This is a genomic window from Kitasatospora sp. NPDC048298 (assembly GCF_043201465.1).
Classification (GTDB): Bacteria; Actinomycetota; Actinomycetes; order Streptomycetales; family Streptomycetaceae; genus Kitasatospora.
On the sequence record NZ_JBICYZ010000037.1, the window covers coordinates 1 to 54,240 of the forward strand.

At 71.6% G+C, this 54,240-nt stretch carries 58 protein-coding genes (1 of these 58 only partly in view); 35 read left to right on the forward strand and 23 right to left on the reverse strand.

The window, feature by feature from the left end; translation table 11 throughout:
• Positions 1-85: 85 nt before the first annotated feature.
• Both ACGF0D_RS25385 and ACGF0D_RS25390 read right to left on the reverse strand, forming a co-directional pair.
• Positions 86-421, reverse strand: coding sequence for a hypothetical protein (locus ACGF0D_RS25385; protein ID WP_392919931.1), 336 nt, complete (start codon positions 419-421; stop codon positions 86-88).
• A gap of 18 nt (positions 422-439) precedes the next feature.
• Entirely contained in the window at positions 440-979 is a 540-nt protein-coding gene (locus ACGF0D_RS25390) for an RNA polymerase sigma factor (RefSeq protein WP_392919934.1), read from the reverse strand.
• Between the two features lie 508 nt (positions 980-1,487).
• Here ACGF0D_RS25390 and ACGF0D_RS25395 point away from each other — a divergent pair.
• The 3 genes from ACGF0D_RS25395 (at position 1,488) to ACGF0D_RS25405 (ending at position 7,266) form a co-directional block, all read left to right on the forward strand.
• Positions 1,488-2,153, forward strand: a complete 666-nt coding sequence (locus tag ACGF0D_RS25395) for a hypothetical protein (RefSeq protein WP_392919937.1) — start codon at positions 1,488-1,490, stop codon at positions 2,151-2,153.
• A 1-nt stretch (position 2,154) separates the two neighbouring features.
• The gene (locus ACGF0D_RS25400) at positions 2,155-3,900 is read left to right on the forward strand and encodes a DNA polymerase Y family protein (protein WP_392919940.1); all 1,746 of its coding nucleotides are present in this window, start codon (positions 2,155-2,157) and stop codon (positions 3,898-3,900) included.
• A 63-nt stretch (positions 3,901-3,963) separates the two neighbouring features.
• On the forward strand, positions 3,964-7,266 hold the full coding sequence (locus tag ACGF0D_RS25405; RefSeq protein ID WP_392919943.1) for an error-prone DNA polymerase: 3,303 nt from the start codon (positions 3,964-3,966) through the stop codon (positions 7,264-7,266).
• A gap of 102 nt (positions 7,267-7,368) precedes the next feature.
• Here ACGF0D_RS25405 and ACGF0D_RS25410 read toward each other — a convergent pair whose 3' ends face one another.
• Together ACGF0D_RS25410 and ACGF0D_RS25415 are read right to left on the reverse strand one after the other, a co-directional pair.
• Positions 7,369-7,980, reverse strand: coding sequence for a hypothetical protein (locus ACGF0D_RS25410; RefSeq protein ID WP_392868842.1), 612 nt, complete (start codon positions 7,978-7,980; stop codon positions 7,369-7,371).
• Between the two features lie 114 nt (positions 7,981-8,094).
• Positions 8,095-8,913: a TIGR03084 family metal-binding protein gene (locus ACGF0D_RS25415; RefSeq protein ID WP_392868840.1), complete on the reverse strand. Its 819-nt coding sequence runs from the start codon at positions 8,911-8,913 to the stop codon at positions 8,095-8,097.
• Positions 8,914-9,188: 275 nt separating this feature from the next.
• Between ACGF0D_RS25415 and ACGF0D_RS25420 the strand changes: the two genes are divergently transcribed.
• Positions 9,189-9,965 carry a LuxR C-terminal-related transcriptional regulator gene (locus ACGF0D_RS25420; RefSeq protein WP_392868838.1) on the forward strand — a complete coding sequence of 259 codons (777 nt, stop codon included), beginning with the start codon at positions 9,189-9,191 and terminating at the stop codon, positions 9,963-9,965.
• Here ACGF0D_RS25420 and ACGF0D_RS25425 read toward each other — a convergent pair.
• Genes ACGF0D_RS25425 through ACGF0D_RS25435 form a run of 3 tightly spaced genes read right to left on the reverse strand, consistent with a single transcriptional unit; the run spans position 9,958 to position 12,752 of the window.
• The gene (locus ACGF0D_RS25425; protein WP_392868836.1) at positions 9,958-11,493 is read right to left on the reverse strand and encodes an AMP-binding protein; all 1,536 of its coding nucleotides are present in this window, start codon (positions 11,491-11,493) and stop codon (positions 9,958-9,960) included. The two genes, ACGF0D_RS25420 and ACGF0D_RS25425, sit on opposite strands and share 8 nt — an antisense overlap.
• Before the next feature lie 52 nt (positions 11,494-11,545).
• Positions 11,546-11,968, reverse strand: a complete 423-nt coding sequence (locus ACGF0D_RS25430; protein ID WP_392919946.1) for a MerR family transcriptional regulator — start codon at positions 11,966-11,968, stop codon at positions 11,546-11,548.
• A 19-nt stretch (positions 11,969-11,987) separates the two neighbouring features.
• Complete coding sequence (locus ACGF0D_RS25435) at positions 11,988-12,752, reverse strand: SDR family NAD(P)-dependent oxidoreductase (RefSeq protein WP_392919949.1); 765 nt, start codon at positions 12,750-12,752, stop codon at positions 11,988-11,990.
• Between the two features lie 347 nt (positions 12,753-13,099).
• Between ACGF0D_RS25435 and ACGF0D_RS25440 the strand changes: the two genes are divergently transcribed.
• A complete protein-coding gene (locus ACGF0D_RS25440) occupies positions 13,100-13,699 on the forward strand; it encodes a GNAT family N-acetyltransferase (RefSeq protein WP_392868830.1) in 600 nt (199 codons plus the stop codon).
• A 4-nt stretch (positions 13,700-13,703) separates the two neighbouring features.
• Entirely contained in the window at positions 13,704-14,090 is a 387-nt protein-coding gene (locus tag ACGF0D_RS25445) for a VOC family protein (protein WP_392868828.1), read from the forward strand.
• A 135-nt stretch (positions 14,091-14,225) separates the two neighbouring features.
• Here ACGF0D_RS25445 and ACGF0D_RS25450 read toward each other — a convergent pair whose 3' ends face one another.
• Entirely contained in the window at positions 14,226-15,008 is a 783-nt protein-coding gene (locus ACGF0D_RS25450) for a dioxygenase (RefSeq protein WP_392919952.1), read from the reverse strand.
• 146 nt (positions 15,009-15,154) lie between these two features.
• Here ACGF0D_RS25450 and ACGF0D_RS25455 point away from each other — a divergent pair, with 146 nt between their 5' ends.
• A complete protein-coding gene (locus ACGF0D_RS25455; RefSeq protein ID WP_392870016.1) occupies positions 15,155-15,622 on the forward strand; it encodes a MarR family winged helix-turn-helix transcriptional regulator in 468 nt (155 codons plus the stop codon).
• Here the strand turns inward: ACGF0D_RS25455 and ACGF0D_RS25460 are convergent.
• Both ACGF0D_RS25460 and ACGF0D_RS25465 read right to left on the reverse strand, forming a co-directional pair.
• Positions 15,619-16,968: an RNA polymerase sigma factor gene (locus ACGF0D_RS25460; protein WP_392919955.1), complete on the reverse strand. Its 1,350-nt coding sequence runs from the start codon at positions 16,966-16,968 to the stop codon at positions 15,619-15,621. The genes ACGF0D_RS25455 and ACGF0D_RS25460 overlap by 4 nt on opposite strands.
• 52 nt (positions 16,969-17,020) lie before the next feature.
• The gene (locus ACGF0D_RS25465; RefSeq protein WP_392868822.1) at positions 17,021-17,392 is read right to left on the reverse strand and encodes a YciI family protein; all 372 of its coding nucleotides are present in this window, start codon (positions 17,390-17,392) and stop codon (positions 17,021-17,023) included.
• A gap of 215 nt (positions 17,393-17,607) precedes the next feature.
• On the opposite strand from ACGF0D_RS25465, the gene ACGF0D_RS25470 reads away from it, so the two are divergent.
• The 3 genes from ACGF0D_RS25470 (at position 17,608) to ACGF0D_RS25480 (ending at position 19,253) form a co-directional block, all read left to right on the forward strand.
• Positions 17,608-18,018, forward strand: a complete 411-nt coding sequence (locus tag ACGF0D_RS25470) for a hypothetical protein (RefSeq protein ID WP_392919958.1) — start codon at positions 17,608-17,610, stop codon at positions 18,016-18,018.
• 146 nt (positions 18,019-18,164) lie between these two features.
• Complete coding sequence (locus ACGF0D_RS25475; protein WP_392868819.1) at positions 18,165-18,623, forward strand: molybdopterin-dependent oxidoreductase; 459 nt, start codon at positions 18,165-18,167, stop codon at positions 18,621-18,623.
• A 111-nt stretch (positions 18,624-18,734) separates the two neighbouring features.
• On the forward strand, positions 18,735-19,253 hold the full coding sequence (locus ACGF0D_RS25480) for a GNAT family N-acetyltransferase (protein ID WP_392868817.1): 519 nt from the start codon (positions 18,735-18,737) through the stop codon (positions 19,251-19,253).
• A gap of 58 nt (positions 19,254-19,311) precedes the next feature.
• On the opposite strand, the gene ACGF0D_RS25485 is transcribed toward ACGF0D_RS25480, so the two are convergent.
• Positions 19,312-20,340: a LacI family DNA-binding transcriptional regulator gene (locus ACGF0D_RS25485; RefSeq protein ID WP_392919960.1), complete on the reverse strand. Its 1,029-nt coding sequence runs from the start codon at positions 20,338-20,340 to the stop codon at positions 19,312-19,314.
• 131 nt (positions 20,341-20,471) lie between these two features.
• On the opposite strand from ACGF0D_RS25485, the gene ACGF0D_RS25490 reads away from it, so the two are divergent.
• A complete protein-coding gene (locus ACGF0D_RS25490; RefSeq protein ID WP_392919962.1) occupies positions 20,472-20,822 on the forward strand; it encodes a DUF4436 family protein in 351 nt (116 codons plus the stop codon).
• Between the two features lie 18 nt (positions 20,823-20,840).
• Here the strand turns inward: ACGF0D_RS25490 and ACGF0D_RS25495 are convergent, their stop codons facing one another.
• A complete protein-coding gene (locus ACGF0D_RS25495; RefSeq protein ID WP_392919964.1) occupies positions 20,841-21,707 on the reverse strand; it encodes a MurR/RpiR family transcriptional regulator in 867 nt (288 codons plus the stop codon).
• Between the two features lie 71 nt (positions 21,708-21,778).
• Between ACGF0D_RS25495 and ACGF0D_RS25500 the strand changes: the two genes are divergently transcribed.
• Positions 21,779-22,636, forward strand: a complete 858-nt coding sequence (locus ACGF0D_RS25500) for an EamA family transporter (protein WP_392919966.1) — start codon at positions 21,779-21,781, stop codon at positions 22,634-22,636.
• A 57-nt stretch (positions 22,637-22,693) separates the two neighbouring features.
• On the opposite strand, the gene ACGF0D_RS25505 is transcribed toward ACGF0D_RS25500, so the two are convergent.
• The 5 genes from ACGF0D_RS25505 to ACGF0D_RS25525 all read right to left on the reverse strand — a co-directional run bounded on the left by ACGF0D_RS25505 (position 22,694) and on the right by ACGF0D_RS25525 (position 27,575).
• Positions 22,694-23,455 carry a GNAT family N-acetyltransferase gene (locus ACGF0D_RS25505; protein ID WP_392919968.1) on the reverse strand — a complete coding sequence of 254 codons (762 nt, stop codon included), beginning with the start codon at positions 23,453-23,455 and terminating at the stop codon, positions 22,694-22,696.
• Between the two features lie 157 nt (positions 23,456-23,612).
• The gene (locus ACGF0D_RS25510) at positions 23,613-24,707 is read right to left on the reverse strand and encodes a WD40/YVTN/BNR-like repeat-containing protein (RefSeq protein WP_392868805.1); all 1,095 of its coding nucleotides are present in this window, start codon (positions 24,705-24,707) and stop codon (positions 23,613-23,615) included.
• A gap of 191 nt (positions 24,708-24,898) precedes the next feature.
• Positions 24,899-26,341 carry a dihydrolipoyl dehydrogenase family protein gene (locus tag ACGF0D_RS25515; protein ID WP_392868803.1) on the reverse strand — a complete coding sequence of 481 codons (1,443 nt, stop codon included), beginning with the start codon at positions 26,339-26,341 and terminating at the stop codon, positions 24,899-24,901.
• Positions 26,338-26,652, reverse strand: coding sequence for a hypothetical protein (locus tag ACGF0D_RS25520; protein WP_392919970.1), 315 nt, complete (start codon positions 26,650-26,652; stop codon positions 26,338-26,340). The genes ACGF0D_RS25515 and ACGF0D_RS25520 overlap by 4 nt, the downstream gene beginning before the upstream one ends.
• 188 nt (positions 26,653-26,840) lie before the next feature.
• Positions 26,841-27,575 (reverse strand): alpha/beta fold hydrolase, encoded by a 735-nt coding sequence (locus tag ACGF0D_RS25525; RefSeq protein ID WP_392919972.1) that lies wholly within the window; start codon positions 27,573-27,575, stop codon positions 26,841-26,843.
• Positions 27,576-27,815: 240 nt separating this feature from the next.
• Here ACGF0D_RS25525 and ACGF0D_RS25530 point away from each other — a divergent pair, with 240 nt between their 5' ends.
• Positions 27,816-28,778: a helix-turn-helix transcriptional regulator gene (locus ACGF0D_RS25530; RefSeq protein ID WP_392868798.1), complete on the forward strand. Its 963-nt coding sequence runs from the start codon at positions 27,816-27,818 to the stop codon at positions 28,776-28,778.
• Between the two features lie 107 nt (positions 28,779-28,885).
• Here ACGF0D_RS25530 and ACGF0D_RS25535 read toward each other — a convergent pair whose 3' ends face one another.
• Positions 28,886-29,275, reverse strand: coding sequence for a thioredoxin family protein (locus ACGF0D_RS25535; protein ID WP_392919975.1), 390 nt, complete (start codon positions 29,273-29,275; stop codon positions 28,886-28,888).
• Between the two features lie 52 nt (positions 29,276-29,327).
• On the opposite strand from ACGF0D_RS25535, the gene ACGF0D_RS25540 reads away from it, so the two are divergent.
• A complete protein-coding gene (locus ACGF0D_RS25540) occupies positions 29,328-29,867 on the forward strand; it encodes a zf-HC2 domain-containing protein (RefSeq protein ID WP_392919978.1) in 540 nt (179 codons plus the stop codon).
• Here the strand turns inward: ACGF0D_RS25540 and ACGF0D_RS25545 are convergent.
• From ACGF0D_RS25545 to ACGF0D_RS25560, 4 genes are all read right to left on the reverse strand, one after another.
• Complete coding sequence (locus tag ACGF0D_RS25545; RefSeq protein ID WP_392884554.1) at positions 29,835-30,566, reverse strand: hypothetical protein; 732 nt, start codon at positions 30,564-30,566, stop codon at positions 29,835-29,837. The genes ACGF0D_RS25540 and ACGF0D_RS25545 overlap by 33 nt on opposite strands.
• Positions 30,563-31,198: a hypothetical protein gene (locus ACGF0D_RS25550; protein ID WP_392884553.1), complete on the reverse strand. Its 636-nt coding sequence runs from the start codon at positions 31,196-31,198 to the stop codon at positions 30,563-30,565. Before ACGF0D_RS25550 ends, ACGF0D_RS25545 begins: the two co-directional genes overlap by 4 nt.
• 137 nt (positions 31,199-31,335) lie before the next feature.
• Positions 31,336-31,851, reverse strand: coding sequence for a DUF1990 family protein (locus ACGF0D_RS25555; protein ID WP_392919981.1), 516 nt, complete (start codon positions 31,849-31,851; stop codon positions 31,336-31,338).
• A complete protein-coding gene (locus ACGF0D_RS25560) occupies positions 31,848-32,753 on the reverse strand; it encodes a YndJ family protein (RefSeq protein WP_392920126.1) in 906 nt (301 codons plus the stop codon). Before ACGF0D_RS25560 ends, ACGF0D_RS25555 begins: the two co-directional genes overlap by 4 nt.
• A 166-nt stretch (positions 32,754-32,919) precedes the next feature.
• On the opposite strand from ACGF0D_RS25560, the gene ACGF0D_RS25565 reads away from it, so the two are divergent.
• The 13 genes from ACGF0D_RS25565 (at position 32,920) to ACGF0D_RS25625 (ending at position 45,054) form a co-directional block, all read left to right on the forward strand.
• The gene (locus tag ACGF0D_RS25565; protein ID WP_392884550.1) at positions 32,920-33,189 is read left to right on the forward strand and encodes a DUF1876 domain-containing protein; all 270 of its coding nucleotides are present in this window, start codon (positions 32,920-32,922) and stop codon (positions 33,187-33,189) included.
• A 365-nt stretch (positions 33,190-33,554) separates the two neighbouring features.
• Positions 33,555-35,156: a recombinase family protein gene (locus ACGF0D_RS25570; RefSeq protein ID WP_392919984.1), complete on the forward strand. Its 1,602-nt coding sequence runs from the start codon at positions 33,555-33,557 to the stop codon at positions 35,154-35,156.
• A gap of 1,297 nt (positions 35,157-36,453) precedes the next feature.
• Positions 36,454-36,690, forward strand: a complete 237-nt coding sequence (locus tag ACGF0D_RS25575) for an HNH endonuclease (RefSeq protein WP_392919986.1) — start codon at positions 36,454-36,456, stop codon at positions 36,688-36,690.
• 768 nt (positions 36,691-37,458) lie between these two features.
• Entirely contained in the window at positions 37,459-37,956 is a 498-nt protein-coding gene (locus ACGF0D_RS25580) for a phage terminase small subunit P27 family (protein WP_392919989.1), read from the forward strand.
• Positions 37,934-39,634 carry a terminase large subunit gene (locus ACGF0D_RS25585; protein ID WP_392919992.1) on the forward strand — a complete coding sequence of 567 codons (1,701 nt, stop codon included), beginning with the start codon at positions 37,934-37,936 and terminating at the stop codon, positions 39,632-39,634. The genes ACGF0D_RS25580 and ACGF0D_RS25585 overlap by 23 nt, the downstream gene beginning before the upstream one ends.
• A gap of 47 nt (positions 39,635-39,681) precedes the next feature.
• Positions 39,682-40,053: a hypothetical protein gene (locus tag ACGF0D_RS25590; protein WP_392919994.1), complete on the forward strand. Its 372-nt coding sequence runs from the start codon at positions 39,682-39,684 to the stop codon at positions 40,051-40,053.
• A complete protein-coding gene (locus tag ACGF0D_RS25595; protein ID WP_392919997.1) occupies positions 40,043-41,104 on the forward strand; it encodes a phage portal protein in 1,062 nt (353 codons plus the stop codon). Before ACGF0D_RS25590 ends, ACGF0D_RS25595 begins: the two co-directional genes overlap by 11 nt.
• 41 nt (positions 41,105-41,145) lie before the next feature.
• Positions 41,146-42,093 (forward strand): hypothetical protein, encoded by a 948-nt coding sequence (locus tag ACGF0D_RS25600; protein ID WP_392920000.1) that lies wholly within the window; start codon positions 41,146-41,148, stop codon positions 42,091-42,093.
• Positions 42,094-42,104: 11 nt separating this feature from the next.
• Positions 42,105-42,662, forward strand: coding sequence for a hypothetical protein (locus ACGF0D_RS25605; RefSeq protein ID WP_392920003.1), 558 nt, complete (start codon positions 42,105-42,107; stop codon positions 42,660-42,662).
• Positions 42,663-42,752: 90 nt separating this feature from the next.
• Complete coding sequence (locus ACGF0D_RS25610; protein WP_392920005.1) at positions 42,753-43,709, forward strand: major capsid protein; 957 nt, start codon at positions 42,753-42,755, stop codon at positions 43,707-43,709.
• Between the two features lie 435 nt (positions 43,710-44,144).
• Positions 44,145-44,456, forward strand: a complete 312-nt coding sequence (locus ACGF0D_RS25615) for a hypothetical protein (protein WP_392920008.1) — start codon at positions 44,145-44,147, stop codon at positions 44,454-44,456.
• Positions 44,453-44,797 carry a hypothetical protein gene (locus ACGF0D_RS25620; protein ID WP_392920010.1) on the forward strand — a complete coding sequence of 115 codons (345 nt, stop codon included), beginning with the start codon at positions 44,453-44,455 and terminating at the stop codon, positions 44,795-44,797. The genes ACGF0D_RS25615 and ACGF0D_RS25620 overlap by 4 nt, the downstream gene beginning before the upstream one ends.
• Positions 44,794-45,054, forward strand: coding sequence for a hypothetical protein (locus ACGF0D_RS25625; RefSeq protein WP_392920012.1), 261 nt, complete (start codon positions 44,794-44,796; stop codon positions 45,052-45,054). Before ACGF0D_RS25620 ends, ACGF0D_RS25625 begins: the two co-directional genes overlap by 4 nt.
• A 391-nt stretch (positions 45,055-45,445) precedes the next feature.
• Here ACGF0D_RS25625 and ACGF0D_RS25630 read toward each other — a convergent pair whose 3' ends face one another.
• On the reverse strand, positions 45,446-45,973 hold the full coding sequence (locus ACGF0D_RS25630; protein WP_392920015.1) for a hypothetical protein: 528 nt from the start codon (positions 45,971-45,973) through the stop codon (positions 45,446-45,448).
• A gap of 54 nt (positions 45,974-46,027) precedes the next feature.
• Here ACGF0D_RS25630 and ACGF0D_RS25635 point away from each other — a divergent pair, with 54 nt between their 5' ends.
• From ACGF0D_RS25635 to ACGF0D_RS25670, 8 genes are all read left to right on the forward strand, one after another.
• Positions 46,028-46,591, forward strand: a complete 564-nt coding sequence (locus ACGF0D_RS25635; RefSeq protein WP_392920018.1) for a hypothetical protein — start codon at positions 46,028-46,030, stop codon at positions 46,589-46,591.
• Positions 46,592-46,635: 44 nt separating this feature from the next.
• A complete protein-coding gene (locus tag ACGF0D_RS25640; RefSeq protein WP_392920020.1) occupies positions 46,636-46,947 on the forward strand; it encodes a hypothetical protein in 312 nt (103 codons plus the stop codon).
• Positions 46,948-47,335: 388 nt separating this feature from the next.
• Positions 47,336-49,753 (forward strand): phage tail tape measure protein, encoded by a 2,418-nt coding sequence (locus ACGF0D_RS25645; RefSeq protein ID WP_392920023.1) that lies wholly within the window; start codon positions 47,336-47,338, stop codon positions 49,751-49,753.
• A complete protein-coding gene (locus ACGF0D_RS25650; protein ID WP_392920025.1) occupies positions 49,754-50,617 on the forward strand; it encodes a phage distal tail protein in 864 nt (287 codons plus the stop codon).
• 9 nt (positions 50,618-50,626) lie between these two features.
• Complete coding sequence (locus ACGF0D_RS25655; RefSeq protein WP_392920027.1) at positions 50,627-51,721, forward strand: hypothetical protein; 1,095 nt, start codon at positions 50,627-50,629, stop codon at positions 51,719-51,721.
• Positions 51,722-51,729: 8 nt separating this feature from the next.
• Complete coding sequence (locus ACGF0D_RS25660; protein ID WP_392920030.1) at positions 51,730-52,833, forward strand: hypothetical protein; 1,104 nt, start codon at positions 51,730-51,732, stop codon at positions 52,831-52,833.
• Between the two features lie 753 nt (positions 52,834-53,586).
• Complete coding sequence (locus ACGF0D_RS25665; RefSeq protein ID WP_392920033.1) at positions 53,587-53,856, forward strand: hypothetical protein; 270 nt, start codon at positions 53,587-53,589, stop codon at positions 53,854-53,856.
• 90 nt (positions 53,857-53,946) lie between these two features.
• Positions 53,947-54,240: the 5' portion of a peptidoglycan-binding protein gene (locus tag ACGF0D_RS25670; RefSeq protein WP_392920036.1), read on the forward strand. It continues 471 nt past the right edge of the window; the window shows 294 of its 765 coding nt (coding positions 1-294); the start codon lies at positions 53,947-53,949; its stop codon lies off the right edge, out of view.

Sequence of the window (54,240 nt, forward strand, 5' to 3'; positions counted from 1 at the left end):
GCAACGGAAGCCTAACCGCCGCCTGGCGAACTACTGGCACAAGCAGGTCGATCAAACTTCGATGGCAAACGGTGAAACTTCGCTGTCACAGGACACGGTGCTCGCCTTGGCCGGCGACGGTCAGCCTGCACTGGCCGTCCTCGCAGGAGCGCTGGAGGCGGCCCCGCGAGATCGTCTGCATCAGGCCGATCGTCCAGCAGGTCGGGCAGCCGCGCAGGGCGAGCAGGCCGATCGGCAGGAGGCCCAGGGCGACCGGCCCGACCGCCGGGATGAGGGCGACCGAGCCGACCAGCGCACCGAAACCCACCACGCCGCGCACGACGTGCTCGGGCAGGGACCTGCTCGCGAAGTCGGGGCCGTCGGGTCCGGCATCGGACCCGGGCTTCGTCCCACCCTTCGTCCTGCCTGTCGTTCCAGTCATCGTTCCCTCCAGCCGGATTCAGGTGGTGGCCCGCAGGGCCTGTTGGACCGCCGTACGGGCCCGGTGCAGGCGCGACTTCATCGCCGCCGTGCTGAGGCCCAGTGCGTCGGCGACCGCGCGGCCGCTGTGGCCCTGGATGTCCCGCATGATCAGCACGCGGCGCTGGTCCGGGGGCAGGGCGGCGACCGCGGCCGCCACCGTGCCCGCCTCCAGGCTCTGCAGGACCTGGTCCTCGGCCGAGGGTGCGGGGGTGTCCTGCCGCAACGGCACGCTGCGGTCCCGCAGTTGGGCGCGTGCGCGCCGGAGGCACTCGTTGCGGACGATGCGGAACATCCACGACGCCAGGGCGCCGGAGGCCCGCAGCATCCCGATCTTGCGGTACAGGATGATCAGGGCCTCCTGTGCCGCGTCCTCCGCGTCCTCCGGGGTGGCGCAGAGGGAACGGGCGAACCGCTGCACGTTGGGGTGCGAGCCCGACACCAGTGCGGCGATCGAGTCGACGTCGCCACCCTGCGCGGCGGCGATCAGCCGTGCGCCGGGCCAGGTCGATTCAGTCACGTCCGGCTCGCCTGCGCTTCACGACCACCATGCAGGTGCAGAGCAGCACCAGGGTGACGGCGATGCCGATTCCGATGATCATCACTACCTCCGGATCCCGTGCCGGACGTTCGTCGGCACGTCTATAAGAGGTGCGCGCCGCCTCGAAGGATTCGGCCGTGCCGCGGGAAAGTCGCCCGCGTTCCCGGTGGATCGCCGTCGGCTGCGCCCGGCACCGGCCTGGGTCCAAGCCCACCGGCCTGCGGCCAGGCCACAGTAGGGCCGGTTGCGGAGAGTGACGGGTGGGGTGACCTGGGCGGACTTGAATCTTTGCGAACGTATGTTCGATCCTGGGGTTGTGCCCGTTTTCGAATCTGTTTTCGAATCCACCGCCGAGCAGCCCGCACGCCCCGTGCTCCGCCCGGTGGCGTCCCCGGCTGCCGTGCCGGGGGAGCCGGGGGAGCAAGGGGAGCGAGACGGGCGGGGGACGCCGGGTACCTGGCAGACGGCGGTGGGGTCCCGGGGGCTGGTGCCGGTGCCGTCCGCGCTGCGGGAGGTGCTGCCCGACGCCGGGCTGCGCCGGGGGACGGCGGTGTCGGTGGCGGGCGGGGACACCGGGCTGCTGCTGGCGCTGGCCGCCGGGGTGAAGGAGACCGAGGGCGGCTGGGCCGCGGCGGTCGGACTGCCGGACCTGGGGCTGGCCGCCGCCGAGGGGTACGGGCTGGACCTGCGACGGCTGCTGGTCGTGGACGATCCGGGGGCGCACTGGGCCGAGGTGGTCTCGGTGCTGGCCGGCGCGGTCGAGCTGATCATGCTGCGCCCGGACGGGCCGGTGCCGCCGAAGCTGGCCGCCCGGCTGGCGGCGGTGCTGCGGCGCAGCGGCTGCGTGCTGCTGGTCGCCGGACCGTGGCCGGGCGCGGTACTGCGGCTGGGGGTGCGCTCGGGGCGCTGGTTCGGGCTGGGCGACGGCCACGGGCAGCTCGTCGGCCGACAGGTGGAGGTGGTGGCCGAGGGCCGCGGCTCGGCGGTGCACGGCCGGACGGCCTGGCTCTGGCTGCCGGACGAGCACGGCGCGGTGCGCCCGCTCCAGGAACAGCCACAACCGGCGGCAGGTCCGGCGATCCCGGCGATCCCGGCGATCCCGGTGATACCGGCGGCGGAGCCGTTGGCCCCCCGCGTGGCGGCGGTGGTCTGAGATGGCGGACGACAGAACCCCCCGGGTGCTGGTGGTCTGGTGCCCGGACTGGCCGGTGGTGGCCCTCACCGGCGACGACCCGGTCGCGGTGACCGAGGGCGGGCGGATCCTCGCCTGCTCGGCGGGTGCCCGGGAGGCCGGGGTGCGGCAGGGGCAGCGGCTCAAGCTGGCTCAACGGCTCTGCCCGTCGCTGGAACTGCGCGACCGCGACCCGGAGGCGGAGACCCGCCGCTTCGAGCCGGTGGTCGCGGCGGTGGAGGCGTTCACGCCCCGGGTGGAGGTGATCCGCCCGGGCCTGTGCGCGATCCCGGTGAAGGGCCCGGGCCGCTACTTCGGCGGCGAGGAGGCGCTGGCCGCCAAGGTCGGCAGAGCGGTGGCGGACGCCCTCGGGCAGCCGCTCGTCCCGGACGCCGTCCCGGGTGCGGTGGCCGTCCCGGTTGCGGCGCCCGTCGAGGCCCGACCCGTCGAAGCCCGGCCGGTCGAGGCCCGGCTCGTCGAGGCCCGACCGGCAACCGCCCCGCAGGCCCAGGTCGGCGTCGCCGACGGCCTGTTCGCCGCCCTGCTCGCCGCCCGGGCCGGGGTGCTGGTTCCGGCCGGCCGGACGGCGGAGTTCCTCGCCCCGTACCCGGTGAGCGCGCTGGGCGACGAGGCGCTGGCCGAGCTGCTCGGGCGGCTCGGCCTGCCCACCGTCGGGGCCTTCGCCGCACTGCCGGCCGAGTCGGTCGCGGACCGCTTCGGCCCGTCCGGGGCGGTCGCGCACCGGCTGGCCCGCGGCTTGCAGCCGCGCCCGCTGGTACCGCGTGAGGAGGAGCCGGACCTCGCCGTCGAGCAGCGCTTCGACCCGCCGGAGCTGCTGGCCGAGCCGCTGGTGTTCGTCGCCCGCACGCTGGCCGAGCAGCTGCACCAGCGGCTCGCCGGGGCCGGGCTGACCTGCCGCCGGGTGGCCGTCGAGGTGGCCTGCGCGGACGGCCGGACGGCCTCCCGGCTGTGGCGGCACGAGGGCCGGCTGTCCGCGACGGCCCTGGCCGAGCGGGTCCGGTGGCAGCTCCAGGCCTGGCAGGGCGCAGGCACCTTCGCGGGCGCCTCCGAGGGCGCCTCCGCGAGCAACGACCGGAGCAACGACCAGAGCAGTGACCCGAGCAGCGCCCGGGTCAGCGATCCGAGCAGCGCCCCGAGCGGCCAGGTCGGCTTCACCCTGCTCCGGCTGGCCCCCGACGGCCTCTCCCCGGACCAGGGCCGCCAGCTCGCGCTGTGGGGCCAGGCCGTCGCGGACGACCGGGTGGAGCGCGCGGTCGCCCGGGTGCAGGCGGTGCTCGGGCACGCCGGGCTGCGCCGGATCGAGCCGGCCGGCGGCCGCGGCCCGGGCGAGCAGGTGGTCAAGGTGCCGTGGGGCGAGCCGTACGAGGCGACGGTGCCGGCCGACGCGCCCTGGCCGGGGCGGCTGCCGGAGGTGTGGCCCGCCGTGGTGCTGCGGGAGCCGGCGCCGGTGCGGGTACTGGACGGGGCCGGGCGGCCGGTCACGGTGGACGGCCGGGCGGGGGTGTCGGCCCGGCCGGCCCTGGTCGTGGTCCGGGGCCGGGAGGAGCGGGTGGACGGCTGGACCGGGCCCTGGCCGGCGGTCGAGTACTGGTGGGACCAGTCGCGGGCCCGGCGCCGGGCTCGGTTCCAGGTCGTGGTGGGCGGCGGCCGGGCGCTGCTGCTCACCGTGGAGGGGGGTGCCTGGTACCTGGAGGCCGGCTACGACTAGCGGTTCCGGAACCCAGTGGGAGGGGGGAGCAGGACGAGCACGAGAACGACGAAGGCGACCCCGATGGGCTTCACCAGCCACCCCACCGTTCCCTGGAGCGAGCTGCACCGCAGACTGACCGGTGCCACGCCGGACCGTACGGTCGTCCCGCTGCGCCGCACCCGCCCCGTTCCCGAGGAGCCCCCGACCCCGGGACCCTGCCCCGAACCTGGCCCCGAACCCTGGGCCGAGCTGCACGTCCACTCCGCCTTCAGCTTCCTGGACGGCGCCAGCGATCCGGAGGACCTGGTCGCGGAGGCGGTCCGGCTGGGCGTGGAGACCCTCGCGATCACCGACCACGACGGCCTGTACGGCGCCGTCCGGCTTGCCGAGGCGGCCCGGGGCACGGGCCTGGCCACCGTGTTCGGCGCCGAACTGACGATCCGTCACGAAAGGTCGACGGAACACCTGTTGGTCCTCGCCCGTGACCCGGCCGGCTACCGCCGCCTCTCCGCCGCGATCGCCGCCGCCCAGCTGGCCGGCGGCGCCAAGGGCAACCCGGTGTACGACCTCGAGGCGCTCGCCGGGGCGCACGGCGGTCACTGGGCGGTGCTCACCGGCTGCCGCCTCGGCCGGGTCCCCGCCGCGCTGGCCGACCCGCCCGCCGACCCGCCCGCCGATCCAGGCACCCGCCCGAGCGCCCACCGGAACGCCACCCCACCCGCCACCCGGGGCGAGGCCGAGCACCGACTCCGCACTCTCACCGAGGCGTTCGGCCGCGAGAACGTCCACGTCGAGCTGATCGACCAGTGGCTGCCCGGCGACGACCGGCGCAACGACGCCCTCGCCGCCCTAGCGGCGAAGGCGGGTCTCCCCGTCGTCGCCTCCACCAACGCCCACCACGCCGGCCCCGCCCAGGGCCGACTCGCGCAGAGCCTCGCCGCGCTGCACGGGCGCCGCACCCTCCAGGACGCGGTCGGCTGGACCCGGGCGGCCGGCACCGCGCACCTGCGCTCGGGCCGCGAGATGGCCGGCCGGCTGGCCCGCTTCCCCGGGGTGCAGCGGGCCACCGTCGAACTCGGCCGGGCCTGCGCCTTCGACTTCGCCCGGCTGGACCCGGAGCTGCCCGGCTTCCCCGTTCCCGTGGGCGAGACCGAGATCAGCCACCTGCGGGCCCTGGTCGCGGCCGGCGGCCCGGCCCGGTTCGGCCCCGGCAACGCCGCCGCCCGCCGCCAGCTCGCCAAGGAACTGGACGTGATCGAGGACCTCGACCTGGCCGGCTACTTCCTGATCGTGCACGACATCGTGGACTTCTGCCGGAGCCGGGACATCTGGTGCCAGGGCCGCGGCTCGGCCGCCAACTCGGCGGTCTGCTACGCCCTCGGGATCACCGCCGTCGACCCGATCCACTACAAGCTGCTGTTCGAACGCTTCCTCTCCACCGCCCGGGACGGGCCGCCCGACATCGACCTGGACATCGAGAACCGCCGCCGCGAGGAGGTCATCCAGTACGTCTACGGCCGCTACGGGCGCGAGCACGCCGCCCAGGTCGCCAACGTGATCACCTACCGGCCCCGGCTGGCGATCCGCGACGCCGCCCGGGTGCTCGGCTACCCGCAGGGGCAGGTGGACGCGTTCAGCCGGCAGACCGACTTCCGCTCCGCCCCCGGCGCGGACGCCGTCATCCCCGCCGACGTGCTCCAGCTCGCCACCCAGCTCCACGGCCTGCCCCGCCACCTGGGCATCCACTCGGGCGGCATGGTGCTCACCCGGGAGCCGATCGGCGAGATCTGCCCCACCGAGTGGGCCCGGATGCCCGGGCGCTCCGTGCTCCAGTGGGACAAGGAGTCCACCGCCGGTGCCGGGCTGGTGAAGATCGACCTGCTCGGCCTCGGCATGCTCGCGGCCCTGCACGACGCCTGCGACCTGGTCGCGGAGCACCACGGCCTGCGCTACGACCTGGCCACCATCCCGGACGACGACAAGGGCGTGTACGCGATGCTGCGCCGGGCCGACACCGTCGGGGTGTTCCAGGTCGAGTCCAGGGCGCAGATGGCGACCCTGCCCCGGCTCAAGCCGGACCACTTCTACGACCTGGTGGTCGAGGTCGCGCTGATCCGGCCCGGCCCGATCCAGGGCGGATCCGTCCACCCGTACCTGCGCCGCCGCGCCGGGGCCGAGCCGCCCGGCTGCCCGCACCCGCTGATGGAGAACGCGCTCGGCAAGACCCTGGGGGTGCCGCTGTTCCAGGAGCAGATGATGCAACTCGCCATCGACTGCGCCGGGTTCACCCCCGCGGAGGCCGACCGGCTGCGCCAGGCGATGGGCGCCAAGCGCTCGCACGAGCGGGTCGCCCGGCTGCGCGAGCGGCTGCTGGGTGGGATGGCCGAGCGCGGCATCCCGCCCGAGGTGGCCGAGGACGTCTACGGCAAGATCGAGGCCTTCTCCAACTACGGCTTCCCGGAGAGCCACGCGATCAGTTTCGCCTACCTGGTGTACGCCAGTGCCTGGCTCAAGCACCACTTCCCGGCGGCCTTCACCTGCGCCCTGCTGGCCAACCAGCCGATGGGCTTCTACTCGCCGCTCAGCCTGGTCGCGGACGTCCGGCGGCACGGCGTGCGGGTGCGCGGGGTGGACGTCAACGCCAGCGGGGCGCGGCCCTCCCTGGAGCCCTACCGGGGGCCGACCCCCAAGCCGCCGCTGACCGCAGGGCGCCCGCAGCCGGCGATCCGGCTCGGCCTGGAGACGGTGCGCGGCATCGGCACCCCGCAGGCCGAGGCGATCGTGGCCGGGCAGCCGTACGCCGACCTGGAGGACTTCGCCCGCCGCACCGGCCTGCCGGGGCCCGTCCTGGAGGCGCTGGCGACGGCCGGGGCCTTCGACCGCTTCGGGCTGACTAGGCGTCAGGCACTGTGGGCGGCAGGGGCGTTCGCCGGGATCTCGGCCGAGCTGATCCCCGGCACCACCCCCGGCGCCGAGGCGCCGGAGCTGCCCGGCATGAGCCCGATCGAGGAGACCATCGCCGACCTGTGGGCCACCGGCACCTCCGCCACCAGCCATCCGCTCCAGCACCTGCGCGCCCAGCTGGAACGCGGCGGCGCCCTCTCCGCCGACCGGCTCCCGGACGTGCCGCCGGGGACGGCCGTGGTGGTCGGCGGCCTGGTCACCCACCGGCAGCGGCCGCCGACGGCTGGCGGGGTGCTCTTCCTCAGCCTGGAGGACGAGACCGGGCTGATCAACGTGATCTGCAACCGTCCGGTCTGGGAGTCCCAGCGCCGCACCGCCCTGGACCGGGCCGGGCTGCTGGTCCACGGGCACATCGAGCGCGACCGGGGTGCCACCAACCTGATCGCCACCCGGCTCACCCCGCTGCGGATCGGCCTGTGAGCGGCTCCCGGTTCCGGAGGACGGGCCTCTCGGCGAGGCCGAGCGGCGGGAAGGCGCCGTCCGTGCGGAGGGCGGGCACCGTCCGTGGGGTGCGTCAGAGCGTCAGACCGGGTAGCCGATCTCCGCGAGGTCCTCGGCGAGTTCGTCGAGGTCGGTGTCCGGGTTGAGCGCCGCCACCACGGCCGGGGTGAGCGGGCGCAGCGCCAGGACGTGCCCGATCGCGGCCGGGTCCAGCTCGTGCTCCGGCTCGAAGTACTCCTCGGCCCACGCCAGGTAGGCCTCCGCGGAACCGTCCAGCAGCAGCTCGAAGAGGCCCTCCGCGCCCCGCTCGGCGGCCGCGCCGCGCCAGGCGGCGTCCTGCGGTGCGCGCCAGAAGCAGACCGTCACGACCGGCCCGTCCTCGTCCTGGAAGGCGGGCTCCTCGGCGAAGCGGCGGAACTCCTCGGGGACGGCCGCGAGCAGCTCCGGACTGTTCGCGGCCCCATGGCCGAAGCCCCGCCCGTAGACGCCGGCGGGGGAGAACACCATGAACCAGTCGGACCCCTCGCCGTCGCGCATCGAGGCCATCTCCTCGCCCTCGCCCCAGGCGGAGTCGAAGGAGTAGTACCGCGCCGCCCAGTCGTCCGGGCAGATGATCGCGTCGAGCATGGCCAGCGCGCGGCAGCGGTCGCGCAGGTCGGGGATGGCGGGCAGGCGGTTGAGCAGGTCGTTCATGCCCGCCATTCAACCCCGGGGGTCCGACAACGAATCCCCCGGAGCCCGGTGCGTGTCCCCTCGCGGCCCGGCACCCCGGTGCGCGCCCTACCCCCTGCGTCCAGGCCGCCCGCCCTACGCCCCGGGCGGGCGACCCTTGCCCGGCGCCCCGGCGAAGGCCTGGGCGATCGGGAGCCAGGCGGTCGCGACCGGCCCGGTGGCGGTGAGGGCGAGGTCGTCCCGGTGGCGGCGCTGGGTCACCAGCAGGCAGAAGTCCAGGGCCGGCCCGGCCACCACGTCCTGCGCCCCGGCCGGGCCGATGGACCAGGTCCCGCCGTCGGGCGCGGCCAGTTCGAGCCGGACCGGGCGCTCGGGCGCGGGCAGCCCGTGCAGGGTGAAGGCGAAGCCCAGGGTGCGCAGCCCCAGGTGGGCGATGTGCCGCAGCCGGTCGGTGGGCTCGCGGGTGGCGCCGAGCGCGTCCGCGACGTCCTGACCGTGCGCCCAGGTCTCCATCAGCCGCGCGGTCGCCATCGAGGCGGGCTTCATCGGCGGGCCGAACCACGGCAGCCGGACGTCGGCCGGGGCCGCGCCGAGCGCGGCCAGCACCTCCGCCCGCCCGGCCCGCCAGCGGGCGAGCAGCGCCGCGGGCTCGGCGGTCGCTCCGGCGCGGGCGCCCTCCTCGACCGGGTCGGCGCCGGCCGCCGACAGCTCGGCGAACCGCCCGCCGAGCGAGGCGCCGAAGCCCTCCGGATCGCGCGCGGCCAGCGCCGTCCAGTCGTCCGTCCAGGCCAGGTGGGCGATCTGGTGGGCCACCGTCCAGCCCTCGGCGGGCGTCGGGCGGGCCCAGCCCTCGGCCGGCAGTCCGGCGACCAGGTCGTCCAGCACCGCGCTCTCGGTTCGCAGGTCCGCCAGCAGCCCGCCCAGGACGTCGTCCGGGGCCTTCGGCTCGGTCATCGGTTCCCCTTCCGGTCAAGGCGGTTGCCGTCGGTGGCCACCACCCGCTTCCGCCGGTGTTCGCTACCCGCTTCCGTCGGTGGCCACCACCCGCTTCCGCCGGTGTTCACCACCCGCTTCCGCCGGTGGCCGTCACCCGCTGCCGCCAGTGTTCGCTACCCGCCGGTAGCGTCCGGGCGCACCCTACGCCCGGGTAGCCGCCGGCGTCCGCGACTCCACGAAACACGCATGTCAGGACTCTCGCCACCGGCCCCACCGCGTGTGACAATTCCGCGATGACCAGGGCTGCGGACCCCCACCTTGCGCAACCCCTCGACGGCGCTGCGCAACCCGACGATCCCCAACTCGCCGCGCGCGCCGCCGAGCTGGTGCGGGACGCCGTGCTCGGCGACCTCGCCCGCCGGGTGGTGGCGGAGTGCGGCGTCGACGTCGGCCTGGTCGGCGTGCCCGAGCCGCTGCCCGGCAGCCGCCCCGACGCCGAGGGCATGGTGCTGCGGCACTGGGCCGGTACCCGGGCCGACCTGCTGCACGACATGCCCGTCCCGGCCGGACTCGGCCTCGGTGGCCGGGCGCTCGCCGAGCGCGCGCCCACCTGGGTGCCCGACTACCGTGCGGCGACGACCATTTCGCACCACTACGACGCGGCCGTGGCCGCCGACGACCTGTACGCGATGCTCACCGTCCCGCTGATGGGCGACGGCACCGTGCACGGCGTGGTGTACGCCTCGCTGCGCACCGTCGTCCCGTTCGGGGACGTGCGGATCTCCGCGGTCGGCACGCTGGCGAAGGCGGCGGCCCGGGCGCTCGCCGGGGCCGCGGCCTGGAACCGCGAGCGGCCCCGGAAGGCCTCCGCCGTACCGCCGTTGACCCCGCGCGAGCACGAGGTGTTGCGCTGGGCGGCGACCGGCCGGACCAACCCGGAGATCGCCGCCCGACTGGGCCTGACCTGCAACACGGTGACGGGCTACCTCAAGTCCGCGATGCACAAGCTCGGGGTCCGCAACCGGACCGAACTCGCCCTCGCGGCAAGGGAGTCGGGGCTCGTCAGTTGACCTGGCGGTCCCGGCCGGCCCAGTACGGCTCGCGCAGCCGGAACTTCTGCAGCTTCCCGGTGGCGGTGCGCGGCAGGGCGTCCCGGAACTCCACCGTGGTCGGCGACTTGTAGCCCGCCAGCCGCTGCTTGCAGTGAGCGATCAACTCGGCCTCGGTGACCGCCTCGTGGCCCTCCCGGAGCACCACCAGCGCCTTCACCGTCTCGCCCCACTTCTCGTGCGGCACCCCGATCACCGCCGTCTCTGCGACCGCCGGGTGGTCGTACAGGCAGTCCTCCACCTCGATCGAGGAGACGTTCTCCCCGCCGCTGATGATGACGTCCTTCTTGCGGTCCGAGATGGTCAGCAGGCCGTCCGTGAGGGTGCCGCCGTCGCCGGTGTGGAACCAGCCGTCGCGCAGCGCCTCGGCGCTCGCCCCGGGCTGCTGCCAGTAGCCGTCCAGCACGGTGTTGGAGCGCACCAGTACCTCGCCGGAGGGATCCACCCGCAGTCGGGTGCCGAGCGCCGGGGCGCCCGCCCGCACCAGCTTCTCGGCCCGCTCGGCGGCCGGGAGCGCGTCCCACTCGGCCCGCGAGCGGTTGACCGTGACCACCGGGGAGGTCTCGGTCAGGCCGTAGAGCTGCATGAACTCCCAGCCCAGCTGCTCCTCGACCTGCTGGATCACCGAGGTCGGCGGCGGGGCGCCGGCCACGATCATCCGCACCCGGTCCCGGCCGGGCACCGGGCCGTCCCAGTCGGCGGCGGCGTCCAGCACCATCTGGACCACGGCGGGTGCGCCGGACAGGAAGGTCACCCCGTGCCGCTCGACCCGGCGCAGGATCTCCGCGCCGTCCACCTTGCGCAGCACGATGTGCTGCGCGCCCAGGCCGGTGAGCGAGAACGGCAGGCCCCAGCCGTTGGCGTGGAACATCGGCAGGGTGTGCAGGTAGACGTCCCGGTCGCCGGCGCCGTAGTGCAGGGCCATCACCGTCGCGTTCAACCAGATGTTGCGGTGGGTGAGCTGAACGCCCTTGGGGCGGGCGGTGGTTCCACTGGTGTAGTTGATGGTGGCGGTGTCGTTCTCGTCCACCGCGTAACGCCGCGGGGTGCCGTCGAAGTCGTACAGCACGGCGTCGCTGTCCGCGCCGAGCACGAACTTGTGCTTGGCCACGACCCCGCTCAGCGAGTCCGCGACCTCGGGGTCGACCAGCAGCACGGAGGCGCCGCTCTGCTCGACGATGTACGACACCTCCTCGGCCTTCAACCGGAAGTTCACCGGCACCAGCACCCGGCCGTACCCGCTCACCCCGAAGAAGGAGGTCAGCAGCCGGGCCGAGTTGTGCGAGACGATCGCGACCCGCTCGCCCGGCCCGACGCCGAGCCGGTCCAGTCCGGCGGCCTGGGCCCGGGCCAGCTCGGCGACCCTGCGGTAGCTCAGCTCGCCCCACGATTCGGCCGGCTGCACCGGCTCGTCGACGATGCCGACCCGGTCGCCGTAGACCAGCTCGGCCCGGTCGAGGAAGTCCATCACGGAGAGTGGAATCTGCATGGGGCCCACTGTCCTCTCCGGCCCGCGCCCTGCACACCCCCGATCGGGGGTGTCACCCGTCCGTGGGTACCGCGCCCGCGCCCGTATCCCCGCCCCCGCCCCCACCCGCACCCGCCGCCCCCGGGGGTGCCGCGGCCGCCGCCAGTGCCGCCACCAGCCGGTCCCGGGCCCCGGTCTGGACAGCGATCCGGCGGTCCAGCACCGCCAGTCGCTCCCGGGCGATCCCCAGCACCCGCTCGGACGGCCGGTTCGCCAGCACGTCCCCGTCCAGGCAGTCCAGCAGCGGCCGCAGGTCCTCCAGGGTGAGCCCGGCGGCCACCAGCGCGCGGATGTTGCGCACCCGGACGACCGCGGACTCGCCGTACTCGCGGTAGCCGTTCGGCGCGCGCCCGGAGCCGATCAGCCCGGCCTGCTCGTAGTGCCGCAGAGCGCGGGCGGTACTGCCCGTCCGGGCCGCCAGCTCGCCGATTCGCACCGCCACCCCTTCCCCCAGGTCAGCCCACCAGCGCGCCGCCGTCCACCGACAACACTACGCCGGTCACGAACGAGGCCTGCGGCGAGGCGAGTTGGGTGATCGCCCAGGCCACCTCCGCCGGGCGGCCGATCCGGCCCAGCGGGGTGTGCGCGAGCTGCCACGCGCGGATCGCCGCGCGCTGCTCCGGGTCGTACCCCGAGTGCTCGCCGATCGGGGTGTCGATCGCCCCGGGCGCCACCGCCACCACCCGGATCCCGCGCGGCGCCAACTCCACCGCCCAACTGCGGGTGACCGTCTCCAGTGCCGCCTTGCTCGCCGCGTACACCGAGTTGCCGGTCCAGCCGCGCTGCCCGACGGCGGTGCTGACGTTGACCACCACACCGCGGGTGCGTTCCAGCTCGGGCAGCGCGGCCTGCCCGAGCAGCACCGGGGCGACCAGGTTGGTGGCCAGCAGCGTCTCGACGCCGGCCGGGTCGAAGCCGCCGAGGCTCTGCGGGCCCCGCACGATCCCGGCGTTGTTGACCAGCACGTCCAGCCGTCCGAACCGCTCCAGCGCCACCCGGACGATCTCCTCCGGCGCCCCGGGCCCGGTCACGTCCGTGGCCAGCGGCTCGATCAGTGCCGGGTGTGCCGCCGCCGTCCCGGCCAGCGGTTCGAGCCGCCGCCCCACCGCCAGCACCCGCGCTCCCTCGGCCGCGAAGGCCCACGCCGTCTCCCGCCCGATTCCCGTCCCGGCCCCGGTGACCACCACGACCCGGCTCCGGGCCCCGCTCTCGTCGCTCATGGCCCCACCCTCCGACCCTGCCGCCAACGTCAGGGTCAAGCGGGAGTGTCGGAGCCGGCCGCCAGAATGCCGTGTATGAGCAGTCCCGGAGCCGTACCCGAGCCCGAGCACGTGGGCGAGCACCCCCCACTGACCGCGTGGGCCGCCGCCCACGGCCTGGCCGTGGTGCACCGCGGTACGGTCCCGCCGGGCATCCGCGCGGCCGCAGCCCGCCGCCGGGCCGGGCAGCTGGAGCCCGACCCTCCGCTTGCTGCGCCCGGCGCGGACAGCGGGCCGCAGCGCCTGCGTCCGCGCCCGCCGACTGCTAGGAAGGCCGCAACGCACGGTCCACCCACGGGGAGCACACCATGAACGACCACCGGCCCGACCTCGCGCTGGAGCCGGGAGGGCCTCAAGTGACCGCCACCGCGGCCATTTCGGCCGACGGCCTGGTGCTGCGGCCCTTCGAGGACGCCGACGCGCCCGCCCTGATCGAGGCCTACCGCGACGAGACCCTGCGCCGCTTCACCCGCACCCCGGTGGACGACGCCGAGCAGGCCGCGCACTGGCTGCGGCTCCAGTACGAGGGCCGGGCGGCCGGCACCCGGTACTCCTTCGCCGTCCTGGCCGCCGGCGAGCTGGTCGGCAACGTCGTGCTCAAGCGCGGCACCCCGGGCGGGAAGAGGGCCGAGGTGGGGTACTGGACGACCGGCCCGGCCCGCGGCCGGGGGGTGGCGCCGCGCGCGGTGGAGGCCCTCACCGCCTGGGCCTTCGCCACCTTCGCCGCCGACGGCCTGCGCCGGATCGACCTGCTGCACGAGGGCGACAACCACGCCTCCTGCCGGGTCGCGGAGAAGAGCGGCTACGCCTTCACGGAGATCGTTCCGGCCTTCCCGCCGTACCCGCTGGACGGCCACCGGCACTCCCGGAATTGGTTGGACGGATCCGATCGGCGCCCTTCAGAGTAGGCAGATGGCTTCTCTGGTACGACATGTGACGATCGACTGCGCCGACCCGTACGCCCTGGCCGGCTTCTGGGTCGAGGCGCTGGAAGGCACCCTGGGTGCGGACGACAACCCCGGTGACGAGATGGCCGTGGTGGAGTCCGCCGGCGCCTCGCTGCTCTTCATCCGGGTGCCCGAGGGCAAGTCGGTGAAGAACCGGGTCCACCTCGACCTCCAGCCGCAGGACCGCGGCCGGGACGAGGAGGTGGAGCGCCTGGTGGCCCTGGGCGCCACCGTCCTGGAGGACCACCGCCGACCGGACGGCAAGGGTTGGGTCACCCTGTCCGACCCGGAGGGCAACGAGCTGTGCGTCGAGCGCAGCCAGGCCGAGCGGGTCGCCACCGGCGACGCCTGACCGACCGCCCGTCCGGCCCGGTCCGGCCACTCGCCCATGGCCGCCTGCCCATGGCCGCCTGCGCAGGTCCACGAGGACCTGCGCGGGCGGCCATGGGCGGGAGGCTGCCAGGGAAGGCCGCGACAGCCGGGCGGCTCAGCCGAGCTGGATCGAGCGCTTGGCCAGGCCCATCCAGAACCCGTCGATGACGCTGCGCTGGCTGTCCAGGTCGGCCTCGCCGGCGCCGAGGGTGACGAACAGCGGGGCGAAGTGCTCGGTGCGCGGGTGGGCCAGGCGCCCGGCCGGGGCCTTGTGCTCGAAGTCGAGCAGCGCGTCCAGGTCCTGGGCCGCCAGGGCGCGTCGGCCCCAGTCGTCGAACTCGGCCATCACCGAGGTGACCCGGCCGTCCCTGCTGAGCGCCCGCAGGTTGTGGGTGAAGAAGCCGCTGCCGACGATCAGTACGCCCTCGTCGCGCAGCGGGGCGAGCTTGCGGCCGATCTCCATCAGCCGCTGCGGGTCGAGGGTGGGCAGCGAGACCTGGAGCACCGGGACGTCGGCGTCCGGGTACATCTCCACCAGCGGGACGTACGCGCCGTGGTCGAGTCCGCGGTCGGGGATGTCCTGGACGGGCGTGCCGGGGGCGCGCAACAGCTTGCGCACGCGTTCTGCGAGTTCCGGTGCGCCGGGGGCGGCGTACTGGACCCGGTAGTAGTGCTCGGGGAAGCCCCAGAAGTCGTACACCAGCGGGACGGTGGTGACGGCGCCGAGGGCGAGCGGGGCCTCCTCCCAGTGGGCGGAGACCATCAGGACGGCCTTGGGCCGGGGCAGGTCGGCGGACCAGGCGGCCAGCTCGCCCGGCCAGATCGGGTCGTCGGCCAGCGGCGGGGCGCCGTGCGACAGGTACAGGGCGGGCATGCGCTCGGGGGCCGCGGTGCTCATGGCGTCCTCCTCGGGACCGTTTCGACCGGTGGGCGGGTCTGGCAGTTCGGGTCAACAGATAGTTCAAATTTGAACGTCTACTCCGACCGACGGTACACCTTCGTTCGAATTTGAACAACAGGAGTAGGCTTCACCCCATGTCCTCACTGAACGAACCCCGCTGGCTGGACCGGGACGAGGCGGCCGCCTGGCGGGGCTTCGTCACCGCGAGCAACCTGCTGAACCGGCGGCTGGAACGCCAGCTCAAGGAGGACTCCGGCCTCTCCCACCAGCAGTACGAGATCCTGGTGCACCTGTCCGCCGCCCCCGGCGACTCGCTGCGGATGACCGAACTCGCCGACAAGCTGGTCACCTCCAAGAGCGGGCTGACCTACCAGGTCACCCAGCTGGAGCGGGCGGGCCTGGTCGCCCGCCGCTCCTGCCCCAGCGACGTGCGCGGCGTCATCGCCGAACTCACCGACCAGGGCCGGGAGATGCTGCGCCAGGCCGCACCCGGGCACGTCGCCCTGGTGCGCGAGCTGCTGATCGACGTGCTCACCCGCGAGCAGCTCGCGGTGCTCGCCGAGGGCCTCGGCGCGGTCAGCGCGCGGCTGCGGCTGGAGGAGGACTCCTAACCGGAGTCGGAGTCGGGGGAGGGCTCCCGACCGGAGCCGGCGGAGGACCCCTGGCCCTCGCCACCCCGGCCCTCGCCACCCCGCCCCTCGCCATCCTGCCCCTCGCCGAGCGCCGCCGCCCGCTCCAGCAGCAGCTCCCGCTCCCGCTCGTTGCGGGTCAGCCCCGCCGCCCGCTCGAACTCCTCCCGGGCCTCCGCCGCCCGCCCCAGCCGGGCCAGCAGGTCGCCCCGCACGCTCGGCAGCAGGTGGTAGCCGCGCAGCGCCGGCTCCGCCGCCAGTCCGTCCACCAGCTCCAGCGCCGCGGCCGGGCCCCGTGCCATCGAGACCGCCACCGCCCGGTTCAGCGCCACCACCGGGGACGGCGACAGCGCCAGCAGCCGCTCGTACAGTGCGGCGATCGTCCCCCAGTCGGTGTCCGCGTAGCGTCGCGCCCGGGCGTGGCAGGCGGCGATCGCGGCCTGCACCGAGTACGGCCCGGTGCCCGCCTGCTCCAGGGCTTCGAAGCCGCGCCGGATCAGCAGCCCGTCCCAGCGGGCCCGGTTCTGCTCGGCGAGCAGCACCGGCCGGCCGTCCGGCCCGGTCCGGGCGATCGTGCGCGAGGCCTGGAACTCCAGCAGCGCGGCCAGTCCGTGCACCTCCGGCTCGGCCGGTATCAGCACGGCCAGCACCCGGGCCAGCCGCAGCGCGTCCTCGCACAGCCGGGGGCGGAGCAGGTCGTCCCCCGCGGTCGCCGAGTAGCCCTCGTTGAAGATCAGGTAGATGACCTCCAGCACCGAGGAGAGCCGCCGCGTCCGGTCCTCCCCGTACGGCACCTCGAACGGCACGCCCGCCTTCGCCAGCGCCCGCTTCGCCCGGACGATCCGCTGCGCCACCGTCGGCTCGGGCACCAGGAAGGCGCGGGCGATCTCCGGGGTGGCCAGCCCGCCGAGCAGCCGGAGGGTGAGCGCGATCCGCGCGTCCGCGGACAGCACCGGGTGGCAGGCGGTGAAGATCAGCCGCAGCAGGTCGTCGTCGATGTCGTCCGGGGTGGCCGGCTCCGGGGGCGGCACGTCCTCCGCGGACCGCCCCACCTCGGCGAGCTTGCGGGCGTAGACCTCCCGGCGGCGCACCAGGTCGATCGCCCGGTGCTTGGCGGTGGCCGTCAGCCAGGCGCCCGGGTTGTCCGGTACGCCCTCCCGAGGCCACCGCTCCAGCGCGGCCACCAGCGCGTCCTGCGCCAGCTCCTCGGCGATGCCGACGTCCCGGACGATCCGGGCGACCCTGGCGATGATCCGCGCGGACTCGATCCGGAACACCGTCTCGACAGCCGCCGTCGTGGTCCTGCGGGTAACAGCCCTCTCCGTCACGGCCACCCATCAGAGCAGCCGGTGCGGAGGGAGGCAAGCGTCGACGCAGGTGCTACTTCGGCGGCTCCGGCATCTCGTCGATCTGCCGGACCTCGGCCTCCACCGGCCAGTGCGCGGGGTGGCTCTGGAGGAACCGCCGGGTCCACTCCAGGGCCTCGGCGTGGTCCTTGCACTGGAAGATGGCGTAGCCGCCGATGACCTCCTTGGTCTCGGTGAACGGCCCGTCGGTGCAGCTGACCTTCCCGTCGCTCCAGGTCAGCCGGGTGCCCTGGGAGGTCGGGGTGAGGCCGGCGGTCTCCAGCATCACACCGGCTCCGGTGATCTCCTCGAACAGTGCTCCCATTCGCTGCTCGAAGCCCGGGTCCGGCTCCCAGCCGCCGCGGGCGTTCTCGTCGATGCGGATCAGCGTGATGAAGCGCGGCATGGTGACTCCTCGGTCGAGCGGGCGGGGCCTCTCCCCGCCTCCCACTCCTGCGTCGAACGGGCCGGCGCCGGATCGACACGGCCGTGGGGAAATCCTTCCGGCTCCTCCCGGTCCGCGCTCGGGAGACGGGCCGGGAGGGGGCGCCCTGTGCTGTGCCGTCCGGGCGGTCCGTGGTCGAATGGCCTGCACGTACGAGCGGTGGAGGGGAGACACGGATGCTCGTGGACATTCTGGGTGCGGTCGTCGAGATCCTGGGGGCGACGGTCGGCGAGTCGAAGGCGGAGGAGCGCAAGGAGCGCGACGCCTTCGCCGAGGGGCGGGTGGTGTTCTTCGAGGGCTGCGTCACCGGGGCCCGGCCCTACTGCCGCCCGACGGCGGAGTTCCTGCAGGCCTCGGTCGGCGCGCTCGCGATCTCGCCGCTCCGCGCGGCCAACGTGCGGGCCCGCTACCTGCCGAGCGACCTCGTGCTGGTCGAGGTCCGGAAGCGGCGCGACGGCGACCCGAAGACCGTCGAGAAGAACTGGACCGTGTTCGAGTGCCGGGACGGGCGGGACGTGGTCCTGATCGGCTGCGCCTCGGGCAACGCGGGCTACGTCCGCCGGGCGCTGCGGTTCGAGGACGCCTGACCGCAGAATCCAGCCGAGCAGGGTATCTGCCATCGCAACTGCGGAGGGACAGTGCTTCTGGCCTGGCAGCTGCGAATGCCCACCTGCCGCCTCGGGTAGTCCTCCTCGCGGGCCACGGTGCCGTGGCCCGCGAGGAGGGAGCACCCATGACCCCGGCGAGACCCACCGTCCGACTCCACGGCCACCTCGACCGCCCCGCCGAACTCACGGTCGCGCAGCTGCGCGCCCTCCCCGCCCGCCGGGTCGAGGTCGGCTTCGACTGCCTGACCGCGGGCGAGCGGCGCCACGGCTACGAGGGCCCGCGCCTGCTGGACGTGCTGCGCGCCGCCCGGCCCCGGATCGACTTCTCCGGCCGCAAGCAGCGGCTGCGCTTCCTGCTCTCGGTGGCCGGCGCCGACGGCCACCGGGCGGTGGTCTCATGGGCCGAGATCGACCCGGACTTCGGCGACCAGGAGATCCTGCTCGCCACCAGCATGGACGGCGCCCCGCTGGACGCCACCGGCCCGCAGCTCGTCGTCCCCGACGACCACTGCGGGGCCCGCTACGTCAACGCCGTCACCGCCGTCTGGCTCGGCCCCCTCGGCGACCCGCACCCCTCCGTCTGACGCCCGCCCCGCGGGCCTGCCGTCCCCGCCCCGCGGCCGCACGCCGGAAGGGGCCGGACGGCGGTCCGAAAACACTCGCCGGAGCCGGGTTTCCGTGCCAACATGCCCCATATGGGGACGATTCTGCACGGCACCTTGGTCACGCTCCGCCCCGCCACCGGCGACGACATCCCGGCACTGGCGGCCATCCGCGGCACGCCCGAGGTGTTCGCCCGCTGGCGGGGCGGCGACGACCTGCTCGGCGAGGTCGCCAACGACCTGGAGTCGCCCGGCACCGAGACCTTCGCGATCGACCTCGGCGGCAAGGTGGTCGGCGCCATCCAGTGGTACGCCAACAACGACGACGAGTACCGGCACGCCGGGATGGACCTCTATCTCGACCCGACGGTGCACGGCCTGGGCCTGGGCACCGACGCCGTGCGGGCGATGGCCCGGCACCTGGTGCACGACCACCACTACCACCGGCTGGTGATCGACCCGGCCGCGGACAACCTCGCCGCGATCCGCTGCTACGCCAAGGTCGGCTTCCGCACCGTCGGCACCATGCGCCAGTACGAGCGCGGCCCGGACGGCACCTGGCACGACAACCTGCTGATGGACCTGCTCGCGGACGAGCTGCTCGAAGGCTGAGCCGCTCCCATCGGGTCCCGGCGTCGGCCCCGGCGCCGGCCCCACGCCGGCCCGGGCGTCAGTCCCGCGCCTCGGCCGGCGGGCAGCCGCAGGAGCGCCGGACCACCAGCCGGGCCGGGAAGGTGCGGGCGCCCCGGGCGCGGCGCTCCGGCCCGCCGAGGACGAGTTCCAGCGCGGCGCGGGCCATCTCGTCCTGCGCCGTGGTGACGGTGGTCAGCGCCGGCCCGGCGATCACCGCCTCGGCGATGTCGTCGAAGCCGGCCACCGCGAGGTCCTCCGGCACCCGGATGCCGAGGTCGTCGGCGGCCCGCAGCAGGCCGATCGCCTGGTCGTCCGTCGCGCAGAACACGGCGGACGGCCGGTCGGGCCGGGCGAGCAGGGTGAGCGCCTCGGCGTGCGCCCGGACCCGGTCGAACGGCGCCGGGGTGAGCCGCCCCTCGGTGGGCAGTCCGGCCTCCCGCAGCGCGGCGACCCAGCCGGCCGTCCGCCCGGTGACCGGGTCGTGCGGGCTGAGCGCGAGGGTGCCGCCGAAGCAGTGCACCTCGGCGTGCCCGTGCCCGAGCAGATGGCGGACCACCTCGTGGGCGCCGCCCTCGTCGTCCGCGACCACGGCGACGCCGTCGGGGCTCTCCGCCCGGTGGTGCAGCAGCACCACGGGGGTGCCGTCGGCCACGTCGAAGCCGGTCAGCCCGGAGGTGGCCGGGTCCTGGGTGACCAGGATCAGGCCGTCGACCTGCATCCCGAGGAAGGCGCGGATGTAGTGCGCCTCGCGCTCGTCGGCGTAGTCGGAGTTGCCGATCAGCAGTAGCCGGCCGTGCTTGGCGGCGGCCTGCTCGACGGCGTGCGCGAGCCCGGCGAAGAACGGCTGGCGGGCGTCCGGGACGACCATCCCGAGCAGGTCGGTCCGCCGCCGGGCCATCGCCTGCGCGACCCGGTTCGGCCGGTAGCCGAGCTCCTCGACGGCGGCGAGCACCCGTGCCCGGGTCGCCGGCGCCACCGGCCGCGGCCCGTCGTTGATCACATAGCTCACGACCGCCGTGGACGTCCCCGCCACCCGCGCCACATCGTCCCGCGTCACCCTCGCCATGACCGTTGAGCCTACACAGCCCCTCCGACCAGCCCGTTTCGCCGAGCCTCGGGTCGGATCTCCGTGCGGGTGCCCGGCCGGGCTCCCCGGCCACCCCGACGGGTGCCCCGCGGTTGCGCCCCGGCGAGCAGGTGAGCGAGGACGCCGGCGTCCTGGCGACCGAGCGGATCAGCCGCTCGCGCAGCACCTTCATCCTGGCCTGGTTCATGATGGCCGCGATGTGGGCCCTGGCGCTGTCCGTGCTGGTGGCGGCCTGGCTGATCGTCCGGCAGCGGCGTGGGATCGTCTGGCCCGCCCTCGGCTGGATGGCGGCCACGCTGTTCGCCCTGGTCGGCATGCGCAACGCCGCGCCCGGCAACCCGCCGATCGGCTCGCTGCTGGACTACGCGGCGTTCTTCTGGGCGGAGCTGCTGGTGGCCGTCGGCCTGACCATGGTGGTGGTGCGCGGCGCCCGGATCGAGGGCGGGCACCGGGGCGGGTAGCCCTGGTCCGCGCGGGCCTCAGTAGGCGTAGTCGGCCGTGACGTCCGCCGACAGGCTGAGGGCGCGTTCGGCGCGGGGGCCGCGCAGGGCCAGCAGGGTCTGGGCGAGGGCGTCCACGGCGGCCAGGTGGGCGAGCCGGCTGGCGGTGGTCTCCAGGCCGAAGACCAGGTCCTGCCCGCCCGCGACCAGGGCCAGGGTGGCCGTCTCGGTCAGCGGTGAGCGGGCGTAGCTGGTGAGCGCCAGCACCTCGGCCCCGGCCTCGCGGGCCAACCGGGCGGCGTCCACCACGTTGCGGGTGGCGCCGGTGTGGCTGACGGCCAGGCAGGCGGTGCCCGGGCCGAGCCCGGCGGCGGCCAGCTGGGCGGTGACCGGGTCGGCGGGGGCGTCCACCAGCAGGCCGAGCGCGCGCAGCCGGTACGCGAGGTCCAGCACCACGGCTCCGGACAGCCCGGCGCCGAGCAGCACCACCCGGCTCGCGCCGTCCAGCAGTTCGGCGGCGGCGCGCAGGTCGGCCGCGGAGAGGGTGGCGGTGAGGCCGTCCAGGGCGGCCCGGGCGGCGCGCAGGGTCTCGGCGAGCGCCCGGGCCGCCGGGTCGGCCTCGTCGGCGGGCGCGGGCGCGGCGGCGGGGGCCTGCCGGGCGGCGGCGAGCTTCAGCTCCTGGTAGCCGCGGAAGCCCAGCCGCTGGCAGGCCCGGACCACTGAGGAGGGGGCGGTGCCGGCCAGCGTCGCGACGTCGCTGACGCTCAGGTGCACCAGGTCGGCGCCCCGGTCGAGCACCACCTGGGCGACGCGGGCCTCGGTGCCGCGCAGTTCGCCGAGCCGGGCCCGGATCTGCGCCGCCAGCCGGGATTCCAGGGGCGTGAAAAATTCGGAACGGGTTTCCATAAATCCAGGCTATCGTGGAATCAGATTCCAGGCCCGTCGATTCCGGTGGGCCGTTCGAGGGGAGGTCCGTGATGCCCGGAGGCGTCCCGGCGGTGCCGGCGGCCGTGCTCGCGGCGGCCGTGCTGCACGCCGTCTGGAACGGGCTGGCGCACCGGATCCCGGACAAGCTGGTCGGCTTCACGCTGATCAACCTCACCTACACGGCCTGCGCGCTCGTCCTGGTGGTGCTCAACCCCCTGCCGGCGGCGGGTGCCTGGCCGTACCTGCTGGCCTCGGTCGCGGTCCAGGTGACGTCCACGGTGCTCCTGCTGCGGGCCTACCAGCTGGGGGACTTCGGCCAGATGTACCCGATCGCCCGGGGCAGCGCACCGCTGCTGGTGGCGCTGATATCGGCCACCGTGCTCGGGCAGCGGCCGGGCGCGGGCGAGCTGGCGGGGGTGCTGGTGATCTCCTGCGGCCTGATCGGCCTGGCCTTCGCCCGGGGGATACCGGGGCGGGCGCAGCTGCCCGCGCTCGGGGCCGCCGCAGGGACGGGCGTGATGATCGCCGTGTACACCGTGCTGGACGGCAGCGGCGTGCGCGAGTCCGGGACGGTCGGCGGCTACGTGGCCTGGCTGTTCCTGCTCCAGGGGCCGGTGCTGGCAGTGATGGTCCGGGTCCGGCGAGGTCCGGCGCTGCTGGCCGGGGCGGGCCGGGCGGTGCCGCTGGGCGTCCTCGGCGGGGTGCTCTCGCTGACGGCGTACGGGCTGGTGGTGTGGGCGCAGTCCCGGGGAGACCTCGCGACGATCGCGGCGCTGCGCGAGACCAGCATCGTGATCGCCGCGCTGATCGCCACCGTGGTGTTCCGCGAGCGCCTCGGCCGGCTGCGGCTGGCGGCGGCGTTCACCGTGCTGGGCGGGATAGCCGTCCTGGAACTCGCCCGGCCCTGAGGTGCGGGGGTGCGGGCGAGCTCCGGGCGGTGGGCTCCGGGCGGAGTCCGGGGGCCGTTACCGGGCGGTGTCGGCCTCCGGTACGACGACCGTCAGCGAGGTCTCCTGCAGCAGGAAGCCCAGCGACTCGTAGAGCCGGCGGGCCGGGTTGCCCTCGGACACCACCAGGGTCACGTCGGCGAGCCCGCGCGCGGCGGCGTCCCCGATGGCGCGGCGCAGCAGGTCGGCGCCGAGGCCGCGGTAGCCGCGCTCCGGGTGGCGGAAGACGTCGGCGATCCAGGGCAGGCCGTCGCGGTCGGTGAGGACCAGCCCGGCGACGACGCGGTCCTCGGCGTCCACCGCGAGCACGCTGGAGGGCAGCACCGGGCCGATGGCCTTCCCGGCCAGCAGCGGGCCGAGCCGCTCGGCCAGCACCTGGGCCCGCTCGCCCGGGTAGTGGTCGACGTGCCCGGCGGCGAAGGCGGCCCGCCAGGCCTCGTACAGCTCCTCGGGGGCGCGGTCGCAGGGCACCGGCCGCAGGCCCTCGCGCAGCGGCGTCTCCGCCCAGTCGGCGGGCGGGGCATCGGCGCGCAGGTCGCGGCGGAAGGTGTGGGCGTGCCGCAGCACCCGCGCGCCCTGCGCCGCCAGCTCCCGGCCGAGCCCGGGAGGGCCGGAGACCACCCAGCCGGGCAGCTCGGCCCGGATGAACCCGGCGGCGTCCACCGACTCGTCCAGGACCTCCAGCAGGTCGGCCCAGGGCCGTCCCTCCCGCTCGTCCAGCTGGTACCGCAGCACCGGCTCGCCGTCGGCACCCCGCCTGACCACCCAGTTCTCGGCCATGGCCCACCCCACATTCGTACGGTCGTTCGTCGGCGGCCCATGCTCGCCGAGGCCCCGCTGTCCGGCAACCGGTTATTTCCGGCCGTCGCCTCGGGCCGCCGCGACACACCGCCGCCTCGGCCCGTCGCCGCGGACGGCCTCGGGCCACTCGGGCCGGTCAGGCCACCACCGCGGCCCGGAGGCAGAGCACGTCCGGCAGGTGGGAGAGCAGCAGCGACCAGCTCTCGCCCTCGTCCCGGCTGCCGTACACGTCGCCGGTCCGGTTGCCGAAGTAGATGCCCGCCGGGTCGGCGTCGTCGGTGCGCAGGGCGTCGCGCAGCACGATGCCGTAGTGGTCCTCGCCGGGCAGGCCCTGGGCGAGCTGTTCCCAGCTGGTGCCGCCGTCGGTGGTGCGGAAGACCCGGCAGCGGCGGCCGGGCGGGATGCGGTCGTCCGAGCCGCCCAGCGGGAAGAGGTAGGCGGTGTCGGCCCGGCGCGGGTGGGCGGCCACGGCGAAGCCGAACTCGGCGGGCAGCCCGTCCACGATCGAGTGCCAGCTGTCGCCCCAGTCGTCGCTGCGGTAGACGCCGCCGTGGTTCTGGAGGTAGAGCCGGTCCGGGTGGACGGGGTCCGGGGCGATCTTGTGCACGCACTGGCCGAACTCGGGGTACTGGCGCTCCTCCGGGAAGAACTCGGCGCGCAGGCCGGTGTTGGAGGGCTGCCAGCTGTCGCCGCCGTCCTTGCTGCGGTAGACGCCGCCGCTGGAGACGGCGACCAGCAGCCGCTGCGGGTCGCGCGGGTCGGTCAGGATGGTGTGCAGGCCCTGGCCGCCGTACCCGGCGCCCCACTGCGGCCGCTGCGGGTGGTTCCAGAGCTGTTCGACCAGTGCGAAGGTCTCGCCGCCGTCGGTGGAGCGGAACAGCGCGGCCGGCTCGGTGCCCGCGTAGACGACGCCGGGGGCCTCCGCTCCGGCGGGCTGGAGCTGCCAGACCCGGGTGAGCGAGGTGCCGGTGGACTCCGGGAAGCGGATGGCCGGCTGCGGCGGCTCGGACCAGCTGGCGCCGAGGTCGTCGGAGCGCCAGACCGACGGGCCCCAGTGACTGCTGTCGGCCCCGGCCAGCAGTCTGGTCCGGCCGTCGCGCCGGTCGATGGAGACGGAGTAGATCGCGTTCATCGGGAAGTGCGGCCCGCTGAACTCCCACGTCAGCCGGTCGCGGCTGCGGCCGAGAAAGAGGCCCTTCTCGGTTCCGACGGCCAACAGCACCTCGGTCATGCCTCACACCACCTGGTCACGAGTACGCCCCCCGGACGGCCCCCGAGTGCCAGTGTCCCGCCGTCCACCGGTGGCCACACCTCGCCGCGCCGGTCACCCGGGAGGCCGACGGGAACACCGGCCCTCCGAGAGGCTCGTCCAGGGCTCGTTCGGGGGCTCGTCCGGGGCGCTCCCCCGGGGGCCGCGCGCCGCTACCCCCGGCAGTCCTCCAGCAGCCGCAGCCAGACCTCGCTGATCGTCGGGTACGAGGGCACCGCGTGCCAGAGCCGGTGGATCGGCACCTCGCCGACCACCGCGACGGTCGCCGAGTGCAGCAGCTCTGCCACCCCGGCGCCGACCAGGCAGGCGCCGACGATCACCTCGCGGTCCAGGTCGAAGACCACCCGGGCCCGGCCGCGGTAGTCGTCGCCGTAGAGCGAGGCCCCGGCGACGGAGCCGATCTCGTGGTCGACGGTCTTCACCCGCAGCCCCGCCGCCTCGGCGGCGGCCGCGGTCAGGCCGACGGCGGCGACCTCGGGCTGGGTGAACACCACCTGGGGAGCGCCCGCGAGGTCCGCGGACGCCGCGTGCGCGCCCCAGCGCGAGGTGTCCAGCGGGCGCCCCTGGGCACGGGCGCCGATCGCCGCGCCGGTGATCCGGGCCTGGTACTTGCCCTGGTGCGTGAGCAGCGCCCGGTGGTTGACGTCCCCGGCGGCGTAGAGCCACTCGCCGTCCACCCCGAGCACCGTGCAGCTGTCGTCCACCTCCAGCCAGTCGCCCGGCTTCAGACCGACCTGCTCCAGTCCGATGTCGGCGGTGCGCGGGGCCCGGCCGGTCGCGTACAGCACCTCGTCGGCGGTCAGCGTCCCGCCCCCGCCGAGGGTGAGGGTCACCGGCCCGGAGCCGTCCGCCCGCTCCAGCGCGGTCACCTCGGTGCCGAAACGCACGTCCACCCCGGCGGCCCGCAGGCCGTCCGCGACCAGCTCGCCCGCGAACGGCTCCATCCGCGGCAACAGCGCGTCACCGCGCACCAGCAGCACCACCTCGGAGCCGAGCGCCCGCCAGGCGGCGGCCATCTCCACCCCGACCACCCCGCCGCCGACCACGGCCAGCCGCCCGGGGACGGTCTGCGAGCCGGTGGCCTCCCGGTTGGTCCACGGGTGGGCCTCGGCGAGCCCCGGCACGTGCGCGGGCAGCACCGGGCGGCTGCCGGTGCACACCACGACGGCGTGCCGGGCGGTGAGCACCCGCTCGCCGCCGTCCTCGGCCTCCACCGTCACCGTCCGCGCCCCGGCCAGTCGGCCGTGGCCGCGGACCAGCTCGATGCCGGTGTCCCGCAGCCAGCTCACCTGGCCGTCGTCCTTCCAGTCGGAGGCGAAGGAGTTGCGCCGGGCCAGCACCGCGGCCGGATCCAGCCGCCGGTCGCCGACCGCCTCCCGGGAGCCGGCCACCGCGCGGGCGTCGGCCAGCGCGGCCACCGGCCGCAGCAGCGCCTTGCTGGGCATGCACGCCCAGTACGAGCACTCGCCGCCGACCAGCTCGGCCTCCACGATCACGGTGCGCAGCCCGGCGGCGACGGTCCGGTCGGCCACGTTCTCGCCGGTCGGGCCGGCCCCCAGGACGATGACGTCGTACTCCTCGGCGGTGCTGGTCATGCCCTGTCCTCCGTCGTCTCGATGGCCACCCCGGCCCGTCGCGCGGGGGTGACGGCCGTGCGCTCACAGTTGTCGAGCGACCGGGCGCGCCGGCCGCCGTGCCGGTCGCCGGTCGGGGCGACCGCACCGGGGAGCGTGCCGCGGCCGCCTCCGGTTCCGTACCCGAGCCTGACCCGGGCCGCGCGCCGCGGCCACTCGTCGTGCCCGTCGCGCGCCGTCGGGGTGAGCGGGGCGCCCGGCCCCGGGCCGCCGCCCGGCCGGAACTCCGGCACGGCGTCCGGCGGTTCGGTACGGCTGGGCTGCTCGCGCACGGGTGCTCGCTCTTCGCTCGGGTACGGCGTGGGCCCCATCCTGCCCGTCCGCGCGCGGTTGCGCGACGGACGGACACGCCGAGGGCGCCGTGGGGCACGCCGTTGGGCGCGGACGGGACAGTCCGGGGCCCCGGGGCGGCCGAACCGGCCGCTACGGACCGCTACGGACCGGTACGGGGCAGGCGGGCTCAGAGCGCGGCGAGCTCCGCCAGCACCGCCGCCGTGTCGGCCGGGCGGGAGAACATCGGCCAGTGCCCGGTGGGCAGTTCACGCAGCTCCCAGTTCGGCCCGGACATCCCGGCGAAGAACGGGTGCCCGGAGGCGATCAGCTCGTGCACCTGGGCGAGCGGGAAGGAGCAGGAGACCAGCGCCTGCGGCAGTACGGCCCCGGCGCCGGTCAGCCGCAACCGGTCCCGGAAGGCCCCGGCCGGGTGCGGGGTGGAGCGGGCGCGGATGCGCGCCAGGGCGGCCTCGTCCAGCCCGACCACGCTCGTGCCGTGCTCGGACAGGTACTCCCAGGAGAGCATCGGGAGCCGGCCGTCGACCACCGAGGCCTCGGCCGTCCGCTGGTAGTCGGGCTGCCAGAGGTCGTACACCGAAGTGCCGTCGGCCAGCGGGCCGCTGTCCAGGTAGACCACCCGGCGGATCCGCTCCGGCATCCGGTCCGCGACCCCGCCCACCGGGGCGGCGGCGCCGCTGTGCGCGACCAGCACGACGTCCGACAGGTCCTCCCGGACCAGCAGCGCGGCGAGGTCCGCGATGTGGTCCTCGAGCCCGAACTTGCCTTCCTCGGTGGCGCGTTCGCCCACTCCGGGCAGGCTGACGGCGTACACGCGGTGCCCGGCCGCACGCAGCGGCGCGGCCACCTCGTCCCAGGCCCAGGCGCCGATCCAGAACCCAGGGACCAGTACGAACGTGCTCATGGTGGATCACTCCTTCGTCGGTGGGATGTCCGGGGGAGGCGTCGACGGGCCGCGGGAGGGCCTGGTGGGGCGCGGGAGGGCGTCGCCGCGGTGAGGCCTCCCCCACCGCCGACTCTAGGATCGGATCAGGACAGAAGTCGCCCGGATTTCCTCCGGGTCGGGCCGGGTGCCGAGCCCGGACGACCCGAAGGCGGCCCGGAGGCGGCCCGGAGACGACACGGAGACAGGAAGGAGCGCACGGTGGAGCACCCGGTCAGCCGCGTCCTCGCCCTGCTGGAACTGCTCCAGGACCGCCCCGGCCTGACCGGCGTCGAACTGGCCGCCCGGCTCGACGTGGACGAGCGCACCGTCCGCCGCTACGCCGCCCGGCTGGCCGAACTGGGCATCCCCGTCCAGGCCGACCGCGGCCGCTACGGCGGCTACCGGCTGCGCCCCGGCTACCGGCTGCCGCCGCTGATGCTCAACCCGGACGAGGCCGCCTCCGTCGTCCTCGGCCTGCTGGCCGGCCGCAGCTCGGGACTGTCGGTGGGGGAGGGGGCCACCGAGACCGCCCTCGCCAAGATCCAGCGGGTGCTGCCGCCGCCGCTGCGCGAGCGCGTCGCCGCCGTCGAGGAGACCCTCGGCCTCACCGCCGCCCCCGCGACCGGCCCCGGCCCGGCCGCCGCCGCGCTCTTCACCCTGGCCGAGGCGGCCCGCCGCCGACGCCGGGTGCGGCTCGCCTACCGGGACCGCGAGGACCGCCCCAGCGAGCGCGAGTTCGACCCGTACGGACTGGTCTTCCACTCCGGGCGCTGGTACACCACCGGGCTCGACCACCGCAGCGGCGAGCCGCGCACCTTCCGGCTGGACCGGATCACCCGGGTCGAGCAGGGCGAGGCCGGGTTCGAGCCGCCGGAGGACTTCGACCCGGTCCAGCGGGTCGTGGAGTCACTGGCCGGGGCGCCCTGGCGGCACCGGGTGGAGGTGGAGCTGGAGACCACCCTCGCCGAGGCCCGCCGCCGGCTGCCGCCCGCCGTCGGCACGCTCACCGAACTCGCCGGGGACCGGGTGCTGCTGCGGGCCCGGGCCCAGAACCTGGACGGTGTCGCGGTGCTGCTGGCCGGCCTGGGGTGGCCGTTCACCGTCCGGGAGCCCGCCGCGCTGCGCGCCGAGGTGCGGGCGCTCGCGGCCCGGCTCACCGCCTGGGGCGCCGAGCCGACCTGAGCCGCCGCGGCCGGCCCGGGAAGCCGCGGCCGGGCACGGCGAGGGCACGGTGAGGACATGGCGATGGCCCGGGGAGACGACGCTCCCCGGGCCCTCGGACGTCCGGGTCAGGCCTGGCCGCCGGCCGCCTGCTCCTGGGCGACCTTGCGCTTCACCTCGGCCATGTCCAGGTTGCGGGCCTGACCGATCAGGTCCTCGAACACCGTCTCCGGCAGCGCTCCGGGCTGCGAGAAGACGAGCACGCCCTCGCGGATGATCGCCAGTGTCGGGATCGACTGGATCTCGAACGCGGCGGCCAGCTCCTGCTGCGCCTCGGTGTCCACCTTGGCGAAGACGAGGTCCGGGTGGCGCTCGGCCGCCTTCTCGTACACCGGGGCGAACTGGCGGCACGGCCCGCACCACCCGGCCCAGAAGTCGATGAAGACGAAGTCCTTGCCCTCCGGGCCCGGGACGATGTCGTCGAAGTTCTCCTTGGTCAGCTCGACCGTGCTGCTCATCTCGCGATTCCTTCCCTTCCGGAGGGTGGTGATCCAGGCCCGTTCAGGCCATGTGCCCGCCACAACGGTCCCGGTCCGCGGGGTATTCCGGGAGGCGAATCCGGGCCGTCCCGGCGCCGGCGTCGAGCAGCCGGCGGCCGCCACCCGGCGGCGGGGCCGGATCCGGCGGCTGGTGCCGGCCCTGGCCGCCACCGCGATGGTGGCGGCCGGCCCCGCTGGCACCGCCGCGGTGCTCACCGCCGACGACACCCCCGCCGTGATGGCGGTGGCCGAGCAGTTCGGCGCCACCGGCCCGAGCACCGGCACGCACGCCACCGTCGGCCTGGACGGCACCACCTGGGGAACCCGGGTCAGTCTGCAACTCTCCCGTGTGCAAGGCCCGTTGACGTGCCGGCCGGTCGCCGTCCCGCGCGCCGGCGAGCAGCGGACCGTCACCACCTGGTCCGTCCCGGCGGGCGGCTACGGGGCCGGGGACGGCACCGTCCGCACCACCGGCGGCGCGGCGCTCCGGCCCGGGGACATCGACCACTTCGAGGTCCGGGTCCGGGACGGCGGTGCGCTACTGGTCGCCGTCCCGGCGCACCACGCCTGACTCCCAGTCGACCGTGTACGACTCCAGCCGCTCCACCCGGGCCGTCCCCCGGACACCGGGCCAGTGCGGGCTCGGCTCGCCGGTGCCGGTCATGTGCTCCCGCTGCCAGGTCCGGCTCCAGCCGACCCGCAGCGCCGGCTCGAAGCTGTGCCACCGCCCGCAGTCGCAGGGCGTCAGCACCCAGGCGCAGCAACGGCACAGCTCGGCGTGGCCGTGGCCGGTCGACACGGACACCGCCGGGCCCTCCTCACCACAGGCCGGACAGCCCGGCAGCTCGACGCCGTCCAACAGCGCGTGCTGCCGCCGGACGTAGTCGGGCAGCCGCAACGGCGGATGCAGGAACGGGTCGTGCTGCCAGGCCGCGTCCGGCGAGTTCCGCCAGGGCCGGTTCCCCCAGGGGGTGTCCGCCGGCCGCCGCCGCCCGGCCCGCTTCTCCGCCCGGCGCCGCTCCGCGTACTCCTCGTCCCGGACCCGCCGGAGCTCGCGTGCCTCGTGCAGCTCGTCCACCGCGCGGACCAGCGACTCCGGATCGGCCTCCAGGAGACGCGGCATCCGGGCGCTGACGGTGAGGTGGTGGTACGTCGCCCGCAGGCCGTACGGGGCGAAGAGGGTCAGGCAGGTGCGCAGCGCGCTGTGCCGCCGGTACAGCGGGAGCGAGGCGTCGTGCACCAGGGCCCGGCGGGTGTGGAAGCTGGTCATGACGGCGGCTCCAGGTCCAGGGCGCGGGCGAGCGCGCCGGTGACGGCGGCGGCGTACCCGGGCACCTGCCGCTCGGCCCAGCCCGCCGCGAGCGCGAGGAACGCGCGCAGGTCCCGCTCGGCCCCGGCGAGCAGCCCGCGCAGCTCGTCCACCGGCAGCTCGATCACCGGGCCGTCGCCGCCCTCGGCGTCCTGGGTCAGCCGGACGACCCGGCCGACACACTCGGCCCGGGCGTCGGGGTCGTGGCCGAACCACGCGGTGCCGGGGCCGTCCGTGACGTCCAGCCACTCGCGCCAGTCCTCCAGGCCGTTGCAGCAGCCCGGCTCGAACACGGCGCCGGTCGCGGAGTCCGTCACCACCAGGCCACCGGGAGCGTACGGGTGCGGCTCGGTCAGCAGCCCGTGCAGGAACGCGCCCAGCGGATCCGCCGGCCGGGCGACCCGCTCCCCGGCCTGCTCGGGATCGGGCTCGACGTCGTTGCGGTCGGCCAGCAGCCACACCGCCGCACCCACCTCCGCCGACGTCATCCGCCCGCTCAACGTGAGGTCCCCGTGCCGCCCGGGCGTGCCCGTCGGCCACAGCGTGAAGCCCTCGGGGGAGAAGAACGTCAGCACCGGTCGCATCGACATCATCCGCCGATCATCCCGAACGGAACCCCACTCCGACCAGCACTTTTCCGCCCCACCCCGCCCATCCGCTCACCCACCGCCCCCGGCCGCCCGGCGGCTGCCCCCTGCCGCTGTTCCGTCCGACCGGCCGCCACCGTCGCTCAACCGGTGGCCTGTGCCGCGATCCGGGTCAGTACGCGGCCGCAGTGCCGGGCGAAGGTGCGCTGGGTGAGCGGCAGCAGCGGGCCGGCGAGGCGCGCGTACCAGGCGACCGGTCGGCTGAAGGCGGTGACGGAGAACCTGACCGCGTCGTCCGGGGCCAGTTCGACCAGGAAGGTCTCCTCGCCCCGGGCCAGGTGTCCGGCCCTGGTGCCGTAGGTGAAGCCGTACCGGTCCGGGCCGTCGACGGTGGCCAGGACGCGGTTGGGGGCACTGGCCCGCAGCGGGCCGAGGCCGAGGCCGCAGCGTACGGCGACGCCGGGGGCGGCCCGGTCGGCCGCCGCGTCGATCAGGACGCCCGCGAGCCGGTGCATCCGCCAGTCGAGCAGGGCGGCGCCGGCGGCTTCCAGGGCGGGGCGGCCGTGGCCGATGAGCGCGCTGTGCCGCAGGTGGTTGTAGCCGGCGGGCAGTTCGCCGGTGCGGCTGGCGCCCTGTTCGGGGTAGCTGTAGTCGTTCATCGGGCGGTCTCCGTCGAGGCGGTCAATGGTCCGGCGGTCGGTTGTCCGGCGGTGGTCCGTCGGGCGGCGATCCGTCGGGCGGCGATCCGGCGCCAGGCGAGCAGGGCGCAGAGCGCGAAGCCGAGCGCGTTGCCGACGCCGTGGGTGGCGGCCATCCAGGTCAGGGTGGGGTGGGGGAGTCCGGCGGCCCGGCCGAGTGCCCACCACAGGGCGAGCAGCATGGTGAGCGCGAGGACGGCCGAGGAGGCGGCGAGCAGCCGGGCGGTGACCGGATCGCCGCCGTGGGGGCGGAGCTCGCGCCAGGTGACCAGGCCGACCAGCCACATGCCGGTGGTCAGGACGGCGGCCCCGGCGAACTGCCACCAGTCGCCGAGGAAGTACCCGGCCAGCACCAGCAGGGTGCCCGCCGGGACGCTGAGCGCCGCGCAGCGGGCCGCGGCCGAGCCCGGACGGGCGGCGCGGCAGACCAGTCCGGCGACCAGGGCGGCGGTGAACCCGGCGTAGTGGAAGTGCGGGACGGTGAGCGCCAGGATGTGCGGTTCGAAGCCGAACAACGGGTAGCCGGAGCGTTCGGCGACCAGGGCGGTCCCGGCGACCGAGGGCGCGGCGAGCGCGGTGAGCACCGCGACCTCGGCGGGCGCGAGCGACCGGGTGCGGGCCAGCCGCAGCGGCGCGTGCAGGGCGACGGCCAGGGTGCCGAGCGCGTAGAGCGCGGCGAAGCCGGTGGCGAGGCCGCCGCGGGGCAGCCAGAGCGAGAGCGCGCCGGGTACCGCGGCGAGCGGCCACAGCCGGCGGACCCGGGTGAGGCCGGGCTCGTCGACCAGGGCGAGGCCGAGCGGGACGACGGCGCCCATGCCGAGCACGATCAGCAGGTCGACCAGTTCCGTGGTGCCCTTCCCCATCGTGGGCACACCCCCTTGAACGCGTTCAAATGGCTTTCGCCGCCGACTCTACGCGGCTGACTTGAACGTGTTCAACTCGCCCCCGGGATGTCGCCCGACCGGCTGGCCTGGTGTTCACGATGGGTGCGGCGCACCCTGGAGGAGTAACCGATGGAGGTGATCCGCCATGAAGACTCTGGTCGGTTGGCACATCGAGATGGAGTTCCGCGAAGAGGGGCCGCGGACCAGCGCCGCCGCGATGCTGCGGCTCGGCGACGGGAGCGAACTGCGTGCCCACGGCTACAGCAGCCGCCACCCCTCCGACCCGGAACAGCTGAGGGTCGGGGAGGAGATCGCGGGGGCCCGCGCGCTCAACGAGCTCGCCTCGCAGCTGCTCACCAAGGCCCACGGCGAGATCCAGGAGGTCAGTCCGGTCCCGACCCACCCGCTGTCCTGACCTCTCCCGCGGCTTCCCGGCCGCTGTCGTCATCGGCCGCCGCCGTGAACGGCCCCGGGAGCGGTGGCCCCGGGCGCAACGGCCCCGGAGGCGCCGAGTGCCGGGGCCGCCTCCCGGGGCCCCGGCACTCAACGGCGTTCGCCAGTCCGTCAGTTGACGCAGTAGGTGGCCGGCGGCTGCCACTCCGGACCGACCAGCCGCTGTTCCAGTTCGTTCAGTGTGATCCGGATGCCGACCGTCCCGGTGGTCGAAACACCCTGACACCACCCGGGTAGCGGGCCGTTCCCGCAGGTCAAAGGCGGTACGACATGGGAACGGCTACTCTCGCACGCCCCACCGAGGCACCTTCGCCCTTCACAAAGGGCATGGATCTGACGACAACCACGGGGGTCTGTGCTTGCCACGGACGCCCGCAAGTAGACCTGCTGCTTCGAAAGTCCAAGGTGGTCCGCGAGGGCGAGCGCGCACTGTCCATCCGCGCTCAAGAGGACAGGGGCCGGACGTGGGCCGCCGAACACGGCTACTGCGTCCGCAAGGTATGGCGCGAGAACCTGTCCGCCTGGTCGGACGTGCAGCGCCCGAAGTACGACGCGGCCATGTCCGCGGTACTCGAAGGCGAAGTGCCGTGCCTGTGGGTGTACGCGCTCGACCGCTTCAGCCGCAAAGGCGCGGAAGCCGTGGTGCCCATCCTCGGCAAGGCGCGCGTCATCTTCGACTATGAGCGGCTGGACAGCTCGGACGAACGCGACCGCCGATGGATCATCGACCGGGCAGAGAACGCCCGCGAGTACTCGCAGCGCTTGAGCTACAACGTGACCAACACGAAGGCCAAGCAGCGCGAGGAGGGACGTTGGCTCGGGCAGGCACCGTTCGGCCTGGTGGTCGACCCCGTTACTCGGCGGCTCCGGCCGGACCACACCCCGTATCTGTGCCTGGTGGACGGCAAGAAGGAAGTCACCCCGTGGCAGATGATCGTGCGCATCTTCAAGGATGTGGCGGCCGGTATCTCAGGGCGGGCTGTGGCGAGAACCCTGAACCGAGAGGGGTTGCTGTCGGTTACCGGCGTGCAATGGCGCGTAAGCGCTATTCGCAGGATCATCATTCACCCGGTCTACGAAGGGTGGCTGACGGTCATGTCGCTGCCCTCGCGGGATGCCATGGCGTACATAAATGAACGTGGCGCGCGGGTCCGCTGTGTGGAACGCGACACGGTGGGCCAAATGATCCCGGAAGACCTTGCGACTAAGGCACGGCGCGTGCTTTCGGGGAATCAACTCCCGGACTACGCGCCCAAGGACGGGACGGCGATCCACCCGCTTACAGGCCGTCTGCGGTGCGGCGGGTGTGCGCGCGCGATGGTGTCTGACGGGAAGTCGTACGCTTGTGGCGCGCACAAGCAAGGTGTGGTCTGTCCTGCTCCCGCCTCGGTCTTCCGTCCAGCCATTGAGCGGTACGTGGTGCACGAGTGGTCCGAACAGCTACATCACGCGGACGACGAAGACCCGATGATGATCGCCGTTGCAGAGCGCTGGCAAGCTCTCGCGCGCCCCAGCGACAACCAGGCGATCAAGGACGCCCGCGCAGAACTCAAGGCGGCACAGGCCAAGCTTGACAAGTTCCATGCGGACGACAGGGCCGACTTCTACACGGGCCGTTCCGCCCGGTACCGAATCCCACACAAGAACGCGGCTGAAGCACGCTTGGACGCTGCCGAGGCACGTCTAGCGGAGCTGACCGGCGGGGACAGGGTAGACGTCACGTTCCTTATGGAAGGGCAAGCGGCACAGGTGTGGATGGCAGCACCGCCCGCACTGCGCCGAGATCTAATCAGCTTGGCCGTCGACACGGCGACCGTGACACAGGCCTCGGGGAAGGGGCGCTTCAAGGGAGATGAGCGCGTAACTATCCGATGGGCCGAGCCCGAGGGGGCCGAACCCGACGCGGACGCGTTCGAGCAAGCCGCGTAGCACTTCTGTACGGCCCTACACAGCCCCGGTTGGTCCCTGTGCCCAACCGGGGCGTTTTGCTGCCCGCAGGCGGGCGCCTGTGCCCCGGACTCGCCGGCTCGGGCCCGGCCGACAGCGCCGAGAGTGGTGGCGGGGTGGTGGTTCTTCTCATTTTTTAGAACACATAGAAAAAATAAGAGAAAACAGAAACGGGACCGCTCTCGCCACCCGCACCACCGGGACCGGGAAACCTCCGCCCTTCACTATGGCGAAGGAAGAGGCGCCCCGGGCGACCAGGAAACCTCCGCCCTTCACTACTACCGAGAGCGGGACTACCGCGCACCCATCCCACACGGGGGCGTACGGCGGACCGAGTGCCCGCTCTCGGGGCAGCGTCGCCCGTGCACCACGCGCCCTCTCGGGGGTGGCCGCCGGAGTCGTGTGGCGACGTGCGGGGACCGAGCCGTCCATGAGTAACCCCGTCCGCCAGGGCGGGCCGAAAGGGGTCACACAGGCTCGGTCCCCACCACACCAGGACCACAAGGAACGGCACCGACGGAGACAGCGCGCGGGGTGCCCGCGGCAGGGTTAGCCTAGATGCCGCGCCGGATACTTTTGACCAGGTCATTGGCAGCGACCTTAAAGGCCACTCTCCGAATGGAGAGGGAAAATTCCAGATAAATGCGGAGGATTGGAATTTGGCACCCCTCCCATGCTGCCAGTCGAGCAGAGTGATCCCTGAGCAGAGCCCGGGCCGTAGAATATGTGTCACGAACGCCATCAGGGGCGAACAGTAGAAAATCTGAGGCGAGTAGTTCGAATTCTCTCACCCTGGTTTCAAATTCGACCCTGATGGTACCGCTGTAGGGCTCATGTGGGTGAAAAAAGCCTCTCGGGAGTGGCATTTCGGAGGCCCAGTGGAGCACTAGATGAGCTGCGCGGTACGAATTTCTAAGCTGGGAATCTGCGCCGGAGGCACCTACATGGACGCTTCCGATCCGGTCCGCCTGTACAGCATTGCCAACCCTTCCCCCGCTGATCTGATTATCAGTCATAGTTCCTCAGTCCGACGCCGGTTCAGCAGAATCACTGTCGCGCGAAGCGGTCCCCGCGGCAAGGCCTTTGTCAACCGTGACGACCTGCCTCCAAGCCTGGCCCTGTTCACCAGGGCCGGTCTACCACTTACCGCTCTGACCTCGGAGGTATCGTGCGCTGTATCGACTGTTTGGAGCCGGCGACCCATCGGGGCCGGTGCGAGGAGCATCACCAGGCGTACGAGGGGCGTGCGAGCGTCCGTTCTCGGCGTGCTCGACAGGCCGTGATCGCTCGGGGCAACTCTGCTGCGGCAAGGCTGCGGAAGGCTCTGCGGCGGGCGGGTCGGGCGACGTGTGGAAGGTGTGGGCTGGACTTCCTGCCAAGCGCCGTGGACGTCGATCACCGGACCCCGATCGCCCTCGGGGGTGAGGACACGGACGACAACGTGTGGCCGCTGTGCCGTCCGTGCCACAAGGCGAAGACCCGTACCGACTTTGGAGCGGGCAACCCGCCGTTCTGACACCTACTTCCGCGCCCACCAGGCCGCGAGGGTTCCGCCGCCCGCTGTGGCTGCGGTGATGAGCCACGCGGGGATGCGCTGGATCGTCAAGTGCACACCACCCCACCGGAGTTCTAGCTGAGGGGGTTGGCGGACGGAGCCTTGCTCGCCGTTCGAGTTCTGAGTCACGGGCTCAGTGAATCAACGAATCAGCGCGCCAGGGAGGGCGCTTTGGGGGGCTCTTTCCCGCACAAGCGGAATCAGCCCCACCCGATAGGAGGTGCCCTGATGCCCCGAAGACCCCGCCCTCCGTGCTCGGTGCCCGGGTGTCCGGAGCTGACTGCCCGCGGTGGCCGGTGTGCGGCTCACGAGCGTGAGGCCGAGGCACTGCGCGGTACTGCTGCTGAGCGTGGCTACGGCACCCGGTGGCAGCGCATCCGGCGGACCTACCTTTACCGGAACCCGTGGTGCGTGCTGTGTGGGGCCGGCTCGACCGTGGCCGACCACTTCCCGGAGTCGCGTCGCGCCCTGGTTGCTCGGGGCGTCACCGATCCGGATGCGTTCCATCGGCTGCGGCCGTTGTGCACGCTCTGTCACAACAGGGAGACGGCTGCCCGTCAGCCGGGCGGTTGGGCTGCGGAACGTGTCCGGCCCACACGCCGCTGACCTGCGGTTTTACCAGGGGGGTACTCCCCTCCCCTCCCCACCCTGATCGGCAGGGAGGGAAAAAACTCGCGCCGCAACTAGACCCGTTTGCGCGGAGCGTGACGACCCGGAGGAGGGGTGATCATGGCTGACCCGACCAGGCGACGGCCGCCGTTGCAGGTGATCCGCGAGGGGAACCCGGGCAAGCGCCCCGTTCCCGAAGGTGTCGTGGTCCCGCCGGCCGAGCTGACCGAACCGGACTGGTTCGAGCTGTTCGCCGACCAGGCCGAGGGCGACCAGGCCGAGGTGAACGCGCGGTGCCGGGAAGTCGCGTCCCGGGAGTGGCGCCGGGTGGTCCCGGTGCTCGAACACGTCGCCGGTATCGGCCTGGTGGACACGTCCACCCTGACGGACTACTGCGTGTGCGTCGCGCGGATCGACCAGTGCGAGCGGGAGATTTCCGCGCACGGAATTCTGATGCAGGGCGAGCGGGGTTGGCAGAAGAACGGCGCCACAACGATTGTGAGCGCGTACCGTTCTCAGCTCGCCCGCTACATTGGTGAGCTTGGACTTTCACCCTCGGCTCGGGGGCGTCTGACGCCACCGGAAATCGGGGGCGATGATGACGGAGTTTTCGACTGACGATCTGCCGGTGCCCCTTGCGGCCCTGCGGGAACTCGGCTTGTCCGAGGAGCATATAGCCGAGGCGATATCCTCGCGGCCCCTGGTGGTCGCTGCGCAGGCATCGCAGGCCGAGGGTGCATATTTCGACGTGGCGTCCGCGAAGCGGGCGATCACGGCTATTCAGAGCTTCAAGCACACTAAAGGCCGGTGGGGTTCGACCCCGCTTCTCCTCTCGCCGTGGCAAGTTGTGTGGGTGATCGCCCCGATCTTCGGGTGGCTCGCTCACGACCCCGAGTTGGGGCGGGCGGTCCGCGTGATTCGCTCGGCGTGGATCGAGATTCCGAGAAAGAACGGGAAATCGACCCTCAGCAGTGGTATCGGCCTGGTACTGCTGCTCGCCGATCGGGAAACCGGGGCCGAGGTCTACGCGGCGGCCGGCTCGCTGCCACAGGCCGAACGTGTTTTTGACGACGCAAAGCGGATGGCGCTTACTTCCCGCGCTGTTCGCGGGCGGGTCGAGGTTCTGCGCGGGCTCATTCGCGTACCCCGGACCGGCGGCATCTTTCGGGCTCTGTCGAAAATCGCCGAGACTGCCCACGGGCTGAATGTCTCGGGTGCGATCGTGGACGAGGTGCACGTCCATAAGCGCCGTGATCTCATTGACGCGATCGAGACCGGTACGGGTGCCCGTGATCAGCCTTTGGTGGTCTATATCACGACCGCCGATGAGGGCACCGAGGGCTCGATTTACGACGAGAAACACGTCTATACCGAGCGGTGTGCCACGGGGGTTGTTCTCGACCCCGGACACTATGGTGTCATCTGGGCCGCAGAAGAGGGCGACGACCCTTATTCCGAGGCGACTTGGCGAAAGGCGAACCCGGGGCTAGGGGCTTCTCCGTCGCTCGCCTACATGCGCCGTGAGGCGAACAAGGCCCGCTCCACTCCGAGCTATTTTCCAACGTTCTGCCGGCTGTCGCTCAACCGTCGGATGCGGGCCGCTACTCGGTGGCTCCCGCTCTCGCTGTGGGACGCGAATGCGGGAAGCGTGGATGACCAGCGTTTCCGGTATCGGCGCGCGTGGGGCGGGGTCGACCTGTCCGCGGTAAGTGACCTGTCCGCGTGGGTGCTCGCTGTCGAGTCACGACAGCCGGGGGTCGAGCTGGAATTGATCTCGCGGTTCTGGTTGCCCGAGGAGCGCGCGGACGAATTGGAGCAGCAGCTACAGGTGCCGCTCCGCCAATGGGCACGCGACGGGCTGTTGACGCTGACCGAGGGCGACGCGATCGACTATGGCGCGATTGAGAAGCAGATCATTGCGGACTGTCGCCGGTTGGACGTGCAGCGAATATCCTACGACCGAATGTTTGCCGGTCAGCTTGTTCAACGGGTCGAGCAGAAAACGCGCGGCGTGGACGTGGTGCCCGTGGCGCAGACGTACTTGGGAATGTCGCCGGGCTGCAAGGAACTGGAGCGGCTGTTGCGCGAAGGCAGAATCAAGCACGGCGGCAATCCCATCCTGCGATGGCATGCAAGCGTGGTCGAGGTCTACCGGGATGGGAACGACAACATGCGCCCGGTGAAGCCGGACAGGCAGAAGTCGAGTGCCCGAATAGATGGTATTGCGGCTTCCGTGATGGCACTTGACGGCTACGTCCGGCGCCCGATCAAGCGGGCTCGCGCTGCTAGTGCGTAGGGCTCCGCGGAGCGTCTTTCTACTGCATTTCGACTTAAGGGGGCCGCGTGGGTGAGACCCCGCTACAGATGACAGAGCGCCTGTACGGCAAGCTACAGCGGCGCAGGCAGGAAGCCCGGAAGTGGAGTGACGCGTACGAGGGTAAGCGTCCCTTGCTGTTCGCTTCGCCGGAGTTCTCGACGCAGACCGGCGGGCTTTTCGATGGCTTCTCGGATAACTGGTGCAGCGTTGTACCGGATGCCACGGTGGAGCGCCTTATGCCTCTTGGGTTCCGACTGGAGGACGGTTCGCTAGACCAGGCTGCGGGTAAGGCATGGCGCCGTTCTGAATGTGACGTTGAGGTTGGTCTAGCGCTGCTGGAAGCGCTCATTACTGGGCGGTCGTACGCCCTGGTTTGGGACAGTGGCAATGGCAGTTGAGATCACCTTCCAGAACGCGACTAACGCTGTCGTGGAGTACGTCCCGGGAACGCGCCGGAAGCGTAAGGCTGGGCTGTTGGTCTGGCGTGACTGGGATATGGAGTTCGCTACCCTTTTCACGCCGGAGACGGTTTATCGGTGGCAGCGTCCGGCCCGCGAGGGCGGGCGGTGGACGGGTCGAACAGTCGGGCTCCGCAGGGGAGAGCCCAGTCATATTCCGAACCCGCTTCGCGATGTTCCGTTGGTCGAGCTTCCGAACCGGAGCCGGCTGCACGGGAACCCGCGCTCCGAGATTGCGACTGTGCTTCCGCTACAGGATGCAGTCAATACGCTGTGGGCGCACTTGATGACCGCATCGGACGGGCTTGCGCTTCCGGCCCGCGCGGTCCTGGGAATGGATCGCCCGGTGCGCGAGATCACGGACCCGGAGACAGGTGAAGTGGTCGGCGAGGAGGATTTGCCGCTGGACCGCTTCCGGTCGGATCGTCTGCTCTGGCTCGAAAAGGAGGGGGCGTCGATCGCCGAGTATTCGGCGGCCGATCTGGATAACTACTTGCGTGTCATAGCCGTGGCCGTCCAGCACATCGCGGCGCAGACGCGCACCCCGCCTTCGTATCTGGCGGGGCAGTTGGTAAATGTGAGCCCGGATGGCGTCGCGGCCTCGGAAGCGGGACTAGTCGCAAAGGTGACGGAGCGCCAAAGGCACTTCGGTGCGGCACTCCGCGAGATCATGCGGCTTGAAGCCTTGGCGAATGGCGAATCCGGGCGCGCTGCGGCACTCATGCTGGGCTCGGTTGTCTGGCGGGACCCGCAGTTCCGATCGGATTCTCAGTACTCCGATGCGCTGGTAAAGCTCAAGAGTCTTGGGCTGCCGGATGAGGCGATTTGGGAGCGGATTCCCGGGGTCACGCCCGAGGAGATCGAACGGTATAAGCAGATGCGTACGGATGCCGCGGGGGCGATCCTCGGCGGCAACGTGGCAGCCCTGTTCGGTCCTAAGCCCGACCGGGGCGAGGAACTGCCCGCGGACACAGTTCCGGAAGCCGCGTAATGCCGTCTCCCGCGACTCTGGCGGCCGACCGGTACACGGAAGTGCAGACCGTCTCCCGGAACGTCGTAGAAGCCGTGCAGGGCCTTTGGCGGGACGTGCCGGCTGACCGGATTCTCTCCGCGATGCAAGGTGAGACCGGCGCCCAAATCCTGCGGGCGGTCACCGTGGGGCAGCTCACGGCGGCCGAGGGCGCGCAGGCGTTCGTGTCGGCCAGCATGGTTGCGCAGGGCGCGATGGCGGCCCCGCTCGGCACGGTGGATGCCTCCGCCCTGGTGGGCGTTGCCATGGACGGTCGGCCGCTCGCAACGCTCATGTACCAACCGGCGATCACGACGGCTCACGCCCTCGCGCTCGGGGAGTCGCCGGAGATGGCTGCGCTGCGGGGGCTTAATCAGATGGCGATGCTGACCAGTACCACCATCACGGACACCGCACGGACGGCTACGTCCGTCGCCATGACCGCGCACCCCCGCTGCAAGGGGTACACGCGGGTGGTCCACCTTCCGGCATGCGCCCGGTGCGTGGTCCTGGCTGGGCGGGTGTACTCCCACTCGACCGGGTTCCGTCGCCACCCTCGCTGTGATTGCGGCATGGCGCCGTACGCCGACACCACAAGCCCCCAAACCCCGGACCCCGCAGCGCTGTTTGGGCAGATGACCCCGGAGGAACAGCGCCGCCGGCTCGGCGCGGCGGGCGTCAAGGCTCTGGAACAGGGGGCAGACCTTAACCGGGTCGTCAATGCCCGCCGCGGGCTCAGCACGGTAGGCGACCGGACGACCACGACCGAGGGCACGACGAAGCGCGGTATCGGTGCTGGGGCGGCGCAGAACCAGTTCGAGAAGAAGCCCGGTGTCCGGTTCGGCACCGAGACCGCCGCTCGGGACCGGCTCAAGCAGACCCGTCTCATGCCGGGGGCGATCTTCGACCTGGCGGGCGGGGACCGAGCGCGGGAACTCGCGCTGCTCAAACAGCACGGCTACATCAAATGAGAGGACACCACATGGCAGACGATCCGCAGGGCACCAACCCGACCGGCCCCGAGGGCGAGCGCCAGGGCGAGCCGACCGGCACCGGCACCGGAACCCCGGGCACTGGCACCGAGGGCGACAAGGGCACCGCCCCGACCGGCGACCAGGCCGAGGCGGTCAAGGCGGCCGAGAAGCGCGCGGCGGACGCCGAGGCGGAAACGGCGCGACTCCGCCGGAGCAACGCGGCGCAGAAGGGGACCGACCTTGACGCGCTGCGCGAGGAGATTCGGGCCGAGTTCGCAACCGAGCTGCTGCGTGCGGAGATCCGCGCGTCTGCGGCGGGCAAGCTCAAGGACCCGGCCGACGCGCTTGCGCTGCTCGACCTCGGTGCGCTGGCTGGCTCTGGCGGTGCGATCAACGCTACGGCCGTAAGCGAAGCGCTGGAGGCCCTGGTCAAGGCGAAGCCGTACCTTGCCGCGGAGAAGACCGAGGCGGGCGCGTGGGGCGACGTGGGCGCGGGCCCGCGGAGCTCCGCCGAGCCGGAGCCGTCCACCCCGTACGAGCGTCTGCGGCGCGCGTACTCCGACTGATCTCCCGCGCAGAAACGTCTTACTTCCGAGGGCCTAACCCGAATCCGGGCGGCCCTTTTTTCATGCCCAGAATCAGGGGGAATTTCCTAAATGGCACTTACTCTGGCTGAGGCCGCGAAGCTCAGCACGACTGATCTTCAGCGCGGAGTCATTGAGACTTTCGTGCAGGAGTCGAGCATTCTCGACCGAATCCCGATGCTCACCATCGAGGGCAACGCCTACGCCTACAACGAGGAGGCGGCGCTTCCGGGCGTTGAGTTCCGAGCGGTCAACGGCAGCTACTCGGAGAGCACCGGCACGGTCAACCAGAAGTCCGAGAGCCTGGTGATTCTCGGTGGTGACGCGGACGTTGACAAGTTCATTGTCCGCACCCGCGGGAATCTCAACGACCAGCGCGCGATTCAGACCCGAATGAAGGTCAAGGCCGCGTCGTACAAGTTCGCCGAGACCTTTTTCAATGGTGACACCGCGACGGATTCCAAGGCTTTTGACGGCCTTCGAAAGCGTCTGACTGGTGGTCAGGTTCTGTCGGCCGGCACCAACGGTGCTCCGGTGCTGGGCAACGGCACCAGCGACCCGCACACCTTCTTTGACCTGCTGGATTCCCTGGTGGCATCCGTTCCGGGGCTCACCGCGTCGAACGGTGCGATCTATGCCAATCGACAGGTGATCGCCAAGATCCGTTCTGCGGCCCGCCGTATCGGCGGTGTCGAGATCGTGCGCGAGGATCTGACCGGTAAGCGGGTCGTTACCTACAACGGTATTTCCGTTCTCGACCCGGGCCAGACTGCCGCGGGCGCGGATATCCTCCCGCAGAACGAGACGCAGGGAACCGCGACCGACGCGAGTTCCATTTACGCCGTCAAGTTCGGCCAGTCCGAGGACGACCGCGCCGTTACCGGTCTCACCAATGGTGGCGTCCAGGTGTACGACCTGGGCGAGCTGGAGACCAAGCCCAGTTTCCGCACCCGCATCGAGTTCTACTGCGGCGTGGCGGTTTTCGGCGGCAAGGCTGCCGCGCGCCTTAACGGCGTTCTCGCCAAGTAAGGAAGGGGAATCGGAATGCCGCCGCGTAAGCGTGCTGCGGCGCCCACTCCCCGACTTCCGCACACGGAATCCTGCGCTGCCCCGTCCCGAGTCGAGAGCTTTCCGGTTCTCGATTCGGTCGACGGGGCTGCCCGGACCGTGACGCGCTGTCTGGAGTGCGGCGCCCAAGAGATCAAGTAAGGGGGCAGAGTGGGTACCGAACTGCCCCCGCTCGCCACGGTCGCCCAGTTGGCCGCGTGGCTACAGCGGACCCCCGAAGAACTGCCCGAGGGCGCCGAGCTGGTCCTAGAGACCGCCTCGGCCGTGGTGCGGGCCGAGGCTCGCCAACGGTTCACCAGGGCGACCACGACGGTTGCCCTGGTTCCGCGGGACGGTGTGGCTGTGTTGCCCCAACGGCCTGTTGTGTCAGTGGAGTTGGTCCGCCGGAGCGGCGCTGTGGTGCCCCCGGTCGACTACCGACTGTGGCGGGACGAACTGCATGTCCGGCCCGGAGTGGGGCCACTTCACGTCACCTACACCCACGGGTACGCCGAGGTTCCGGCGGACGTGCGGGCCCTGGTGCTCACGCTCGCCGGCCGGGTGTTCACCAACCCGCGGGACCTGCGTCAGGAATCGGTCGGCTCGGTGTCGGTGACCTACGCGGCCGAGACCATCGGGGCGTCTCTCGCCCCGGTCGAGCGGGACGCCCTCGCCCGGTACCGGCGCCGCATCGCGGTGCTGCCCCTCGGTGAGGGGTGGTCCTGGTGACGCTGCTGTACGCACAGACCGTGGTGATCGTCCGGGCCCCGGCCGTGGTCGACCGGTACGGCAATGAGTCGACCGACCGGGACTGGGCGAACGCGACCAGGACGACGTACCGCCGGGTGTCCGTCCAACCGGACGTGTCCACCGAGGCCGAGGGCGACCGGCCCACCGTGGTGACCGGATGGCGTCTGGTCACCCGCCCCGGGGCGGATCTCGACCTGGTTCCCGGCGATCGGGTCGCGGCGCTCGGCCGGCTGTGGGAGTGCGACGGGGAGCCCGGCCGGTACAGCGTGGGCGGGCAGCACCACCACACCGAAGCGCACCTAAAGGCGGTGGCCGGGTGAAGCGATTCAAGCCCAACAAGGGCAATATCAACGGGCTGATGAAAAACCCGGAAGTCGGGGCCGAGGTTCGCCGCATCGCGCAGGCAATCGCCGAGTCCGCCGGGGCGAACGACGGGCTTTTCAAGACCGACGCGAAGTTGGGCAAGCGGCGGTGGCGCGCGGCTGTCATCGGTAACTACGACTTCCCGCACTCCGGCGGTCTCGCCGGTTCGCGTCGGGATTTGCTGCGGGGTCTGGACGGTGCCCGTGGCGAGTAAGCCCGTCATAGTCATGCCGGACGCCGTAGCGGTTGTCACGGCCTATCTGCGAAGCGCTCTAGCTGCTTCCGGCCGAGCCGTCCCGGTGGTTTCTCGGATTCCGAATCCGCGACCCGCCGAGTTCGTCCGGGTGCAGCGAATCGGCGGTGTCCGGCAGACCCCGGTAAGCGACCGGCCCCGACTTGATATCCACGCGTGGGCCGAGACCGAGTCCGCGGCGCACGATCTCGCTGCCCTTTCCCGCGCACTGCTCGACCGGATTCCCGGGGTGCGCGACGGGGTGACTGTCTACGGGGTGACCGAGGTTGGTGGCCCCATATGGTTGCCGGACGACCAGACCAGCTCTCCGCGATTCGCGTTCGCCGTGGAAATCCACATGCGGGGCCGCACGCTACCGCCGGGCGGGCCACTTCCGTAGGCGCTGGCTGCCATCGTCGTCAAGGGCGAGTTGCGCCGCATACATGAACTCCTGGGTTGTCCTGTCGAAGTTGTTGATGTCCTCGGGGAAAGCGTTCGTGACGTCCATTGACTCAGCGACGAAGGCCGAGCCGGCCATCAGTCGGCCCAGTGCTTCCATCACCGCGGCGGCCCGCATTGTGACTTCCTGGGGGCCGTACAGAGAGACATCGATCCATGCTTCAGTCAAGGCGTGCGCAACTGAGTTCATGAGTTCGGTGTCAAACTCATCACCGATCCGTGCATTGCGGCATTGCTGTCGGGCGATAGCCACAAGGTCGACGCTCGTTGTCAGGAATGTCCGATAGGAGTCCTGACGCCCTTGACGCCGTTCCTTTCGATGCTCTGCGCGCGCTGCGACTCGTGTTCCCTCCCGCTGGAACCAACCGCTAGCGAATGCCGCGCCGCCAGTCGTCACCGATCCCACCACCGCGCCGATTAGTGCGCCGAATGCCGTGTCCATGGCGGCATGATACTCGGGCTTCCATGATCATTTTCCATGAACGGGAGAAAGTAATTGACTCTCAACGCCAGCGCGGTCCGGGTCGCCATCACCGGTGCCGCTTACGTTGCCCCGAGGGGCACAACCGCGCCGACTGATTCCACGACCGCATGGCCAGCTGCCGCTACCGATATCGGCTGGATCTCCGATGACGGTATTACCGAAAGCAACTCGGCTGATACCTCGGAAATCAAGGCCTGGCAGGGCGGACAGACGGTCCGCAAGGTTGTCTCCGGCTCCGAAATGACGTTCAAGCTCACCGCAATTGAGACGTCTAAGACCGTCCTTGAGCTTTACCACAAGGGCTCGAAGGTCATTACTACGAGCGGTAAGTCCGTGCTTGCGGTCAAGGCTCCGGGGACGGACCGCAGGCTTTTCGGCTTCGACGTGATCGACGGTGATTCCCACATTCGGATCGTCATTCCGGACGGCGAGGTCACCGAGACTGGCGATATCACGTACAAGGGCGATTCCGCGCTCTCGTACGAGCTGACCGTGACCGCCTATCCGAGTGCTGACGGGACCGTTGCGCTCAAGTACAGCGATGACCCCGCGTGGGGTTCGGCGCCCGAGAAGTAGCGCCGCGAAGAAACGTTCACCCTACGCAGTAAGAGGTATCACAGATGAGCAATGTTTTTGATCTTGATGTGTGGGCTGCGGAGGCTCGCCGCGAGCCTTTCCGATTCGCGCTGGCGGGCCGCGAGTTCACTATGCCTTCGGCTGGTGAGCTGGATAAGTCGGTGCTCTCGACAGTGAATATCGAAGCGCCCTCGGCGGGTGATATCGGCATTCTTCTGCGTGCCGGGCTCGGCGACCAGTGGCCCGATTTCGATGCGCTTCCCGCACCCCTCGCCGCCCTCGGTGAGCTGTTCCGGCAGTGGCAGCGGCACGAGGGTATCCCGCTGGGGGAATCGCAGGCCTCGGCCGACTCCTGACCGAGTACGGCGAGGCCATAGAAGCCGATATTCAGCGGTACTACGGCGCCGATCTTCGGGACCTCTTCCGGCCCGGTTCCGGGCTGACGTGGCGCCGCTTGCGGGCCCTTCTCGCACACCTTCCAGCGGATTCCGCCCTGGCCCGAGAGATTGCCGGGCCTGATGCCGGGTGGACACTGGAAACTCAGCTACTCGCGGCACTACATGACCGCCTGGCCGAGGCCAATTGGCAGCGGGGCAACGCGGGATCGAAGAACCCGGGAGCGCGCCCGCAGCCTATTCCGCGGCCGGGTGTCCGTGCGGGCCGCATCGGCGGGACGACGCGGGACCGGCGGGAAGTCGCCGAGTACCTGTCCCGATTCCAGCCGGCCGCCGGGGGTGATGCCTGATGGCGGTTGAAGTCGGGGTGGGATATGTCAGCATCGTTCCCGAGCTGCAAGGCTTCGCGGATGAGCTGAAACAGAAGGTCACAGGCCCGACGGAGCAGGCTGGCGCGGAGGCTGGCCAAAAGGGCGGAGCCTCGGCCGGCGAGGGTTTCACGTCCAAAATGGGCGGGTTCCTTAAGGGCAGCATTCTGGCCGTCGGCATCGCTGCTGCGGCTGTACTCACAAAGGGATTTGTGGATGCGCTCGACCAGGGCGCCATTAACGGCAAGATTCAGGCCCAGTTGGGCACCACGCCCGAGGAAGCGGCACGGTACGGAAAGGCTGCCGGGCAGCTCTATGCCCACGGCGTCACCGACAATGTCGAGGAAGCGGCGCAGGCGATATCCGGGGTGATGCGGTCAGGCATCCTGCCGCCGGAAGCCACTAATGCGCAGATCGAGTCCATCACCGGCAAGGTAACCGACCTTAGCAAGACTTTTGAGCTGGATCTCGGCCAGACGAGTAATGCGGTCGGGCAGATGTTGAAAAACGGCCTGGCCAAAGACGGTACGGAAGCGCTCGACATTCTGACCGTCGGAATGCAGAAAATGGGTCCGCGCGCCGATGACATGGCGGACACCATGAACGAGTATTCCACGAAGTTTCGGGATCTCGGATTGTCTGCGGCCGACGCCATGGGGCTTATGTCCCAGGGGATGGCGGCCGGTGCGCGAGACACGGATACCGTCGCTGACGCCCTTAAGGAATTCCAGATCAGGGCCACGGACGGCTCAAAGGCCAGTACCGAGGCATACGAGGCGATCGGCCTTTCCGCCGAGGATATGACCCGCAAAATCGCTGCGGGTGGCCCTGGTGCCAGAGAGGGTCTACAGCAGGTTCTCGACGGCATTAAGGCAATCAAGGACCCGGCAGAGAGATCACAGGTGGCGGTCGGGCTCTTCGGCACTAAAGTCGAAGATCTCGGACAAAGTCTTCTGGCTCTGGATGTGAAATCGGCTGCCCAATCCCTCGGGGAGACGACCGGGGCTGCTGAGAAGATGGGCGACGCATTGCACAACAATGCGGGCGCACGGATCGAGCAGTTCAAGCGGAGCCTAGAGGTCGGTCTTACCAACTTCATCGGTGACAACGTGCTGCCGGTACTCGGGCGGTTCGGGACGTTCCTGGCGAGCACATTCGGGCCGCCCCTTCAGGCGGCTGCCGATGTGGTCCGGCTCTTCTTCGGCTCGTTTACCGGAGCCGGAGCGAGTGTCGATCTGGCAACGTCGTGGATCAACCCCATCATTCTGGCGGGGGCAACGGTCCGCAGTGTATTCGACTCTGCGATAGGCGGTGTCCGGGCGTTCGCCGCAGCGTTTACCGCGGGCGGCGCCGAGGTCACCAGCTCGGGTTTCGTCGGACTTTTGGAACGGGCCGGACTGGTGGCCCACAACCTGTGGGACGCACTCGCGAACTATCTCGTCCCGGCGGCTCTACAGCTCGTCTCCGCCATTCTCGGCGCCGTAATGCCGGTCGTCTCCGCCCTCGGTTCCATCCTGGTCGGAGTGGTCTGGCCGGCCGTCCTCAGCGTCTACGAGTCGGTTTCCGCGAACCTGATTCCCATCTTCGCGGCGGTGAGTGCGTTCGTGTCGGAGCGCGTTGTCCCAGCTCTCCAGATGATCGGCGCCAAGCTACTCGAAGTGGTCGAGAAAGGCCGCCCAACGATCGAATTTCTGGGCTCGCTGCTGTCGTGGCTCGGACGGCTCGGCGCGGACATTCTCGGGGTCGTGATCCCGGTCGTAATCCGGCTCGCTGGCCCCATTTTCTCGGCTCTCTGGTCGGCCATCGGAACCGGTATCGGTTGGTTCGGCAACTTGATCGGCTGGGTTTCCTCCGTGGCAACGACGCTGCGGAATGCCGGACAGGCTGCGGGCGACTTTGCGTCGACCGCCAAGGAAAAATTCGGGGAGTTTATCGGCTGGGTCAAGGGCCTGCCTGGCTGGATCAAGGACGCGCTAGGCGACTTCAAAAACCTACTGGTCGACAAGGGTCGGGATCTAGCCCGCGGCATCTGGGACGGCATATCCGGCATGGCCGGATGGCTGAAAGACAAGCTGATCGGGTTCGCAAAATCGATCATTCCCGGGCCCATTGCGGACGCCCTCGGAATTCATTCCCCGTCCCGACTCATGGCGGACCGGATTGGCCGCTGGATTCCTCCCGGCATCGCCGAAGGCGTGGACGAGGCGGCGCCCGAACTGACTGCCCGACTCCGCTCCCTGGTGACGATCCCGCCCGTCCGGGTGCCCGCCCCGGTACTGGCCCCGCTCGGGGCGGTGGCCGGCTCGGCTCCGTCGATCACGGTCAACGCCCGCACCGGCGCCAGTGCTTGGGAGATCGGTCGCGAGATCGCTTGGCAACTACGAACAGGAGGTGGGTAGTTGGCTGCCGCGCTGTTCACAGGGCAGCCCTACACGATGGAGTACGGGGGCGTCCTGCTGGGCGCTCCCGGCTCCGTGGTGCTGCACGAACCGGGCGGACTGCTCGACGGCCCCGAGGTCCGGACGGCGGATCGGACGTTGCTGCAACGGCATGGGGCCAGCACGGGGGCGGACTACCTCGGGGCTCGCACGGTCACGCTGTCGTTCACGGTGCTGGATGACCCCGCGACACTTGCGGACGTACTCCGGGTGTTCCAACCCGGCGGCGGAGACCGGACGTTGCGGTTCGCCGTCCCGGGTGTGGCTGGTGGGCTCGGCCGGCTGACGGCTCGGGTGCGGAAGCGTTCGGCTCCGACCGGGGCCGTGTTCGCCGCGGGGGCTGCCCGGTTCGACGTTGAGCTGTGGGCGGCCGATCCGGTGTTGTATGCCGATCGGGAGACAACGGGCCGGGTTCTGCCGGTGAGTCCGAGGGGTTCGGCCCGGGTCTTCCCGTTCCGCTTCCCGTTCGGCTTCATGCGGGCTGGGGCCGTTTCGATTTCGCCGCCCGCAGATATCACGGTCGACGGTAATACGGCGACGTGGCCGACCTACACGATCACTGGACCGGTCGTGAACCCGTCGATTCTCAACCGCACGACGGGTGAGCGCATCATGGTGCAACTTGCAGTACCCACGGCCGAGGTTCTGACGATCGACACAAAGGCGAGGGCGGTCCGTCTGAACGGGGCTAGCCGGTACGGAGCATTGAGCCCGGATTCCGTATGGTTCCCTCTCCGGCCCGGCACGGTCCGGCTCGAATTTGACGACCTGCTGGGCGATAAGGCCCGCGGGGCGGACGTGCGTTGGCGCGCCGCATGGATTTAAGGGGGACAGTTGGCAGGCATTCGCGCGCCGCTTTTCATCCATAAGGGGGAATACGATGCGGCTGACTTTCGGGCGGCCCTCGCGGACGTACGCGGGCTAAACGTCGGAGTTCTCGCCGGATCAGCCGGTGACGGTTTGAAGGTGACTGCGATTCCCGGCAGCTCCGCCCGGGTGGCGGTCGCCGGTGGCCGCGCTTGGATTCCCCTGACTAAGAACGGTCTGAGGGACAGTCGCGGGGCGTATTACGTCGATCTCCCTTCGCCGGGTGTGCAATTCGATCTGGCAACCGCATCGATCACCGGAGACCGCTATGACCTGATCGTCGCCCGCGTTTCCGACGACACGGACGTGACAGCGTATGCGGAAGTTCCTCTGGCGAATTTCGCACCCGGCAACCTGACGGCCGGGTGGACAATCGACGTGGTTCGCGGAGTCGAGGGCGCGGGCGCTCCCACGATTCCGTTTCAGAACTTCGTGGTGCTCGCCAAGGTGCGCGTCCGCAGATCGGCGACCAGCCTTTCCGCGGCCGATATCGAGGACATGCGGTACACCGCCGGCCAGGGTGACCCGACACCCCTTGCCCCTCTCCGTACGGCTCCGGGACAGGGCGTTGCGTCGGTCGCCGCCAACCAGAACCGGGGCGGACTGGTCTACAACAGCGACGAAGACCGGTTGTACGTCAAGGGCGCCACGGACGTCCGACCGGTCAGCTACCGCCCTACGCAGCACATGTACTGCACCAGTAAGGGGAGTTCCGGATGGTGGGGGGCGCCCGCTCCCGGCGGTGGCGATGGACGCGTGATTTTCTTCGACGGTCCGGCCGTGCCGTACGACCGGATAGGGATCATCAGCTATCAAATGCGGTTCATGTCCGCATCGGGCGTCGACGGCTGGACGTCGTGCTGGGTCCTGTCCAATGGTGCATTCCAGTGGGAGGGCATCAGGGTGCGCGCCACGGGCGGCGCGCACGTTGGGACGGCGCACGTGCAGATCCCGAAAAACCAAAGTCTCGCTGTACATCTGTACCTCTACTCCGAGGATGCGTCACACCGTTTCGACGAGTGGCAGAGTAACGGCCAGATGAGCATATTCCCGGCGGAATAGGGGGCCTGATGGCACCGGACTACCGAGTCATCTATGCAGAGTTCCATTCCGGGGAAGTCTGGGGAGAGCTTGCAGTCACCGAGCTGTCGTATTCGCTGGAGGCCAATTCCGCGGGGCCCGCTTCGGTCAAGGTCCCGCTTACCCTTTTCGACTGGTCGGCACTCCGGCCGTGGCGCGTGCTGGTCTATATCCAGCGGGGGCAGCAAATCGTATGGGGCGGGCCCCTGGTCGCTTTCTCGCTCGACCTTGAGAACGAGGAAGCCGAACTGCACTGCCTCGGGCTGTGGGAGTACTACAGGCGCCGACAGATCACCTACGACGCGATATTCGTGCAGCGCGACCAGGGCGCCATCGTGCAGACCCTCTTGCAGGATTTCGCGGACGGTACCGGGCAGTACACCTGGAATTCCGGTCCGCGAGCCCTCACCTTCGACAGCTCGGCCGTAACAGGAATCCTGCGCGATCGCACCTATCGGGCTTATGAACGGAAGATGGTCGGGAAGGCGGTCGAAGACATGGCGGGCGTCCGCGACGGATTCGACTTCCGCATTGACCATGCGTGGTTCGGCGGCCGGATCGTCAACACGGTCCGGTTCTCGCCGCCCTCGGGCACCCCGACGGATCTGACGCTGGAGCACGGGGCAAACTGCGATATCCCGTCCGCCACGGTGGACGGTACGAACATGGTCACCGAAGCCGTGGTGACCGGCGGCGGGGAAGCAGAGAGCCAACTCGCTGCCTGGTGGTACAACCTTCCCGCGGAGCGCGACCCGAGCCGGCGAATCCCTCGGCTGTCTGCGGTCCAGTCCCGCCAGGACGTGATCCGAGGGGACACGCTCACCGCGTACGCACAGCAGGTGATCGCCGAGGGCTCAACGCCCATAAGCATTCCGGCAGTTCGTCTCTACCCGGGCACCGATCCGGGGCCGGGGGACGTGGTGCCGGGAGTGCAGGTCCGGGCCCGTGCGCGAGTGGGCGGGCGCCTGGTGCTCGATGGCGCGTACAAGGTCACCACGATCGGGGTGCGACTCGCCGACGGCGGCGAAGAAACGACGTTGACGCTCGTACCGGGGGAGGTGTTCGGCAATGTCGGGAGCGCTGCAAGTCCCTAGCCTGTCATTGGAGTTGGCGGAGCTGCGGCGCCGACTCGACACGATCGAACGGAACCCGCGGACGGGGGCCCGAGACGAACCGCTGCCCATGACCGGGTATGAGGGGTGGCCGGGCGGGTCGGTGTTCAAGGCGGTCGCACAGATCGGGATCGGAGGGTTGAACGCCCCGGTACTCCGAGTGGACTTCCGGGCCAGCACCAGTGGTTCCGGAATGGTCGAGTTTCGCCTATACGACGTCGACAGCCAACGTGCGACCACGGCGCCAGTAGCAATCGGGATCGCCCCGGGACAGTGGCTCCGGTGCGATTGGCTGCACACGCTCGACCCGCCGCACACCCGCACCGGAACGTGGCGCCGCGTGCTGCTACAGGCGCGGCAATCTGCGGGGGCCCCGGCACTGTCGATCGGGCTCGGCCTGGCGGTCGGGGTGTCGACCACCACGGCGCCGGGTGCGAGCAGCGCGGGCACGTGGACGGCCGTGAACGCCCCGGCCGGCTACTGAAAGGAGTGACATAGAAGTGGACGCACAGACGTACACGCTGGCGATCGTGCTCCCGCCCGAGGACGTACGAGCCATCGTCACGTACGCCACCGGGCAGGACCCCGGACCGCCGACACCAGAGACCATCCGCAGGGCGGGCGAGGAGGTGCAACGCGTGGCCGAAGCGGCGGTAACTTCCCTACTTCGGCGCACAATTGACTATCGCCCGCTCGCTGCTGCGGTCAGCATCCGCACCGAGGGGACCGACCCGAATGCAGCAATCCCAGTCACCGGGCCAGCCGACCCCGCCTGATCAGCTCGGCGTGGTCAGCATCGGCGCCCGCGAAGTGTACGACCAGGTGGTGATGCTGCGCGAGGACGTTCGCGCGATGGGCGACCAGGGCGAGCGTGTCCGAGAGGAACTGTCCGACCACGAGTCGCGCCTAAGGGCGCTGGAAGCGTGGCGTTACGCGCTGCCCATCGGCGCCGTAACCGGCGTACTTGCGGCCGTGATCAGCCTGGTGCAGGCACTCGCCAAGTAGGCGGCCCCACAAGCAATTTCATCACAAATCCGAGCCCCGTCCGGGTCAGCCGGCGGGGCTTTCGCATGCCCAGAAGCAGGGGGAAACAGCATGGCACGCATGCCCGGCGCCGAGTGGCGCCCGATCTCGATCAACTACGCCGCGGGTGGTCAGCGCTCCGTACGGGGCGTGGTCATTCACATCATGGACGGCTCGCTGTCCGGCTCGGACGCCTGGTTCCGCAACCCCGCCGCGAAGGCTTCCGCACACTTCGGCTCCGGCCGGGACGGCCGACTCTGGCAGTGGGTCGACACCGCAGACCGAGCGTGGGCGCAGAGCAGCGGCAACTACGACTGGCTGTCGGTCGAGAACGAAGGCAGGGGCGGCGACAGCCTCACTGACGCC

Coding starts and splice junctions, on each gene's coding strand:
- ACGF0D_RS25525 (WP_392919972.1), bottom strand. CDS start 27,575: ATGAGCACGTTCGTACTGGTCCCTGGGTTCTGGATCGGCGCCTGGGCC.
- ACGF0D_RS25420 (WP_392868838.1), top strand. CDS start 9,189: ATGACCAGGGCTGCGGACCCCCACCTTGCGCAACCCCTCGACGGCGCT.
- ACGF0D_RS25630 (WP_392920015.1), bottom strand. CDS start 45,973: ATGGACACGGCATTCGGCGCACTAATCGGCGCGGTGGTGGGATCGGTG.
- ACGF0D_RS25415 (WP_392868840.1), bottom strand. CDS start 8,913: ATGACCGAGCCGAAGGCCCCGGACGACGTCCTGGGCGGGCTGCTGGCG.
- ACGF0D_RS25400 (WP_392919940.1), top strand. CDS start 2,155: ATGGCGGACGACAGAACCCCCCGGGTGCTGGTGGTCTGGTGCCCGGAC.
- ACGF0D_RS25475 (WP_392868819.1), top strand. CDS start 18,165: ATGACCCCGGCGAGACCCACCGTCCGACTCCACGGCCACCTCGACCGC.
- ACGF0D_RS25585 (WP_392919992.1), top strand. CDS start 37,934: ATGATGACGGAGTTTTCGACTGACGATCTGCCGGTGCCCCTTGCGGCC.
- ACGF0D_RS25535 (WP_392919975.1), bottom strand. CDS start 29,275: ATGAGCAGCACGGTCGAGCTGACCAAGGAGAACTTCGACGACATCGTC.
- ACGF0D_RS25485 (WP_392919960.1), bottom strand. CDS start 20,340: ATGGCGAGGGTGACGCGGGACGATGTGGCGCGGGTGGCGGGGACGTCC.
- ACGF0D_RS25565 (WP_392884550.1), top strand. CDS start 32,920: ATGAAGACTCTGGTCGGTTGGCACATCGAGATGGAGTTCCGCGAAGAG.
- ACGF0D_RS25465 (WP_392868822.1), bottom strand. CDS start 17,392: ATGCCGCGCTTCATCACGCTGATCCGCATCGACGAGAACGCCCGCGGC.
- ACGF0D_RS25470 (WP_392919958.1), top strand. CDS start 17,608: ATGCTCGTGGACATTCTGGGTGCGGTCGTCGAGATCCTGGGGGCGACG.
- ACGF0D_RS25605 (WP_392920003.1), top strand. CDS start 42,105: ATGGCAGACGATCCGCAGGGCACCAACCCGACCGGCCCCGAGGGCGAG.
- ACGF0D_RS25500 (WP_392919966.1), top strand. CDS start 21,779: ATGCCCGGAGGCGTCCCGGCGGTGCCGGCGGCCGTGCTCGCGGCGGCC.
- ACGF0D_RS25665 (WP_392920033.1), top strand. CDS start 53,587: ATGCAGCAATCCCAGTCACCGGGCCAGCCGACCCCGCCTGATCAGCTC.
- ACGF0D_RS25385 (WP_392919931.1), bottom strand. CDS start 421: ATGACTGGAACGACAGGCAGGACGAAGGGTGGGACGAAGCCCGGGTCC.
- ACGF0D_RS25435 (WP_392919949.1), bottom strand. CDS start 12,752: ATGAGCGACGAGAGCGGGGCCCGGAGCCGGGTCGTGGTGGTCACCGGG.
- ACGF0D_RS25440 (WP_392868830.1), top strand. CDS start 13,100: ATGAACGACCACCGGCCCGACCTCGCGCTGGAGCCGGGAGGGCCTCAA.
- ACGF0D_RS25495 (WP_392919964.1), bottom strand. CDS start 21,707: ATGGAAACCCGTTCCGAATTTTTCACGCCCCTGGAATCCCGGCTGGCG.
- ACGF0D_RS25610 (WP_392920005.1), top strand. CDS start 42,753: ATGGCACTTACTCTGGCTGAGGCCGCGAAGCTCAGCACGACTGATCTT.
- ACGF0D_RS25570 (WP_392919984.1), top strand. CDS start 33,555: ATGGATCTGACGACAACCACGGGGGTCTGTGCTTGCCACGGACGCCCG.
- ACGF0D_RS25645 (WP_392920023.1), top strand. CDS start 47,336: ATGGCGGTTGAAGTCGGGGTGGGATATGTCAGCATCGTTCCCGAGCTG.
- ACGF0D_RS25515 (WP_392868803.1), bottom strand. CDS start 26,341: ATGACCAGCACCGCCGAGGAGTACGACGTCATCGTCCTGGGGGCCGGC.
- ACGF0D_RS25545 (WP_392884554.1), bottom strand. CDS start 30,566: ATGACCAGCTTCCACACCCGCCGGGCCCTGGTGCACGACGCCTCGCTC.
- ACGF0D_RS25480 (WP_392868817.1), top strand. CDS start 18,735: ATGGGGACGATTCTGCACGGCACCTTGGTCACGCTCCGCCCCGCCACC.
- ACGF0D_RS25425 (WP_392868836.1), bottom strand. CDS start 11,493: ATGCAGATTCCACTCTCCGTGATGGACTTCCTCGACCGGGCCGAGCTG.
- ACGF0D_RS25445 (WP_392868828.1), top strand. CDS start 13,704: ATGGCTTCTCTGGTACGACATGTGACGATCGACTGCGCCGACCCGTAC.
- ACGF0D_RS25555 (WP_392919981.1), bottom strand. CDS start 31,851: ATGAACGACTACAGCTACCCCGAACAGGGCGCCAGCCGCACCGGCGAA.
- ACGF0D_RS25640 (WP_392920020.1), top strand. CDS start 46,636: ATGAGCAATGTTTTTGATCTTGATGTGTGGGCTGCGGAGGCTCGCCGC.
- ACGF0D_RS25550 (WP_392884553.1), bottom strand. CDS start 31,198: ATGATGTCGATGCGACCGGTGCTGACGTTCTTCTCCCCCGAGGGCTTC.
- ACGF0D_RS25660 (WP_392920030.1), top strand. CDS start 51,730: ATGGCACCGGACTACCGAGTCATCTATGCAGAGTTCCATTCCGGGGAA.
- ACGF0D_RS25595 (WP_392919997.1), top strand. CDS start 40,043: ATGGCAGTTGAGATCACCTTCCAGAACGCGACTAACGCTGTCGTGGAG.
- ACGF0D_RS25510 (WP_392868805.1), bottom strand. CDS start 24,707: ATGACCGAGGTGCTGTTGGCCGTCGGAACCGAGAAGGGCCTCTTTCTC.
- ACGF0D_RS25505 (WP_392919968.1), bottom strand. CDS start 23,455: ATGGCCGAGAACTGGGTGGTCAGGCGGGGTGCCGACGGCGAGCCGGTG.
- ACGF0D_RS25410 (WP_392868842.1), bottom strand. CDS start 7,980: ATGAACGACCTGCTCAACCGCCTGCCCGCCATCCCCGACCTGCGCGAC.
- ACGF0D_RS25405 (WP_392919943.1), top strand. CDS start 3,964: ATGGGCTTCACCAGCCACCCCACCGTTCCCTGGAGCGAGCTGCACCGC.
- ACGF0D_RS25580 (WP_392919989.1), top strand. CDS start 37,459: ATGGCTGACCCGACCAGGCGACGGCCGCCGTTGCAGGTGATCCGCGAG.
- ACGF0D_RS25450 (WP_392919952.1), bottom strand. CDS start 15,008: ATGAGCACCGCGGCCCCCGAGCGCATGCCCGCCCTGTACCTGTCGCAC.
- ACGF0D_RS25560 (WP_392920126.1), bottom strand. CDS start 32,753: ATGGGGAAGGGCACCACGGAACTGGTCGACCTGCTGATCGTGCTCGGC.